The organism is Pseudomonas sp. CFII68 (assembly GCF_000416195.1).
Taxonomy (GTDB): domain Bacteria; phylum Pseudomonadota; class Gammaproteobacteria; order Pseudomonadales; family Pseudomonadaceae; genus Aquipseudomonas; species Aquipseudomonas kilonensis.
The window spans coordinates 1-55,451 of record NZ_ATLN01000099.1 but is presented as its reverse complement, the minus strand read 5'-3'; the positions used below and the strand labels follow the sequence as shown (position 1 = coordinate 55,451).

57 protein-coding genes and 2 pseudogenes (1 of these 59 running past the window's edge) are annotated in these 55,451 nt (G+C 60.8%); 37 read left to right on the top strand and 22 right to left on the bottom strand.

The features are described 5' to 3' along the window. From CFII68_RS09395 to tal, 6 genes are all read left to right on the top strand, one after another. Position 1, top strand: a 1-nt sliver of a protein-coding gene (locus CFII68_RS09395) for a putative adenosine monophosphate-protein transferase Fic (protein WP_018610002.1). The gene continues 599 nt to the left of window position 1, outside the view; just 1 of its 600 coding nucleotides falls inside the window; the start codon falls outside the window, past its left edge; the stop codon is cut by the window's left edge — 1 of its three bases falls inside, at position 1. 143 nt (positions 2-144) lie between these two features. After that, positions 145-816 carry a metallophosphoesterase gene (locus CFII68_RS09400; RefSeq protein ID WP_256211727.1) on the top strand — a complete coding sequence of 224 codons (672 nt, stop codon included), beginning with the start codon at positions 145-147 and terminating at the stop codon, positions 814-816. Between the two features lie 392 nt (positions 817-1,208). Continuing rightward, positions 1,209-1,493 (top strand): hypothetical protein, encoded by a 285-nt coding sequence (locus CFII68_RS09405; protein ID WP_018609998.1) that lies wholly within the window; start codon positions 1,209-1,211, stop codon positions 1,491-1,493. 10 nt (positions 1,494-1,503) lie between these two features. After that, on the top strand, positions 1,504-2,154 hold the full coding sequence (locus CFII68_RS09410; RefSeq protein ID WP_018609996.1) for a hypothetical protein: 651 nt from the start codon (positions 1,504-1,506) through the stop codon (positions 2,152-2,154). A 129-nt stretch (positions 2,155-2,283) separates the two neighbouring features. After that, a complete protein-coding gene (gene dusA / locus CFII68_RS09415) occupies positions 2,284-3,270 on the top strand; it encodes a tRNA dihydrouridine(20/20a) synthase DusA (RefSeq protein ID WP_018609994.1) in 987 nt (328 codons plus the stop codon). A 178-nt stretch (positions 3,271-3,448) separates the two neighbouring features. Next, positions 3,449-4,375, top strand: coding sequence for a transaldolase (gene tal, locus CFII68_RS09420; protein ID WP_018609992.1), 927 nt, complete (start codon positions 3,449-3,451; stop codon positions 4,373-4,375). Between the two features lie 225 nt (positions 4,376-4,600). Here the strand turns inward: tal and rssC are convergent, their stop codons facing one another. The 3 genes from rssC to CFII68_RS09435 all read right to left on the bottom strand — a co-directional run bounded on the left by rssC (position 4,601) and on the right by CFII68_RS09435 (position 7,299). Beyond that, positions 4,601-5,083, bottom strand: coding sequence for an anti-sigma factor antagonist RssC (gene rssC, locus CFII68_RS09425; RefSeq protein ID WP_018609990.1), 483 nt, complete (start codon positions 5,081-5,083; stop codon positions 4,601-4,603). Further along, positions 5,083-6,264: a two-component system response regulator RssB gene (gene rssB, locus CFII68_RS09430; protein WP_014339338.1), complete on the bottom strand. Its 1,182-nt coding sequence runs from the start codon at positions 6,262-6,264 to the stop codon at positions 5,083-5,085. The genes rssC and rssB overlap by 1 nt, the downstream gene beginning before the upstream one ends. A 345-nt stretch (positions 6,265-6,609) precedes the next feature. Continuing rightward, on the bottom strand, positions 6,610-7,299 hold the full coding sequence (locus CFII68_RS09435; protein ID WP_018609988.1) for a VacJ family lipoprotein: 690 nt from the start codon (positions 7,297-7,299) through the stop codon (positions 6,610-6,612). A gap of 201 nt (positions 7,300-7,500) precedes the next feature. Here CFII68_RS09435 and CFII68_RS09440 point away from each other — a divergent pair, with 201 nt between their 5' ends. Continuing rightward, positions 7,501-8,121: a hypothetical protein gene (locus CFII68_RS09440; protein WP_018609985.1), complete on the top strand. Its 621-nt coding sequence runs from the start codon at positions 7,501-7,503 to the stop codon at positions 8,119-8,121. 109 nt (positions 8,122-8,230) lie between these two features. Beyond that, positions 8,231-8,494 carry a DUF4404 family protein gene (locus CFII68_RS09445; protein WP_018609983.1) on the top strand — a complete coding sequence of 88 codons (264 nt, stop codon included), beginning with the start codon at positions 8,231-8,233 and terminating at the stop codon, positions 8,492-8,494. A 187-nt stretch (positions 8,495-8,681) separates the two neighbouring features. Here CFII68_RS09445 and CFII68_RS09450 read toward each other — a convergent pair whose 3' ends face one another. After that, a complete protein-coding gene (locus tag CFII68_RS09450) occupies positions 8,682-9,581 on the bottom strand; it encodes a D-hexose-6-phosphate mutarotase (RefSeq protein WP_018609981.1) in 900 nt (299 codons plus the stop codon). 57 nt (positions 9,582-9,638) lie between these two features. Further along, positions 9,639-10,043 (bottom strand): acyl-CoA thioesterase, encoded by a 405-nt coding sequence (locus tag CFII68_RS09455; RefSeq protein ID WP_003177184.1) that lies wholly within the window; start codon positions 10,041-10,043, stop codon positions 9,639-9,641. 377 nt (positions 10,044-10,420) lie between these two features. Here CFII68_RS09455 and CFII68_RS09460 point away from each other — a divergent pair, with 377 nt between their 5' ends. The 8 genes from CFII68_RS09460 (at position 10,421) to CFII68_RS09495 (ending at position 21,203) form a co-directional block, all read left to right on the top strand. Further along, positions 10,421-11,719 carry an MFS transporter gene (locus CFII68_RS09460; RefSeq protein WP_018609979.1) on the top strand — a complete coding sequence of 433 codons (1,299 nt, stop codon included), beginning with the start codon at positions 10,421-10,423 and terminating at the stop codon, positions 11,717-11,719. Positions 11,720-11,959: 240 nt separating this feature from the next. Beyond that, positions 11,960-12,958 (top strand): phosphate ABC transporter substrate-binding protein PstS family protein, encoded by a 999-nt coding sequence (locus CFII68_RS09465; RefSeq protein WP_018609977.1) that lies wholly within the window; start codon positions 11,960-11,962, stop codon positions 12,956-12,958. Between the two features lie 153 nt (positions 12,959-13,111). Next, the gene (locus CFII68_RS09470; protein WP_018609975.1) at positions 13,112-15,397 is read left to right on the top strand and encodes an ABC transporter permease subunit; all 2,286 of its coding nucleotides are present in this window, start codon (positions 13,112-13,114) and stop codon (positions 15,395-15,397) included. A 15-nt stretch (positions 15,398-15,412) separates the two neighbouring features. Then, complete coding sequence (gene pstA, locus CFII68_RS09475) at positions 15,413-17,083, top strand: phosphate ABC transporter permease PstA (protein ID WP_018609972.1); 1,671 nt, start codon at positions 15,413-15,415, stop codon at positions 17,081-17,083. Between the two features lie 181 nt (positions 17,084-17,264). Beyond that, complete coding sequence (gene pstB, locus CFII68_RS09480) at positions 17,265-18,098, top strand: phosphate ABC transporter ATP-binding protein PstB (RefSeq protein WP_014335891.1); 834 nt, start codon at positions 17,265-17,267, stop codon at positions 18,096-18,098. A 97-nt stretch (positions 18,099-18,195) separates the two neighbouring features. Further along, entirely contained in the window at positions 18,196-18,957 is a 762-nt protein-coding gene (phoU, locus tag CFII68_RS09485) for a phosphate signaling complex protein PhoU (RefSeq protein ID WP_018609970.1), read from the top strand. Positions 18,958-19,124: 167 nt separating this feature from the next. Continuing rightward, positions 19,125-20,075, top strand: coding sequence for a response regulator (locus CFII68_RS09490; protein ID WP_018609968.1), 951 nt, complete (start codon positions 19,125-19,127; stop codon positions 20,073-20,075). A gap of 231 nt (positions 20,076-20,306) precedes the next feature. Continuing rightward, positions 20,307-21,203: a M23 family metallopeptidase gene (locus tag CFII68_RS09495; RefSeq protein ID WP_018609966.1), complete on the top strand. Its 897-nt coding sequence runs from the start codon at positions 20,307-20,309 to the stop codon at positions 21,201-21,203. 163 nt (positions 21,204-21,366) lie between these two features. Here CFII68_RS09495 and CFII68_RS09500 read toward each other — a convergent pair whose 3' ends face one another. The 3 genes from CFII68_RS09500 to phoB all read right to left on the bottom strand — a co-directional run bounded on the left by CFII68_RS09500 (position 21,367) and on the right by phoB (position 24,878). After that, positions 21,367-22,707, bottom strand: coding sequence for a hemolysin family protein (locus CFII68_RS09500; protein WP_014335895.1), 1,341 nt, complete (start codon positions 22,705-22,707; stop codon positions 21,367-21,369). Positions 22,708-22,820: 113 nt separating this feature from the next. Further along, positions 22,821-24,143, bottom strand: coding sequence for a phosphate regulon sensor histidine kinase PhoR (gene phoR, locus CFII68_RS09505; RefSeq protein WP_018609965.1), 1,323 nt, complete (start codon positions 24,141-24,143; stop codon positions 22,821-22,823). Positions 24,144-24,188: 45 nt separating this feature from the next. After that, positions 24,189-24,878 carry a phosphate regulon transcriptional regulator PhoB gene (gene phoB, locus CFII68_RS09510; protein ID WP_003177195.1) on the bottom strand — a complete coding sequence of 230 codons (690 nt, stop codon included), beginning with the start codon at positions 24,876-24,878 and terminating at the stop codon, positions 24,189-24,191. Between the two features lie 152 nt (positions 24,879-25,030). On the opposite strand from phoB, the gene CFII68_RS09515 reads away from it, so the two are divergent. Next, entirely contained in the window at positions 25,031-25,411 is a 381-nt protein-coding gene (locus CFII68_RS09515; protein ID WP_018609963.1) for a hypothetical protein, read from the top strand. 163 nt (positions 25,412-25,574) lie between these two features. On the opposite strand, the gene ubiA is transcribed toward CFII68_RS09515, so the two are convergent. Together ubiA and CFII68_RS09525 are read right to left on the bottom strand one after the other, a co-directional pair. Further along, complete coding sequence (gene ubiA / locus CFII68_RS09520; protein WP_018609961.1) at positions 25,575-26,465, bottom strand: 4-hydroxybenzoate octaprenyltransferase; 891 nt, start codon at positions 26,463-26,465, stop codon at positions 25,575-25,577. Continuing rightward, positions 26,465-27,028, bottom strand: coding sequence for a chorismate lyase (locus CFII68_RS09525; protein WP_033062741.1), 564 nt, complete (start codon positions 27,026-27,028; stop codon positions 26,465-26,467). Before CFII68_RS09525 ends, ubiA begins: the two co-directional genes overlap by 1 nt. A gap of 176 nt (positions 27,029-27,204) precedes the next feature. On the opposite strand from CFII68_RS09525, the gene CFII68_RS09530 reads away from it, so the two are divergent. From CFII68_RS09530 to CFII68_RS09540, 3 genes are all read left to right on the top strand, one after another. After that, on the top strand, positions 27,205-27,372 hold the full coding sequence (locus CFII68_RS09530) for a rubredoxin (RefSeq protein ID WP_018609957.1): 168 nt from the start codon (positions 27,205-27,207) through the stop codon (positions 27,370-27,372). Between the two features lie 41 nt (positions 27,373-27,413). Further along, on the top strand, positions 27,414-28,562 hold the full coding sequence (locus CFII68_RS09535; RefSeq protein WP_018609955.1) for an NAD(P)/FAD-dependent oxidoreductase: 1,149 nt from the start codon (positions 27,414-27,416) through the stop codon (positions 28,560-28,562). A gap of 191 nt (positions 28,563-28,753) precedes the next feature. Then, a complete protein-coding gene (locus CFII68_RS09540) occupies positions 28,754-29,029 on the top strand; it encodes an HU family DNA-binding protein (RefSeq protein ID WP_003177201.1) in 276 nt (91 codons plus the stop codon). A 231-nt stretch (positions 29,030-29,260) separates the two neighbouring features. Here the strand turns inward: CFII68_RS09540 and CFII68_RS09545 are convergent, their stop codons facing one another. Then, a complete protein-coding gene (locus CFII68_RS09545; RefSeq protein ID WP_018609950.1) occupies positions 29,261-30,352 on the bottom strand; it encodes an aminopeptidase in 1,092 nt (363 codons plus the stop codon). 58 nt (positions 30,353-30,410) lie between these two features. Between CFII68_RS09545 and CFII68_RS09550 the strand changes: the two genes are divergently transcribed. After that, positions 30,411-30,824: a hypothetical protein gene (locus tag CFII68_RS09550; RefSeq protein WP_018609949.1), complete on the top strand. Its 414-nt coding sequence runs from the start codon at positions 30,411-30,413 to the stop codon at positions 30,822-30,824. Between the two features lie 39 nt (positions 30,825-30,863). After that, positions 30,864-31,289 (top strand): hypothetical protein, encoded by a 426-nt coding sequence (locus CFII68_RS09555; protein ID WP_018609946.1) that lies wholly within the window; start codon positions 30,864-30,866, stop codon positions 31,287-31,289. Between the two features lie 6 nt (positions 31,290-31,295). On the opposite strand, the gene CFII68_RS09560 is transcribed toward CFII68_RS09555, so the two are convergent. Continuing rightward, a complete protein-coding gene (locus CFII68_RS09560) occupies positions 31,296-31,529 on the bottom strand; it encodes a DUF1161 domain-containing protein (RefSeq protein WP_018609944.1) in 234 nt (77 codons plus the stop codon). Between the two features lie 149 nt (positions 31,530-31,678). After that, complete coding sequence (locus CFII68_RS09565; protein WP_018609942.1) at positions 31,679-32,110, bottom strand: OsmC family protein; 432 nt, start codon at positions 32,108-32,110, stop codon at positions 31,679-31,681. Positions 32,111-32,349: 239 nt separating this feature from the next. On the opposite strand from CFII68_RS09565, the gene CFII68_RS09570 reads away from it, so the two are divergent. Then, positions 32,350-33,351: an LLM class flavin-dependent oxidoreductase gene (locus tag CFII68_RS09570; protein WP_018609941.1), complete on the top strand. Its 1,002-nt coding sequence runs from the start codon at positions 32,350-32,352 to the stop codon at positions 33,349-33,351. Between the two features lie 54 nt (positions 33,352-33,405). Here the strand turns inward: CFII68_RS09570 and CFII68_RS09575 are convergent, their stop codons facing one another. Further along, positions 33,406-33,627 carry a DUF1161 domain-containing protein gene (locus CFII68_RS09575; protein WP_018609939.1) on the bottom strand — a complete coding sequence of 74 codons (222 nt, stop codon included), beginning with the start codon at positions 33,625-33,627 and terminating at the stop codon, positions 33,406-33,408. 115 nt (positions 33,628-33,742) lie between these two features. Continuing rightward, on the bottom strand, positions 33,743-33,958 hold the full coding sequence (locus CFII68_RS09580) for a dodecin (RefSeq protein WP_014335909.1): 216 nt from the start codon (positions 33,956-33,958) through the stop codon (positions 33,743-33,745). A 155-nt stretch (positions 33,959-34,113) separates the two neighbouring features. On the opposite strand from CFII68_RS09580, the gene CFII68_RS09585 reads away from it, so the two are divergent. Then, positions 34,114-34,440 carry a YqjD family protein gene (locus tag CFII68_RS09585; protein ID WP_003196426.1) on the top strand — a complete coding sequence of 109 codons (327 nt, stop codon included), beginning with the start codon at positions 34,114-34,116 and terminating at the stop codon, positions 34,438-34,440. Here the strand turns inward: CFII68_RS09585 and CFII68_RS09590 are convergent. Beyond that, positions 34,413-35,304, bottom strand: a pseudogene (locus tag CFII68_RS09590) (LysR family transcriptional regulator). The gene CFII68_RS09585 and the pseudogene CFII68_RS09590 overlap by 28 nt on opposite strands. Before the next feature lie 112 nt (positions 35,305-35,416). Here CFII68_RS09590 and trpB point away from each other — a divergent pair. After that, positions 35,417-36,649 carry a tryptophan synthase subunit beta gene (gene trpB, locus CFII68_RS09595; protein ID WP_014335911.1) on the top strand — a complete coding sequence of 411 codons (1,233 nt, stop codon included), beginning with the start codon at positions 35,417-35,419 and terminating at the stop codon, positions 36,647-36,649. Then, on the top strand, positions 36,649-37,461 hold the full coding sequence (trpA, locus tag CFII68_RS09600) for a tryptophan synthase subunit alpha (RefSeq protein ID WP_018609915.1): 813 nt from the start codon (positions 36,649-36,651) through the stop codon (positions 37,459-37,461). The genes trpB and trpA overlap by 1 nt, the downstream gene beginning before the upstream one ends. A gap of 267 nt (positions 37,462-37,728) precedes the next feature. On the opposite strand, the gene CFII68_RS09605 is transcribed toward trpA, so the two are convergent. Next, positions 37,729-38,736, bottom strand: coding sequence for a DUF6515 family protein (locus CFII68_RS09605; protein WP_018609913.1), 1,008 nt, complete (start codon positions 38,734-38,736; stop codon positions 37,729-37,731). 414 nt (positions 38,737-39,150) lie between these two features. On the opposite strand from CFII68_RS09605, the gene CFII68_RS09610 reads away from it, so the two are divergent. Further along, a complete protein-coding gene (locus tag CFII68_RS09610; RefSeq protein ID WP_003185723.1) occupies positions 39,151-39,630 on the top strand; it encodes an Lrp/AsnC family transcriptional regulator in 480 nt (159 codons plus the stop codon). Between the two features lie 247 nt (positions 39,631-39,877). Further along, positions 39,878-40,087 carry a DUF2788 domain-containing protein gene (locus tag CFII68_RS09615; protein ID WP_003185724.1) on the top strand — a complete coding sequence of 70 codons (210 nt, stop codon included), beginning with the start codon at positions 39,878-39,880 and terminating at the stop codon, positions 40,085-40,087. Here CFII68_RS09615 and CFII68_RS09620 read toward each other — a convergent pair. The 4 genes from CFII68_RS09620 to CFII68_RS09635 all read right to left on the bottom strand — a co-directional run bounded on the left by CFII68_RS09620 (position 40,082) and on the right by CFII68_RS09635 (position 46,745). Next, the gene (locus CFII68_RS09620) at positions 40,082-40,648 is read right to left on the bottom strand and encodes a pseudouridine synthase (RefSeq protein WP_018609898.1); all 567 of its coding nucleotides are present in this window, start codon (positions 40,646-40,648) and stop codon (positions 40,082-40,084) included. The genes CFII68_RS09615 and CFII68_RS09620 overlap by 6 nt on opposite strands. Positions 40,649-40,799: 151 nt before the next feature. Next, positions 40,800-42,299, bottom strand: a complete 1,500-nt coding sequence (gene amn / locus CFII68_RS09625; RefSeq protein WP_177325052.1) for an AMP nucleosidase — start codon at positions 42,297-42,299, stop codon at positions 40,800-40,802. A gap of 343 nt (positions 42,300-42,642) precedes the next feature. After that, positions 42,643-44,292 carry an acyl-CoA dehydrogenase family protein gene (locus CFII68_RS09630; protein WP_018609894.1) on the bottom strand — a complete coding sequence of 550 codons (1,650 nt, stop codon included), beginning with the start codon at positions 44,290-44,292 and terminating at the stop codon, positions 42,643-42,645. Positions 44,293-44,363: 71 nt separating this feature from the next. Beyond that, on the bottom strand, positions 44,364-46,745 hold the full coding sequence (locus CFII68_RS09635; RefSeq protein WP_018609892.1) for a hybrid sensor histidine kinase/response regulator: 2,382 nt from the start codon (positions 46,743-46,745) through the stop codon (positions 44,364-44,366). A 435-nt stretch (positions 46,746-47,180) separates the two neighbouring features. On the opposite strand from CFII68_RS09635, the gene CFII68_RS09640 reads away from it, so the two are divergent. The 4 genes from CFII68_RS09640 (at position 47,181) to CFII68_RS09655 (ending at position 50,708) form a co-directional block, all read left to right on the top strand. Continuing rightward, positions 47,181-47,978, top strand: coding sequence for a hydroxymethylpyrimidine/phosphomethylpyrimidine kinase (locus tag CFII68_RS09640; protein WP_018609889.1), 798 nt, complete (start codon positions 47,181-47,183; stop codon positions 47,976-47,978). Positions 47,979-47,995: 17 nt separating this feature from the next. Beyond that, on the top strand, positions 47,996-48,622 hold the full coding sequence (thiE, locus tag CFII68_RS09645) for a thiamine phosphate synthase (protein WP_018609888.1): 627 nt from the start codon (positions 47,996-47,998) through the stop codon (positions 48,620-48,622). A 29-nt stretch (positions 48,623-48,651) separates the two neighbouring features. Continuing rightward, positions 48,652-49,935: a glutamate-1-semialdehyde 2,1-aminomutase gene (gene hemL / locus CFII68_RS09650; RefSeq protein ID WP_018609887.1), complete on the top strand. Its 1,284-nt coding sequence runs from the start codon at positions 48,652-48,654 to the stop codon at positions 49,933-49,935. A 218-nt stretch (positions 49,936-50,153) separates the two neighbouring features. Next, a complete protein-coding gene (locus CFII68_RS09655; RefSeq protein WP_003205863.1) occupies positions 50,154-50,708 on the top strand; it encodes a tetratricopeptide repeat protein in 555 nt (184 codons plus the stop codon). A gap of 188 nt (positions 50,709-50,896) precedes the next feature. On the opposite strand, the gene CFII68_RS09660 is transcribed toward CFII68_RS09655, so the two are convergent. Then, positions 50,897-51,226 carry a DUF1820 family protein gene (locus CFII68_RS09660; RefSeq protein ID WP_003185742.1) on the bottom strand — a complete coding sequence of 110 codons (330 nt, stop codon included), beginning with the start codon at positions 51,224-51,226 and terminating at the stop codon, positions 50,897-50,899. Between the two features lie 133 nt (positions 51,227-51,359). On the opposite strand from CFII68_RS09660, the gene miaB reads away from it, so the two are divergent. The 5 genes and pseudogenes from miaB to CFII68_RS27540 all read left to right on the top strand — a co-directional run. Beyond that, positions 51,360-52,688, top strand: a complete 1,329-nt coding sequence (miaB, locus tag CFII68_RS09665) for a tRNA (N6-isopentenyl adenosine(37)-C2)-methylthiotransferase MiaB (RefSeq protein ID WP_018609886.1) — start codon at positions 51,360-51,362, stop codon at positions 52,686-52,688. Between the two features lie 238 nt (positions 52,689-52,926). Continuing rightward, positions 52,927-53,937, top strand: coding sequence for a PhoH family protein (locus CFII68_RS09670; protein ID WP_018609885.1), 1,011 nt, complete (start codon positions 52,927-52,929; stop codon positions 53,935-53,937). Further along, complete coding sequence (gene ybeY / locus CFII68_RS09675; protein ID WP_003205868.1) at positions 53,930-54,388, top strand: rRNA maturation RNase YbeY; 459 nt, start codon at positions 53,930-53,932, stop codon at positions 54,386-54,388. Before CFII68_RS09670 ends, ybeY begins: the two co-directional genes overlap by 8 nt. A gap of 40 nt (positions 54,389-54,428) precedes the next feature. Further along, positions 54,429-55,268, top strand: a complete 840-nt coding sequence (locus CFII68_RS09680; RefSeq protein WP_003205870.1) for an HlyC/CorC family transporter — start codon at positions 54,429-54,431, stop codon at positions 55,266-55,268. A 27-nt stretch (positions 55,269-55,295) separates the two neighbouring features. Continuing rightward, a pseudogene (locus CFII68_RS27540) lies at positions 55,296-55,451 on the top strand (apolipoprotein N-acyltransferase); the annotation flags it as partial.

Here is a 55,451-nt window from a genome sequence, read left to right as displayed (position 1 = left end):
ACCGTACGACGTTATCCCCTCGCTCACCGCCTTACGGTTTATTTCGCTAAGTGATACAGTCGCCGTCAATTAACGTCTGCTAAAGCCACAGAAATGTACAGGACGAAATCATTCCCATCTAACAAGGAAGGTCGAGACTTTGTGGTGGGCGACATTCATGGGCATTTCAAATTTCTAACAATGGCCTTAGACAAACTAGACTTCAACACCGAGCTGGATCGTATTTTTTCCGTGGGGGACCTCATCGACCGCGGCCCCGACTCCATGGACGTATTGAACTGGCTTGAGAAGCCATGGTTCCATGCAGTGCGTGGCAATCACGAGCAGATGCTTATTGACTGTATCTCCGGGCATGGGGATATCCCCCGACATATCCGAAATGGTGGAGCCTGGCTGTACGAGTTACAACCCACCATCCAGCATGAACTCTCAAAATCCTTGCAAGCACTTCCATTGATCATTGAAATCGACTTATTAAACGATCAAACAATTGGAATAGTCCATGCCGAAGCCCCCGTCATCCAAAGTAACGATGGCTGGCAGGAAGCCAAAGATGCAATCACAGGAAAAACTGGAGAGCAACATCAGCGGCAAGCCTTGAAGACAGCGCTGTATGCCAGAGAAAAAATCGAGCAAAACGACCACACGCCCATCAAAGGAATAGACCGACTCTATGTTGGACATTCAACAGTGCCCAGTATTATGCGTTTGGGTAATGTCGTATATATCGACACCGGCTGCGCATTTTCCGATGGTGCGTTAAGCCTGGTTGATATCCAAACCGAAGCAATCATTAGTATGAGCATGAGCGAGTGAGACAAGGCATCGCTCTGCTTAGTTTTTTTCGAGGCAAAATCGCCATCAGATGATAGTGGCCGAGGCTACCAGGGCGCGTAGCAGGCGATTCCGTTTGAGAAAACCAAAGACTCTGGCGCCCTAGCGACTCTGCAATCGATCCTCGCTCATAATTTAGGGAAGTTTCCTACACACCAATCTCTTGCTGAGTTTTTGTCAGGAAGCCTATAGTTTCGGCGTCCCCCCACAGCAGTGACTCGGGTTTATGGCAGGCATATTGATACAAAAGATCTAAGTGTTTGCGGAATGAGTCAGCCTCCGCACAAAAAATAGTGGTCGTCGTCGGCCAATGAATTGACTACTTGATTTTGTACGATTAATTTCGTACAACTGACACGGAGTGACGTCGGCGCATGGGTTTCAAAGCGGCAAAGTCGGCCCTGATCAAGGCGCTTAAGAATGGGGACTTCCAGCATGAAGCACGGGGCAACATCACCGTCAAAAACCTCTTGGCGACCGGCCAGGTAACCCCCCAAGAGGTGATAAGCATCGTCGAACGATGCAACGGTTCCCACCACTCGTGCTCCGAGCACCATCAGGTAAAAGGCGTGGATGTTCACCTGATCAAATACAGCGGTTGGTACGTAAAATTCTACGTAATCGCACCAGATGTATGGTTTATCAGCGTTCATCAATGAGTTAATGACTATGAAGTTTTATCAAGAGGGCGATAAGAGTCGAGCGATCTGCAGTCACTGCGAAGGCTTGGTGCAGACGACATTTACCCGCAGAAACGTACCATTCGACGATGGTCTCGGTGAGGCAAAGGGCGTTTTGGTTTCAGTGTGTGACGTATGTGATCAGGTCGTAGGGATACCCGCGCAGTCCACTCCGGCAATCAAAGCGGCTAGAGAAGCTGCAGTCGTATCTATCGAAACGAGGCTCCCTGCTTCGTATCTTGATCGATTGGATCAGGCTATGCACGTAATCACCACTGCCGCAGCGACTAAACATCGAAAAATGTTCTTAAGCCTCTATATCGATTTTCTGGCTAGGGAACAGCGAGCTGGAGAGGGAACAATTTTCACTTGGCGCCAAGCCGCGTGCACTGCTATCGACGAGAAAACTCATCTCGATCATTTATTCAACGCCTGCCCTCACAAAGAAGAAAGCAAAAGATTGTCATTGAAGCTAAACGCGCATATCGCCTCTGAACTGGACGATCTTCAGACCCAGTCTCAGTTAAGTCGGACGGACTTTATAAAGCACATGATCTGTCAGATGCAAAATGATGTAGTAACCAGCCCAAAAGAGAAGCTTGTACAGGAGTTAACTTTATTTGCGAGAGCCGCTGTATAAACACCGTATACGAATCAACTTTTTGGCTATCTGAACATTACTGCCAAATCAAAACGACAGGTCCCTCAACACCACCCCTCTATCCCTGATAAACTGCGGCTCTCTGCCTCGTTGATTCAGATCCTCCCAATGCTCCTACAAACTGCTTCACTGTCCCACCGCTTCTCCGTCGCCCCGATGATGGATTGGACCGACGCCCACTGTCGCTTCTTCCTACGCATCCTCTCCAAGCACGCCCTGCTCTACACCGAAATGGTCACCACCGGCGCCCTACTCAACGGCGACCACGAACGTTTCCTACGCCACCACGAGTCCGAACACCCGCTAGCCCTGCAACTGGGCGGCAGCGTCCCGGCCGACCTGGCCGCCTGCGCCCGTATGGCCCAGGACCACGGCTACGATGAGGTGAACCTCAACGTCGGCTGCCCCAGCGACCGGGTGCAGAACAATATGATCGGCGCCTGCCTGATGGGGCATCCGGATTTGGTGGCTGACTGTGTGAAGGCCATGCGCGATGCGGTGTCGATTCCGGTGACGGTCAAGCATCGTATCGGGATCAATGGGCGGGACAGTTACGAGCAGTTGTGTGAGTTTGTCGGGACGGTGCGGGAGGCCGGTTGCACGAGTTTTACCGTGCATGCGCGGATTGCGATTCTGGAGGGGTTGTCGCCGAAGGAGAATCGCGACATCCCGCCGCTGCGTTATGACGTGGCTGCGCGGTTGAAGGCGGACTTTCCGGAGTTGGAGATTGTGCTCAACGGCGGGATCAAGACGCTGGAGGCGTGCCACGAGCATTTGCAGACCTTCGACGGTGTGATGCTGGGGCGCGAGGCCTATCACAACCCGTATCTGCTGGCCGAAGTCGATCAGCAGCTGTTCGGCAGCACCGCGCCGATCATCACCCGGGCCGAGGCGCTGGCGCAGTTGCGGCCTTATATCGCCGATCACCTGGCCGCTGGCGGGGCGATGCATCACATCACTCGTCACGTGTTGGGCCTGGGCACCGGGTTCCCGGGGGCGCGGCGGTTTCGGCAGTTGTTGTCGGTGGATATTCACAAAACCAAGGATCCATTGGCGCTGCTGGATCAGGCGGGGCAACTGCTGGAAGGGCGTTAACCGTCACTTGCTTTGAACCTGCGCGCTGTTTTGGCATCGTATCTACCGATACCGCCCCGGCCTTTCAAACAGCCGTTTTCAGGTTGTTGCCGCTGGGGCCCGTCGATACCCCTTCACGCCCTTGAGTGGCTGCCGGCCCTCGGGTAATGTCAACGGACCCATAGGACAGAGCACGCTCATGACTTCCAAGCTGGAACAACTCAAACAATTCACCACCGTCGTGGCCGATACCGGCGACTTCGAGGCCATCGCCCGCGTCAAACCCGTGGACGCGACCACCAACCCTTCCCTGCTGCTCAAGGCCTCGGCCATTCAAGGTTATGCCGAGCAACTGAACGCCTGCGTGGCGGACTGCAAGGGCGATGTGGGCCTGGCCAGCGACCGTTTTGCCGTGGCGGTCGGGCAAGAAATTCTGAAAGTGATCCCTGGGCGTATTTCCACTGAAGTGGACGCGCGCCTGTCGTTCGACACCGAGGCCATGTTGAAGCGTGCGCATCGCCTGATCGATCTGTACGACAAGGCCGGCATTGGCCGCGAGCGCGTGCTGATCAAGATCGCTTCCACCTGGGAAGGCATTCGTGCCGCCGAGCAGCTGGAGCGTGAAGGCATCCAGTGCAACCTGACCCTGCTGTTCTCCTTCGCCCAGGCCGCCGCCTGCGCCGATGCCGGGGTGTTCCTGATTTCGCCGTTCGTGGGCCGTATCTACGACTGGTACAAGAAAGCCAATGGCAACGACTATACCGGCGCTGATGATCCGGGCGTGCAGTCGGTGACGCGCATCTACAACTACTACAAGGCCAATGACTACAAGACCGTGGTCATGGGCGCGAGCTTCCGCAACCTCAACCAGATCGAGCAACTGGCCGGCTGCGACCGCCTGACCGTCAGCCCGGACCTGCTGGAAAAACTGGCAGCCGACGAAGGCAAGCTGGAGCGCAAGCTGGCGCCAGGGCAAGCCGGGGAAACGCGCTTGATCCTCAATGAAACGCAGTTCCGCTGGTTGTCCAACGAGGACGCCATGGCGACCGAGAAACTGGCAGAAGGTATTCGTCAGTTTGCCCGGGACCAGGAGAAGCTGGAGGCGTTGCTGCAAGCCAAGCTTTGAGCTGATTCACAAGGCATGCAAAAAGGGCGAACCTTGGTGGGTTCGCCCTTTTTTATTGGGATTTGGCTTCGCGCTGAGGGATCAGGTGGCTGAACCGGCGCTTTCGCGAGCAAGCCCGCTCCCACAGGGGGATTTGGGTAGGATTCAGTTTTTTTGACCGGCGCAAGACCTGTGGGAGCGGGCTTGCTCGCGAAGGCGTCCGTCAGGCCAATACATGCCCCGAGGTCAAGGCCCCTCTAGCGCATTCACCAGGTCATGGAAGGCTTCACGATTGGAGTCGTTGAGCCCCATCAGGATCTTGTGGGCTTCGAGCACCTTGATCCGCACTTCTTCTTCGGACTGGTCCTGGTCAGGCAGGTCGTCCAGGCATTCCGGGCACGGCACAGGGTCGCCCACGATGTTGAACACCTGGTCGAAGCCCATCGATTGCAGCAGACGGGTAATGTCGTTGTGGGTGGTGACGACTGTCGGCAGCAGGCCGACCTTCTGCCGCGACAGGATCGACAGTTTGGCCAGCAGGCCCAATGTGGTGCTGTCGATGCTGCGGGTTTCGGTCAGGTCGATCACGATGGCGCTGAAGTTCAGCGAGGTGAAGATCCGCTCAATAGTCGCATCCAGCGCCGAACACAGGGTCAGGCGCACTTCACCGACAAACTTCAGGACAAAGGTGCCGTCCTGCTCGGCGAACTGGATTCTACCGGTACTCATCAAAGGTTCCTGCTCAACACTAACAGGGCGATATCATCCGGCATCTCCCCGAGCGTGGCTAATCCAAACACTTGACGCAAGCCTTCCAGGCTGCCGCCCGCTGCACTCACCCGTTCAGGCAAGGCCGCTTCTTTCTCTTTGAGTGTAGGTTCTGTCAAAAGGTCCAAAATGCCATCAGACATCAGCGTCAGGCTGAATGTCGGCGGCAATTCCAGTACGTGGTCTTCGTAGGTGGCCTCGTTGAACAGGCCCACCGGTAAACCACGCCCTTCCAGGTAACGAACGCTGTCTGGTGTATACAACACAGGCAAAGGCAGGTGACCGCCGATGCTATAGGTCAACAAACCAGTCTCCTCGTCGATGACTCCACCGACCATTGTGACGTGTTTGCCCAGCTTACAACTGATCAGGCCTCGGTTGATATGCCCAAGGACTTCCGAGGGCTTGAACTCTGGCAGCGTGCCGTTGCGCTTGGATTCGAACAACAGGCGTGTGGTCATGAATTTCAACAGCACCGTCACGAATGCCGAAGAAGCACCATGGCCGGAAACGTCCGCCAGGTAGAACGCCACACGTCGTTCATCGACCCGGAAATAGTCCACGAAATCGCCCGACAGGTACAGCGACGGGATGATCTGGTGGGCAAAACGGAAATCGTCGACGGTCCAGGGGCTGACCGGCAGCATGTTCATCTGCACCTGGCGCCCGGCGTTCTGGTCTTCCTGCAACAGGTTCAGGCTGGCTTCCAGTTCGCGGTTGGCGGTTTCCAGCTTTTCGCGGTAACGCTGGTTCTCCAACAACAGCCGCGAACGGTCCAAGGCCCGGCGCACCGAGTGCTCGAGCACCGCGAGGTCTTCAAGGGGCTTGATCAGATAATCCGCCGCGCCCAGGCGCAACGCCTCGACCGCGTCGTTCATCACGCCCGCGCCCGAAACCACGATCACCGGGGTCTGCGAGGAAATCTCGGTGACCTGGCGAATGAGTTCGAGTCCGCCCATCTGCGGCATGCGCAGGTCGCAGATGACCAGGTCGGGCTTGTCTTGCTCGAATACCTGAAGACCCTGTTGGCCATTGCTGGCCTGCAGGACGCTGAAACCACTGTCTTCCAAGTAGGCTGCGAGACTGGCTCGCACCACTTCGTCATCATCGATTATCAGCAGCGTGGCACTGGTTTTTGGCATGTGGGCAAACGGCGCCAGAATTAGGTTGGCGTAGCGGGCTGGGCGGTCTGGCCTGGCACGCACTACTGGATTCGCTTTCTAGCCTCTCTGTCGTACCGGCTTCAGGCCTTTGCCCTACACACAACTACATCAGAGGTGCCCTTCTAAGGCGCAGACGGTACTCCCATCCGCGGGGCGTTTCAAGCTCATGCAGATAGCCGCTTGCCGTCTTTATTTGTCAAAGCACAGAGAGTTATAAGAACCGAGCGAAGCGTAACTCAATGGAAGGATCAAACCTGCTCAAAGCCGACGCCAAAGCACAAAAGGCGGCCTTTTGGGCCGCCTTCGTGGTTTTACAGGTCGAAATTAAAAATCGTCTTCGACCTGGCCATCCTTGACCTTGAATTCGCGGTTTTGCAGGTAGGCGTTGCGGATGAAGACATACTTGTCGCCGCTCACCATCTTCTCGGCCGACAGCAGGCTGGCGCGGGTGTCGACGACGTTCAGGCCTCGAATAGAGTTACGCACCGAGACGTTATCGATATAACGATACGGGGCCGTGTAGTCATCGACCAGTTTGGCCGGCGCGTCACGCAGGGTGCTTGGCCCCAACAGCGGCAACATCAGATACGGCCCACTGCCCAGGCCCCAGTAGCCCAGGGTCTGGCCAAAATCTTCATCGCTGCGCTGCAGGCCCATCTGGGTGCCCACATCGAAGAAGCCCAGCAGGCCGAAGGTGGTGTTGAAGACCAACCGGGCGGTGTCGACCCCGGCAGCGGCCGGCTTGGCCTGCAGCACGTTATTGGCCAGGTTGCCGACGTCACCGATGTTGCGGAACATGTTGTGGATGCCGTCTTCGAGGAACTGCGGCGTCACGTATTGATAACCCTGGGCCAGTGGCTTGAGCGCATAGGTATCAACAGTGTCGTTGAAGGTGAAGATTGGACGGTTGATGCTTTCCCAAGGATCTTCTTCCGTGGCGGCCTGAGTGGCGAACGGTACCAGCAGGGCGCAGGTGGAAAGACACAGCTGAGCTAGACGATGGCTCCAGCGCATAGAGGAAAACTCCTTGGATTGTTCAAGCAAGGGCGCCGAGCCCAGGCGGTAAGCTGGCTAGTATAAGACGGAACGCGTGGATAGGCAGCACCGAAAAAACAAGCGGGCGTAGGACGTTTCCGCGACCACTGCCCTTCATTTCACTGTCACCGGACTGTCATCGTGGCCCTTTAGGCTGCTGGTTATTTCAAGGACGTTCCCATGCCCCGCCCCGAAGCCCTGCCCCTCCCCGCCGCCAGCCTGACCGCCGTCCTGTTTGGCCTGAGCGGATGCCTGGTGGATTTCGGCGCACGCATCCGTCAGCCAGGGGCAGCGCCGGATGAGCATGCACAGCCGACACCGGGCGCCCTTGAGAGCTTGCACCACTTGCAGCGCCAGGAAATCCCCTGCGCCTGGCTCGACGAACTGCCACCTGCCGTCAGCCATGCCCTGGCGACCTCATTGCCGACGTGGATCAAATCGCCGCAACTTCCAGCAACAAATAATCCTTGGCCAGCGCCACATGCCTGCTGGCAGGCGCTGATGGCGCTCAATGTCCAGCAACTGGACGGTTGCGTGTTGGTCAGTGGCGAACCCCGGTTGTTGCAGTCGGGGCTCAACGCCGGTTTGTGGACCATCGGCCTGGCGTCCTGCGGCTCGCTGTGTGGCCTGGCGCCTGGCGAATGGCAGGCGCTGAGCCAACAGGAGCGGGAAACCAAGCGCGCCAAGGCCACCGTGCAATTGTTCGGCCTGGGGGTGCATTCGGTGATCGATCACCTGGGCGAACTCGACACTTGCCTGGCGGACATCAGCCTGCGCCGACTCAAAGGCGAGAAGCCATGACCGGGATCATGCAGGGAGCGTGAGTGTGGATTACTCTTAAGGCAAGCCACGGACTTTTGACCCAGCGTCGCGGTCCATGGCTGTGCCTATCAATAAAGGGAGTACGCCAATGCCTGCCCGCGAACTGCAAGAACAGCTCAACAAACTGCGCGAGCAATTGGAACAGAATCCACCACTTTCCGAAGTCGAGCGCGATGACCTGCACGCGCTGATGCAAAAGATCGAACTTGAGCTTGAGCTGGAAACCAAAGCGCCGGACAACAACCTCGCCGACAATGTGAACCTGGCGGTCGAACGCTTCGAGGTGGAACACCCCACCCTTGCCGGGACCTTGCGCAACATCGTGCAAGCCTTGGGCAATATGGGGATCTGAACCCTTTAAATGCAAAAAGCCCTGCTATCGCTAGCGGGGCTTTTTAATGTTGGCAATCTGAAATGCAACCCACTGTGGGAGCGGGCTTGCTCGCGAAGGCGGCGTGTCAGTCAAATGAGTATCAACTGATACACCGCCTTCGCGAGCAAGCCCGCTCCCACAGTCGATTTTATGGTGTGGCTTAGACTTAGAGCGGCTTGCTGCAGAGGCTCACACCCAGGGTATGACTGGCCTGTGGCAACAACGTCACCACATCGTCCATCACATTGGCTGTCTCGATGCACAGCATGCGCTGCCAGCCATCGTCGGCCATGTCACTGAAGGCCTTGGCGCGTTCGGTCCAGGGGTTCCAGATCACCGCCGAGCGCGAACCACTGCTGGTCAGCTCGATCCGGCGTTCCCACAGCGGGTCAATGATGCTCAGCTTCGGTGGGGTATCGAGATAAATGCGGTCGGTCTCGCCGGCAAAGTGCAGGTTGCCGGCCTGGGTGACGGTTTTCCAGTCGTCCAGGGTCTCGATGTAGCTCAAGCCGTCCACCCCTTCGACCTGCACGTTGCGCACGTCGCTCACGGCAAAGTAGCTGTGCAGCGCCTGGCTGAGGCTGACGGTTTCGCTGCCACGGTTATGGCTGGTGAGGCGGATGTGCAGTTGCTCGTCCATCACGATGGCCAGCGTCAGGTCGACCTGATGAGGCCAGCCGGGGAGGCCGTTCTCGGGGTAGGGCAGCACGAATTCCACCTTGAGGCTTTCGCCTTCGGCTTCGATGCCCTTCAACGACCAATCCATCAGCCGCACCAGGCCGTGGGCGGTGGCCGGGTCGTTGCTCACGCGCATGGCCTGTACGCTGTCGGGGTTGCGCGTCAGGTTGCCGAACCACGGCCAGCACACCGGCACGCCCGCGCGGATGCTCTTGCCGGCCTTGAAGGTAGCCTGGTCGTTGAGCCAGATCAGCGGCGGCTGGCCGTCCACTTGATAGCTGAGGATATGCGCGCCTTGTTGGGCCACCAGCAACTCGGCCTGACCGTGGCGGATGCGCCAGGCGTTCAGTTCATCCAGTTTGACGGCTTCGACGTTGGGCGTAGGCATGTTGCAAATCTCGCTCGGGAACAGGGACTGCAATGGACCGCAAAACGGCCGTCGTGTTTAACGGGCGCGCGGCGGAACCGAGCGGGTGCGACCGCTGCCGTCGATGGCGACGAAGACAAATACCGCCTCGGTCACCTTGCGCCATTCACTGGACAGCGGGTCGTCGCTCCAGACCTCGACCATCATCTGGATCGAGCTGCGGCCGATTTCCAGCGCCTGGGTATAAAAGGAAAGCTGCGCCCCCACTGCCACCGGCACGAGGAACGCCATGCGATCGATCGCCACGGTAGCCACGCGTCCGCCGGCCACTTTGCTGGCCATGGCGGTGCCGGCCAGGTCCATCTGGGACACCAGCCAGCCGCCGAAAATATCGCCGAAGCCGTTGGTCTCGCGAGGGAGCGCGGTGATTTGCAGGGCCAGGTCGCCTTGCGGGATTGGATCTTCTTGTTCGAGCTCTATCATGCCGGGGGTGCCTCTGACCCGTAACGCTGTCTTGTACTTCAGGTGAATAGCCGTCTTTGTAAAAAACGATTCAGCCCGAACATACTGCGTTCGTCACGTTTTTCGTAAAGGCGTGCCAAAGGGAAACTCTGCGAAACCGGCTGGTTCTGGTACTACGCCACCAACGACGTTTTCGCACAGCAACCCCTTACAGAGTACTGCAAGGTTGCGAGTATATCGGGCGATAGACGTCGAGACGACCACTCGGTTCTGATTTTGACTATCAAATACGCACCTCTATGTGCTTTTTCGAACAATTTGCTATCGTGCCGGACCTGCCCAGGCCCCCAACCCGTGTTAACAGGGTTGCAGAACCAACTATAAGAGAAGTCCTTGCCATGACCACTGCGCCTTCGAGCACGGCGACGCCCGCACAACCGGCACGTCCACTGACCCGCAACGATTACAAGACCCTGTCGCTTTCTGCCTTGGGTGGTGCGCTGGAGTTCTACGATTTCATCATTTTCGTGTTCTTTGCCACCGTGGTCGGCAAATTGTTCTTCCCTGCCGAAATGCCCGAGTGGCTGCGCTTGATGCAGACGTTCGGCATTTTTGCCGCCGGTTACCTGGCCCGGCCGCTGGGCGGGATCGTCATGGCCCACTTCGGCGACCTGCTGGGGCGCAAGAAGATGTTCACCCTGAGCATTTTCATGATGGCGGTGCCGACCCTGATCATGGGCCTGCTGCCCACTTATGCGCAGATCGGCATGTGGGCGCCCATCCTGCTGTTGCTGATGCGGGTGATCCAGGGCGCGGCCATCGGCGGAGAAGTGCCGGGCGCCTGGGTATTCGTTTCCGAACACGTTCCGGCGCGCCACATCGGCTATGCCTGCGGCACGCTGACTTGCGGCCTGACGGCGGGAATTTTGTTGGGTTCGCTGGTCGCCACGGCGATCAACAGCATTTATACACCCGTGGAAGTGGCCGATTACGCCTGGCGGATCCCGTTCCTGCTGGGTGGCGTGTTCGGGCTGTTTTCGGTGTACCTGCGCCGCTGGTTGCACGAAACCCCAGTGTTCGCCGAGCTGCAACTGCGCAAGGCCCTGGCCGAGGAAGTGCCGCTGCGGGCCGTGCTGCGTGATCATCGCGGCGCCATCGCCATTTCCATGCTGTTGACCTGGCTGCTGTCGGCCGGCGTCATTGTGGTCATCCTGATGACACCGACTGTGCTGCAGACGGTGTACCACTTCAGTCCGACCACCGCGCTGCAGGCCAACAGCCTGGCGATCGTGTTCCTGAGTTTCGGTTGCATCGGTGCGGGTGTGCTGGCCGACCGTTTCGGCGCCGGCCGGGTGTTTGTCTTCGGCAGCGGTTTGCTGTTGATCACCTTCTGGACCTTCTACCACTGCCTGTTCGATCACCCCGAGTGGCTGTTCCCGCTGTATGCCTTGAGTGGCTTGCTGGTGGGCACCATCGGCGCGGTGCCCTATGTGATGGTCAATGCCTTCCCGGCCGTGGTGCGTTTCAGCGGCCTGTCATTTTCCTACAACCTGGCCTATGCAATTTTCGGCGGGTTGACGCCAATGATCGTGACCCTGCTGTTGAAAGAGAGCTCGATGGGGCCGGCGTATTACGTGGCGGCCATCTGTGGGATCGGGATTGTGGTGGGCGGTTATCTTTGGAAGAAGGGGCGCTAGGTCCGAATTTTTCACTGACTGCACGGGCCTCATCGCGAGCAAGCTCGCTCCCACAAAGGTTCTGCGTTCGCCGCAAAGCCCCTGTGGGAGCGAGCTTGCTCGCGATGGGGAGCGCCACGAATCATTTTGTAAAACTCGATACTGGCCTTTCATCCAATTGTCATATTTCAGCCATAGAGTGTTCACACGGCTTACCGATACTTGGCCGACTTAACACACCCTATCTGCTAGGAGTAAGGCATGAAACTGAAGCGTTTGATGGCGGCAATGACTTTTGTCGCTGCTGGCGTTGCGACTGCCAACGCGGTGGCCGCTGTTGACCCTGCGATCCCGAGCTACACCAAGACCACTGGTGTATCGGGCAACCTGTCCAGCGTCGGCTCCGATACCCTGGCCAACCTGATGACCTTGTGGGCCGAGAACTACAAGAAAGAATACCCGAACGTAAACATCCAGATTCAGGCCGCCGGTTCCTCCACCGCGCCACCTGCGCTCACCGAAGGCACCTCCAACCTGGGCCCGATGAGCCGCAAGATGAAGGACAACGAGCTGCAGGCTTTCGAAACCAAATACGGTTACAAGCCCACCGCCATCCCGGTTGCCGTGGACGCCCTGGCGGTATTCGTACACAAGGACAACCCGATCAAAGGCCTGACCATGGCTCAGGTTGATGCGATTTTCTCCTCCACTCGTCTGTGCGGCGCCAAGGCTGACGTCAAGACCTGGGGCGACCTGGGCGTGACCGGTGACCTGGCCAACAAGCCAGTCCAGTTGTTCGGTCGTAACTCGGTGTCCGGCACCTACGGCTACTTCAAAGAAGAAGCCCTGTGCAAAGGTGACTACAAGTCCAACGTCAATGAACAGCCTGGCTCGGCCTCGGTTGTACAGTCGATCAGCAGCTCGCTCAACGGCGTTGGCTACTCGGGTATCGGCTACAAGACCGCCAGCGTGAAAACCGTTGCCCTGGCCAAGAAAGAAGGCGGCGAGTTCATCGAAGACACCGAAGAAAACGCCCTGAACGGCAAGTACCCGCTGTCGCGCTTCCTCTACGTTTATGTCAACAAGGCACCGAACAAGCCTCTGGCCCCGCTGGAAGCCGAGTTCGTGAAGCTGATCCTGTCCAAGCAAGGCCAGGAAGTCGTGGTCAAGGACGGCTACATCCCGCTGCCAGCCAAAGTAGCCGCCAAGGCACTGGCTGACCTGGGTCTGCAAGAAGGCGGCAACGTCGCCAAGAAGTAATACCTGAGCCCGGGCCAACGCCCGGACTCCTGTGGGAGTGAAGGTTGCTCCCACAACCCAAATTCCTGTCCGCTGCCGCTTTCTGCTGGCGGCGGATTTGTTGCGTCACTGCATTGTCATCTTTCTGTCATACAGGATCGCTAGGGTGTGCGCATGAATGATCTGGCCAATTCCACAATGACTACGACTTCCCCTCCCAAGCGCATTGACTTCAATACGCCTGAGCTGCAACGCAAGCGCCGCATTCGCGCGCTCAAGGATCGCCTGACCCGCTGGTACGTGCTGGTCGGCGGCCTCGCCGTCCTCGCCGCCATTACGTTGATCTTCTTCTTCCTGGCCTACGTCGTGCTGCCTCTGTTCCAGGGCGCGGACCTGGAGGCCAAGGACTCGATCACCCCGGCCTGGATGCAAGACGCCGGCAAACCGCTGATGATTGCCATCGAAGAACAGAACCAAGTGGCCATGCGGGTTTCCGACAAGGGCCAGGCGCTGTTCTACGACCTCGACAGCGGTGCCGAACTGCGCCGCGTCGACCTGCCGATTCCGGCCGGTGCCAGCGTGACCGCCATTGGCGAAGACCAGCCCGGCAGCCCACTGGTGGCGATCGGCCTGTCCAACGGCCAGGCTCTGGTATTCCGTCACACCTATAAGGTCAGCTACCCGGACGGCAAGAAAACCATCTCGCCCGCCGTCGAATACCCTTACGGCGAGACGCCGATCGCGTTGAACGAACAGGGCTTGGCCCTGGAACATGTCAGCCTCAACGCCACCGATTCGACCCTGCTGCTGGCCGGTTCCAGCGGTGCCCAGCTGCAAGTGCTGTCGCTCACCAGCGAAGAAAACATGATGACCGGTGAGGTCACCAGCGAGCAGACGCGTATCGACCTGCCGCAGATGACTGAGCCGGTGAAGAACATCTTCGTCGACCCGCGCCAGCAATGGCTGTATGTGGTCAACGGACGTGCCCAGGCCGATGTGTTCAGCCTGCGGGACAAGAGTCTCAATGGCCGCTACAAACTGCTCGAGAACGCCGACACCCAAGTCACCGCCGCCACCCAGCTGGTGGGCGGGATCTCGCTGATCATCGGCGACTCCAAGGGCGGCCTGGCCCAGTGGTTCATGGCCCGCGATCCGGACGGCGAGTTGCGCTTCAAACAGATTCGTACCTTCCAGATGGGCAGCACGCCCATCGTCGAGATCAGCGCCGAAGAACGTCGCAAAGGCTTTGTTGCGCTCGACGCCGCCGGCAAGCTTGGCGTGTTCCACAGCACCGCCCACCGTACTCTGCTGGTGGACCAGGTGGTCGACGGCCAGGGCCTGTTCGGCATGTCGCCACGGGCCAACCGCCTGATCGTTGAACAGGGCGGCAAGCTGCAACCCTTGACGCTGGACAATCCGCACCCGGAAGTGTCGTGGAGCGCGTTGTGGAGCAAGGTCTGGTACGAAAACTACGACGAACCCAAGTACGTCTGGCAATCGACCGCCGCCAACACCGACTTCGAACCCAAGATGAGCCTTTCGCCGCTGACCTTCGGCACCCTGAAAGCGGCGTTCTACGCGATGTTGCTGGCTGCGCCGCTGGCCATTGCCGCCGCGATCTACACCGCCTACTTCATGGCCCCGGGCATGCGCCGCAAGGTCAAACCGGTGATCGAGCTGATGGAAGCGATGCCGACGGTGATCCTCGGGTTCTTCGCCGGCCTGTTCCTGGCGCCGTACGTCGAAGGGCACCTGCCGGGTATTTTCAGCCTGCTGATGTTGCTGCCAATTGGCATCCTGGTCGCCGGTTTCGTCTTCAGCCGGCTGCCGGAATCCATTCGCCTGAGAGTGCCGGACGGCTGGGAAAGCGCCCTGCTGATCCCGGTGATCCTGTTCGTGGGCTGGCTCTCGCTGTACATGAGCCCGTACATGGAAGCCTGGTTCTTCGGCGGCGACATGCGCATGTGGATCTCCCATGACCTGGGCATCACCTACGACCAGCGCAACGCCCTGGTGGTCGGCCTGGCGATGGGCTTCGCGGTGATCCCGAACATCTACTCCATCGCCGAAGACGCCGTGTTCAGCGTGCCGCGCGGCTTGACCCTGGGCTCCCTGGCCCTCGGTGCCACGCCGTGGCAGACCATGACCCGCGTGGTGATCCTCACCGCCAGCCCCGGCATCTTCTCGGCGCTGATGATCGGCATGGGCCGTGCGGTGGGCGAGACCATGATCGTGCTGATGGCCACCGGTAACACGCCGGTCATGGAAATGAACCTGTTCGAAGGCCTGCGCACCCTGGCGGCCAACGTGGCGGTGGAGATGCCTGAGTCGGAAGTCGGCGGCAGCCATTACCGCGTGCTGTTCCTGTCGGCCCTGGTGCTGCTGTTGTTCACCTTCGTCATGAACACCCTCGCCGAGCTGATCCGTCAGCGTCTGCGCAAGAAATATTCGTCGCTTTAAGAAAGGTAGAAGTCTGTGAAACAGAACTCCCTGAAAGGATGGTTCAAGAGCGGCGCCCCCGGCGTCTGGATCAGCGGCGGCGCGGTGTCCATCGCGGTCATCATGACCATTGGCCTGCTGGCGGTGATCGCCGTGCGCGGCCTGGGCCACTTCTGGCCGGCGGACCTGGTCCACGCCAGCTACAACGTGCCGGGAATGCCTGCGCACCTGGTGGTCGGCGAAGTCGTGCAGAAGGAAGAAGTGCCTCGTGAGCGCCTGAAAAGCGCTGGCCTGCCGGTGCCCGACGAAGGCCCCGAGTTCATGACCCGCGAACTGATCAAGGTTGGCAACCGGGACCTGAACGGCACCGACTTCACCTGGATCGTCGGCGACTGGCTGACCAACCAGACCACGCCGCCGGAGCTGATGGCCATCGAGCGTCGTGAGTGGGGCAACTTCTACGGCTACCTGGTCAACGTCAAGGAAGACGGCAAGGTCATCGCCGAAGGCGAGGCCGCCTGGCCGCAACTGCAGGCTCGCGTAGAGCGCGTCAACCAGTTGGCCTCCGAGCTCAAGACCCTGGAAAAAGTCGACATCGGTGCAATCAACGCCGGCCTGGAACGCATCCGTCTGCACGGTCGCAAACTGGAACTGGACGGCAAGCTCGACGCTTCTGCCCAGGCGGACCTGGAAAGCGAGCGTGCCGAACTCAATGCCCGCTACAAGGATATCGAAGCGCGCCTGGCCGACCTGCATGCGCAGTTCAATCGCGACAGCCTGACCGCCCGCGATGCCAACGGCAAGGAAGTGGAAATCGAAATCGGCAAAGTGGTGCACGCCTACCAGCCAAACGGCATGGGGACGTTCACCAAGATGGGTTTCTATGTCAGCAAGGTCTGGGAATTCCTCAGCGACGACCCGCGTGAAGCCAACACTGAAGGTGGCATCTTCCCGGCGATTTTCGGCACTGTGATGATGACCCTGATCATGGCGATGATCGTGACGCCGTTCGGCGTGCTGGCGGCGGTCTACCTGCGTGAATACGCCCGCCAAGGCCCGATGACCCGCCTGATCCGCATCGCGGTGAACAACCTGGCGGGTGTTCCGGCCATCGTCTACGGTGTGTTTGGCCTGGGCTTCTTCGTCTACGTGCTGGGTGGTTCGGTCGACCGCCTGTTCTTCCCCGAGGCCTTGCCGGCGCCGACCTTCGGCACCCCGGGCCTGCTTTGGGCATCCCTGACCCTGGCGCTGCTGGCGGTGCCGGTGGTGATCGTGGCCACCGAGGAAGGCCTGGCGCGGATCCCGCGTACCGTGCGCGAAGGCTCCCTGGCCCTCGGCGCGACCAAGGCCGAGACCCTGTGGAAAATCGTCCTGCCCATGGCGAGTCCGGCGATGATGACCGGGATGATCCTCGCCGTGGCCCGTGCTGCCGGTGAAGTGGCGCCGTTGATGCTGGTGGGCGTGGTGAAACTGGCGCCGTCGCTACCGCTGGACGGCAACTACCCGTACCTGCACCTGGACCAGAAGATCATGCACCTGGGCTTCCATATCTATGACGTGGGCTTCCAGAGCCCGAACGTCGAAGCGGCGCGACCGCTGGTGTACGCCACAGCGCTGCTGCTGGTGCTGGTGATCGCCACGCTCAACCTGTCGGCGGTGTGGATCCGTAACCACCTGCGCGAGAAGTACAAGGCACTGGATAGTTGATTACACATTGATTTTCTGTGGGAGCGAGCCTGCTCGCGATGGCATCACCTCGGTTCAAAGCCAGACCGAGTCGCCTGAATCGCGAGCAGGCTCGCTCCCACACAGACACATACACATACACAGATTGGCATGGCCGCTCAGTGGCCAACCGAACCGAATTTGTTAGCACAGGGAGCCTCCCATGCAACACGAAGCACACACACACGGCATCAACATGTCGGCCCTGGGCCGCGACAAGCAGAGCCTGGACCTGGCTCAGGAAACCGTCGCCATCGAAGTGCCCGGCCTGAACCTGTTCTACGGCGACAAGCAGGCGCTGTATGACGTCAGCCTGAATATCCCGAAACAGCGCGTCACCGCGTTCATCGGCCCGTCGGGCTGCGGCAAGTCGACCTTGCTGCGCACCTTCAACCGCATGAACGACCTGGTGGACGGCTGCCGTGTCGAAGGGGAAATCAACCTCTACGGCAACAACATCTACCGCAAGGGCGAAGACGTGGCCGAGTTGCGTCGTCGCGTGGGCATGGTGTTCCAGAAGCCCAACCCGTTCCCGAAAACCATCTACGAGAACGTGGTCTACGGCTTGCGCATCCAGGGCATCAACAAGAAGCGCATCCTCGACGAAGCCGTGGAATGGGCCCTCAAGGGCGCGGCGCTGTGGGATGAGGTCAAGGACCGTCTGCATGAATCGGCCCTCGGTCTGTCCGGCGGTCAGCAGCAACGTCTGGTGATCGCCCGCACCATCGCCGTGGAGCCGGAAGTGCTGCTGCTCGACGAACCTTGCTCGGCCCTGGACCCGATCTCGACGCTGAAAGTCGAAGAACTGATCTACGAGCTCAAGTCCAAGTTCACCATCGTCATCGTGACCCACAACATGCAACAGGCGGCGCGGGTTTCCGACTACACGGCGTTCATGTACATGGGCAAACTGGTGGAATTCGGCGATACCGATACCCTGTTCACCAATCCGGCCAAGAAACAGACCGAGGACTACATCACCGGTCGTTACGGCTAGTCGAGGCTGCTGCATAGCCGCACTGCGCTATCAGGATCAACATTTAACTGCTTGAAGCTTGCAGCTTGAAGCTTGCAACTTTCGCGGAGCGAACAAGATGATTTCGAAGGAAGGCCTTACTCACCACATTTCCGCACAGTTCAACGCTGAGCTTGAGGAAGTGCGCAGTCACTTGCTGGCCATGGGCGGGCTGGTGGAAAAGCAGGTCAACGACGCGGTGACCGCGCTGATCGAGGCCGACTCCGGCCTGGCCCAGCAGGTGCGTGAAATCGATGACCAGATCAACCAGATGGAGCGCAACATCGACGAGGAGTGCCTGCGTATCCTGGCCCGTCGACAGCCGGCGGCTTCTGACCTGCGCCTGATCATCAGCATCTCCAAGTCGGTGATCGATCTTGAGCGAATCGGCGACGAAGCCACCAAGATCGCCCGTCGTGCCATTCAGTTGTGCGAAGAAGGCGAGGCGCCGCGCGGTTACGTCGAGGTTCGCCACATTGGCGACCAGGTGCGCAACATGGTCCGCGATGCACTGGACGCCTTTGCCCGCTTCGACGCCGACCTGGCGTTGTCGGTGGCCCAGTACGACAAGATCATCGACCGCGAATACAAGACCGCCCTGCGCGAGCTGGCGACTTACATGATGGAAGATCCGCGCTCTATCTCGCGGGTGTTGAGCATCATCTGGGTGCTGCGTTCTCTGGAGCGTATCGGCGATCATGCGCGCAACATCTCGGAACTTGTCATCTACCTGGTGCGCGGCACCGATGTGCGGCATCTGGGGCTCAAGCGCATGAAGGAAGAAGTTGAGGGCACGCCGTCCGAAACTGCTAATGTTCCGGGCGAAACTGACGATAAGTAAGATTGCCAAGAAAAGCGCCCGGCCTTCTGGTCGGGCTTTTTTTTGGGTTTTTTTTAATCGAAAGCAGCACCCCGCGAACGAAAAGTCCCGGCGTGACTGAAGGTTTTTGGCAATGTGCCATCAGTAAAAGCGGTATGCTTGCCGGGATTTTTTAGAGGTGTATCTGGATGAGTAAGGTCAGTGTGTTGGTCGTGGACGATGCTTCGTTCATTCGTGACCTGGTGAAGAAGTGCCTGCGCAACTACTTCCCGGGCGTGCGCATCGAAGACGCGGTGAACGGCAAGAAAGCCCAGGCCCTGCTGGCTCGAGAGGCGTTCGACCTGGTGCTGTGCGATTGGGAAATGCCGGAAATGTCCGGCCTGGAACTGCTGACCTGGTGCCGCCAGCAGGACAACCTCAAGGGCATGCCGTTCGTGATGGTCACCAGCCGCGGCGACAAGGAAAACGTGGTCCAGGCGATCCAGGCCGGCGTCTCCGGTTATGTCAGCAAGCCGTTCACCAACGAGCAGCTACTGACCAAGGTCAAGCAAGCCCTGCATAAGGTCGGCAAGCTCGACACGCTGATGAACAGTGCCCCGACCAAGATGAACTCGGCGTTCGGCAATGACTCCCTAAGCGCCCTGACGGGCGGCAAGGCTGCGGTGGCGGCGGTCGCTTCGGCGCCTGTGGTGAATCCTTTTGCCAAGCCGGCTGCTGCCCCCGCTCCCGCCGCTGCTGCCCCGGCCCGTGGCCTGCTCAACAGCCCACCCGTCAAGGCACCGGTAGCCGCCGCTTCGACGACCAACCGTGGCCAAGGCCAGTTGCGCCTGTCCAGCGGCACCCAGCAATGCGTGATCAAGGCCCTGAGCCTCAAGGAAGCGCTGCTGGTGGTCAAGCGCAGCGAGACCCTGCCACAAGTGCTCGAAAGCGCAGTGCTGGACATGGAGCAGGGCGACAACGCCGAAACCGCGCGTCTCAACGGCTACCTGCACGCCATCGTCGCCCATGAGCAGACGCCTGACAGCGAGTGGCTGCAATTGACGTTCCGCTTCGTCGACAAAGACCCGCAGAAACTCGACTACATCTCCCGCCTGATCGCCCGCGGCACCGCGCAGAAGCACTTCGTACCTGGCGCCTGATTCGGCCATGCAGATCGTTCCCATGCTCCGCGTGGGAATGCCTCTACGGACGCTCTGCGTTCGGCGCTTGAGGGGACGCGGAGCGTCCCTGGCTGCATTCCCACGCAGAGCGTGGGAACGATCATCAACACCGATCGTTGATCCAATTTTGAAACATCCGTCGACTACGCTGGTCCATCCCAGCTGCTAGGCTGCTGTGCAGGCCTTCATTTCTCGACAGAACCTTTGCCCATGCTCGCACCCCTGCTGTTTGCCTGTGGTCTTGTCCTGGCCTCCACCTCGGCCGTGGCCATGACGATCTACAAATCCACCGATGCCAATGGCGTGGTGTCCTATAGCGACCGCCCCAGCAAGGGCGCCAAGGTGTTCGTGTTCCGCGACCGCATGGTCGAGCGCCTGGAGCGACAGGTATTCCTCGATATCAAGAAACAGAACGGCGCGGATGCGGTATTCGTGCGCAACGATTTGTATGCGCCGGTGGAGATCGAGTTGAGTTTCGCCGGGCTGCGCAACGTCAGCGGGGCGCCGAGCCGGCCGATTCGTCGGGTACTGCCGGCACGCAGCAACCTGCGCCTGGCGCTGCTCACGGCCACTCGGCCCGGCAGGCCGCTGGTGTATACCCCAAGGTTCGAATATTCCCTGGGCGACCCTGCCGGCGCGGCACAGGCCTATCAGTACCCGTTGCCGTGGCGTGGCGGGCCGTTCCGGCTGAGCCAGGGTGCCAACGGCCAGTACAGCCATTACGGCCCGAAGAACCGCTACGCCATGGACATTGCCATGCCCGTGGGCACGCCGATCATCGCGGCGCGGGGTGGTGTGGTCATCAAGACCGAAAACGAGCAGACCGGCCGTGGGGACGACCCTTCGGGCAACTTCGTGCGGGTGCTGCACGATGACGGGACCATGGGCGTCTACCTGCACTTGCAGAAAGGCTCGGTGAGCGTACGGGAAGGGCAGCGGGTCGGGGTGGGCGCGCCGTTGGCGTTGTCGGGCAATACCGGCAACAGCTCAGGCCCGCACCTGCATTTCGTGGTGCAGCGCAATACCGGCTTGGGGCTGGTGTCGATTCCCTACCAGTTCAATCAACCGGTGGGCGACCTGCCCAACTTTGCGGTGGGCAAGCAATAGCTTCTGCAGATGCGAAGGAGCTTTTGTGGTGGAGGGATTTATCTGTGGGAGCAAGGCTTGCCCGCGATGAAAGCGACTCGGTCTTTCAGAATCGAGTCGCCTGTATCGCGAGCAAGCTTTGCTCCCACAGCTTTGCCACCGGCTCGCCGGAACGGGTTGACACTCAATCGAGCATCAACACCTTCGCCAGAATGATCTTCGGCCCTTTCATCTTCTTGATGATGATCCGCAGGCCTTCGACTTCCAGTACTTCTTCCTCTTCCGGCACGCGCTTGAGGGTTTCATAGACCAGCCCGGCGAGGGTTTCGGCTTCGATGTGGTCCAGGTCGATCCCCAGCAGGCGCTCGACCTTGAACAGCGGCGTATCACCGCGTACCAGCAGTTTGCCCGGCTGGTAGGCCAGGATGCCGCGTTCGGCCTTGCGGTGTTCGTCCTGGATGTCACCCACCAGCACTTCCAGCACGTCTTCCATGGTCAGGTAGCCGATGATGTTGCCGTCGGCTTCCTCGACCAGGGCGAAGTGCGAGCCGCCCTTGCGGAACTGCTCCAGCAATTGCGACAGCGGCATGTGTCGCGAGACGCGCTCCAGCGGCCGGGTCAGTTCGGCCAGGTTGAACGACTCGGGAATATGATCCAGGGCCGCCAGTTCCAGCAGCAGGTCCTTGATGTGCAGCAGGCCGACGAACTCCTGGCGCTCGCTGTCATACACCGGGTAACGGCTGAACTTGTGGCGACGGAACATCGCCAGGATTTCCTTGAGCGGCGCGTTGAACTCCAGCGTCACCAGGTCTTCCCGGGAGTTGGCCCAGTCCACCACTTCCAGCTCGCCCATTTCCACGGCCGAGGCCAGCACGCGCATGCCTTGGTCGCTCGGGTCCTGGCCGCGGCTGGAGTGCAGGATCAGCTTCAGTTCTTCGCGGCTGTAATGGTGTTCGTGATGCGGGCCGGGCTCGCCTTGGCCGGCGATGCGCAAAATGGCATTGGCGCTGGCGTTGAGCAGGTAGATCGCCGGGTACATGGCCCAGTAGAACAGGTACAGCGGCACAGCGGTCCACAGCGACAGCAGCTCGGGTTTGCGAATGGCCCAGGATTTGGGCGCCAGTTCACCGACCACGATGTGCAGGTACGAAATAATGAAGAACGCGGTGAAGAACGACACGCCCTTGATCACTTCCGGCGACTGTACGCCGACAGCGCCCAGCAGCGGCTCGAGGATGTGGGCGAAGGCCGGCTCACCGACCCAGCCCAGCCCCAGGGAGGCCAGGGTGATACCCAACTGGCAGGCCGACAGGTAGGCGTCGAGCTGGCTATGAACGGTGCGCAGGATGTGCCCGCGCCAGCCGTTCTGCTCGGCAATGGCTTCGACCCGGGTCGAGCGCAACTTGACCATGGCGAATTCGGCCGCAACGAAAAAACCGTTGAGCAAAACCAGGATCAGAGCAAAAAGAATCATGCCGAATTCGGCGAAGAGTGTAACGAGGGACAAGCCAGGGGAAGGGTCCATGATGGAGTTTTGCGGGTTCCGTATAGTCGTAGGAATTGAAAATGAGCGCCTGAAAAGGCAGGCGCAAGTCAGCCAATGTAGCGGCTGACTCGGCGATTGCCTAGGGGGCGGGCTTAATCAGCGGGGCGGGCGAGGCGTGCGCGAACCACCTGGGTCGGAGCGAAATGGCAGGTAAAAGTGCTGCCATGGCCGGGTACGCTGCTGATTTCCATGCGGGCGCGATGGCGCAGCAGGACGTGTTTAACGATGGCCAGGCCCAGCCCGGTGCCCCCGGTATTGGAGTTGCGGCTGGAGTCGACACGGTAGAAGCGTTCGGTCAGGCGCGGCAGGTGTTTGCTGTCGATGCCAATGCCCGAATCGCGCACGCTCAGGTGTGCGCCTTGCTCATCGCCCCACCAGCGCACATGGATCCGGCCTTGCTCCGGCGTGTATTTGACCGCGTTGAACACCAGGTTGGAAAACGCACTGCGCAGTTCCGCCTCGCTGCCTTTGAGCTGCACGGCCGCGTCGGCTTCCAGGGTGATGGTCTGCTGCTTGGAGCCGGACAGTTCCTGCGCATCTTCGACAATGGTTTGCAGCAGGTCGTCGATGGGCACTGGCTGGTTGTCCGACGGGTAATCGGTGGCTTCCAGCTTCGCCAGCAGCAACAAGTCGTTGAGCAGGGTCTGCATGCGCCCGCTTTGCTGGTGCATCTGTTGCAAGGCCCGGCTCCAGCGCGGGTTCACCTCCTCGACGTTGTCGAGCAGGGTTTCCAGGTAACCACAGATCACCGTCAACGGCGTGCGCAGTTCGTGGGAAACGTTGGCGATGAAGTCCTTGCGCATCTGTTCCAGCTGATGGATACGCGTGACGTCGCGCACCAGCATCAAGTGCTCATTGTTGCCATAGCGAGTGATGTACAGCTGGATGCGTAGCCGATCATTGGTGGGCGAAGGGATCTCCAGCGGCTCGGCGTAATTGGCCTGCTCGAAATATTCCTTGAAGCGCGGATGACGCACCAGGTTGGTCACCGGCTGGCCGCTGTCCTGTGGCGTCTTGAGGCCCAGCAGGGTCTCGGCGGCGCGGTTCCACCACTCCAGGTTGCCGTCGCTGTCGAGCATGATCACCGCGTCTTTCAGCGCGGCGGTGGACTCCTGGACCCGGTCGATCACCGCCTGCAGGCGCCCGCGAACGCGCTGGTCGCGCCGTTGCAGGTGGTAGATGCTGTCGAACACCTCACCCCACAGGCCATAGCCGTCGGGCGGCGCTTCGTCGGGTTGGTGCAGGCGCAGCCATTCATGCAGGCGCAGCAATTGCTTGAGTGTCCAGGCCAGGTAAAGCCCCAGGCCCGCGGCCAGGCTCCAACCGTAATAACCACTGATCAGGCCGATCAGCAAACAGCCGGTCACCAGCAACAACATGTGGCGAATCAGGGTGCCATGCCAGTTTTGGTTCACGTGACGCGCGTCCTTGTCAGCTTTGTCGGGCGGTAAGGGCTCGGATCAGGCCTTGGTCGAAAAACGATAACCGGTGCCGCGCACGGTTTGTACCAGATTTTCATAGGCATCGCCGAGGGCCTTGCGCAGGCGCCGGATATGCACGTCCACGGTGCGCTCCTCGACATAGACGTTGCCGCCCCAGACCTGGTCCAACAGTTGGCCGCGGGTGTAGGCACGTTCCTGGTGAGTCATGAAAAATTGCAGCAAGCGGTATTCGGTCGGGCCCATTTCGGCGGGTTTGCCGTCGATGGTCACGCGATGGCTGATCGGGTCGAGCAGCAGGCCACCGACTTCGATGGGGGCTTCGCCATCCGTCGGTCCGGCGCGTCGCAGCACGGCTTTCAGACGCGCCACCAGCTCCCGTGGGGAAAACGGCTTGGTGATGTAGTCGTCGGCGCCGACTTCCAGGCCCTGGATCTTGTTGTCCTCTTCGCCCTTGGCGGTGAGCATGATGATCGGAATATCGCCGGTCAGCTCGTCGCGCTTGAGCCGCCGCGCCAGTTCGATGCCCGAAGTGCCGGGCAGCATCCAGTCCAGCAGGATCAGGTCGGGCTTGCGGTCGACGATGATGGCGTGGGCCTGTTGAGAGTTTTCTGCTTCCATGCAGTCATAGCCGGCCATCTCCAACGCAACGGCGATCATCTCGCGGATGGGCGCCTCGTCGTCGACGATCAGAATGCTCCTGCCAACCATGGGGTAATCCTCTTGTCATTTAACTGTCTTGCGCCGCATTAGATAACGGAATTATTGCAGTCGTGTGACAGTTATTTCGGGGGGCGGCAGTGAAAGGGATCCTGGACTAAGCTTCTCAGTCCGAATTCTGACAACTACAAAGGAAGGTTTCCATGAAACAAATGACTGTTTCTTTCAAAGCCCTGCTGATGGCTGCTGCCCTGACGCTGCCTGGATTGGCGATGGCAGCCGATCCTGCGATGGAAAAGGACGGTATGTTCACCGACCATAAGGGCATGACGCTTTACACCTTCGCCAAGGACTCGGCCGGCAAGTCGGCGTGCAATGACAAGTGTGCCACCAATTGGCCGCCGCTGATGGCTGAGGCGGGTGATAAATCCATGGGTGACTGGACCGTGATCAAGCGTGATGATGACTCAATGCAGTGGGCCTATCAGGGTATGCCGCTGTATACCTTCGTGATGGACAAGAAGGCCGGAGACATGACTGGCGACGGCAAAATGGACGGTGCCTGGAAGGTCGCCAAGCCCTGACTGAAATATTTCCACCAAGGTAACGACAGATCATCTGTGGCGAGGGGGTTTATGTGGGAGCAAAGCTTGCTCGCGAAACAGGCACCTCGATTTCTAAGAGACCGCAGCGCCTTCATCGCGGGCAAGCCTTGCTCCCACATAAATTCCCTCGCCACAAGGGGAATCAACGCAACGCGTAATCCAGCACAATCCCCACGAAAATCGCCAACCCGGCCCAGTGGTTGTGCAGGAACGCCTTGAAGCAGCGCATCCGGTCCCGGTCACGGGTGTACCAGAACTCCCAGGCGAAGCATGCGGCAGCGGCCACCAGCCCCAGGTGGAACCAGCCGCCGAGTTGGAATTTCGACCCGGCCAGCAGCAGGCAGCCCAAGGCCAGGCCTTGCAACGTCAGGATGATCACCCGGTCGGCATCGCCAAACAGGATCGCCGTGGACTTCACGCCAATGCGCAGGTCATCGTCCCGGTCGGTCATCGCGTAATAGGTGTCGTAGCCCACCGTCCACAGCAGGTTGGCGATGTACAGCAACCAGGCGGCGGCCGGCAGATGACCGGTTTCGGCGGTGAACGCCATCGGCATGCCCCAGGAGAACGCCGCCCCCAATACCACTTGCGGGTAGTAGGTATAGCGCTTCATGAACGGGTAACTGAACGCCAGCGCCAGGCCACCGAGGGACAGCAGGATGGTCGGGGCATTGGTGCACAACACCAGCAGGAAACTCACGCTCATCAGCACGGCGAAGAACACCAGCGCCTCTTTCGAACTGATCTTGCCGCTTACCAGCGGGCGCTGCTCGGTGCGCTTGACGTGACCGTCCACCTTGCGGTCGGCCCAGTCATTGATCACACAGCCGCCAGCGCGGGTCAGCACCACGCCGAGGACGAAGATCACCACGTTGGCGATGGACGGCGAGCCTTCACCGGCAATCCACAACGCCCACAACGTCGGCCACAGCAGCAGGTAGATGCCAATGGGCTTGTCCATACGGGTCAGTTGCACGAAGTCCCACGCCCGTGGATTCAGGCGATTCAAGGATTTGAGCAGTTGCACGTACATCAAAAGTTCTCCGAATAGGCGCGGGCGACGGTCCACAGGCGCGGCAGGAAAATTTCCGCCACTAGCACGCTCAACGCACCGCGGTCGAAACGTGAGCGGCGACCCCACAGCCCGCTGGCGCGCACTTCTTCCGGCAACCCGGCGTCGGGGTAATGGCAGACCTCGATGGCTCGGCGCTGGAACGCCTGGTCGCAAAACAGCAACTCCCCCAGGGAGCGGCTGCCCAGTTCGTCCATCTGCAAGCCGTCACCCTGCAAGGCGCTGCGCGCCGCCACACTGCGGGCGAACACCCAAGGCTGGTCGCGGCCGCGCAGATACACCTCGCGCACCCAGCCCTCGCTGCCCTCGGCCAGGTCCAGGGCCGCGCATTCGTCGGTGCGCAATGGCTGCCAGCCTTCGAACAACGGCGTGACGCTGAAATGGCCGTCCGACAGGCGCGTGAGGCGCCGGGTCAGGGAGCCTTCGTCGAACAGCCAGTCGAGGACACCCGCATCGGGCCGGGGCGACAGCAGGGGCTGGGGCAGCCATTGGAGTGTTGGAAATATCGAATTTGTATGCGGCACAGAGGTCTTGAATGGCAGCAAATGAGGCCGCGAGCTTACCATGTCGGTCGCCGGTTTTGACTGGCCCGGCCGGCTGCCCGGCTGATCGTGCTTGCATCTGTCGCAACCGATCAGTACAAAACGGCCCTGAGCCGGAAAATACCGGCCAAGGCCTGACATCTTGAGGAAGTATTGGAATGAAGAAGTGGCAATGTGTTGTCTGCGGCCTGATCTACAACGAAGCTGACGGCTGGCCGGATGATGGCATCGCGCCCGGCACTCGCTGGGAGGACGTACCGGCAGACTGGCTGTGCCCGGACTGCGGCGTCGGCAAGATGGATTTCGAAATGATCGAAATCAACTGATCGTTCCTCACCTGCATGGAGAGCATCAAATGGAGAGCAACATGAGTGCACCTGTCGTCATCGTCGGTACTGGGCTGGCCGGTTACAACCTGGCCCGGGAGTTTCGCAAGCTCGATAGCGAAACCCCGTTGCTGCTGATCACCGCGGACGACGGTCGCTCGTATTCCAAGCCGATGCTCTCCACAGGTTTTGGAAAAAACAAGGATGCCGACGGCCTGAGCATGGCCGAACCGGGCGCGATGGCCGAGCAACTCAAGGCCGAAGTACGCACCCACACCCGTATCAGCGGCATCGATCCGGGCCACAAACGGCTGTGGATCGGCGAAGAAGCGGTGAACTACCGTGACCTGATCCTGGCCTGGGGCGCCGAAACCGTGCGCGTACCGGTGCAGGGCGATGCGGCGGAGCTGATTTTCCCGATCAACGACCTGGAAGACTATGCACGCTTCAGGGCCGCGGCCACCGGCAAGCGCCGGGTGTTGTTGCTCGGCGCTGGCCTGATCGGCTGCGAGTTCGCCAACGACCTGAGCCTGGGTGGCTACGAAGTGCAGCTGGTGGCGCCGTGCGAGCAAGTGATGCCGACGCTGTTGCACCCGGCCGCTGCCGCAGCGGTCCAGGCTGGGCTGGAAGGCCTTGGCGCGCGTTTCCACCTGGGCCCGGTACTCAACCGCTTGCAGAAGGTCGCCGACGGGCTGGAGGCGCACCTGTCCGACGGCCAGGTGATCGCCTGCGACCTGGTGGTTTCGGCCATCGGCCTGCGCCCACGCATCGATCTGGCAGCCGCGGCGGGCCTGGTGGTCAACCGCGGCGTCGTGGTCGACCGCCACCTGAAAACCTCCCACGCCAACATTTACGCCCTGGGTGACTGCGCCGAGGTCGACGGCTTGAACCTGCTGTATGTCATGCCGCTGATGAGCTGTGCCCGCGCCCTGGCCCAGACCCTGGCCGGCAACCCGACGGCCGTCAGCTACGGCGCCATGCCGATTACGGTAAAAACCCCGGTGTGCCCACTGGTGGTGTCGCCACCCCCGCGAGGCAGCGAGGGCGTGTGGAGTGTCGAAGGGCAGGGCGCGGATATCAAGGCACTATGCCGCGACGCTCAAGGCAATCTGCTGGGCTACGCGCTGACAGGTGCGGCGGTGATGGAGAAACTGGCACTGAACAAGGAACTTCCACCCCTGCTGGCGTAAATACTGGTCGTTCTGTCGCAAAAACCCTACTTTTGGTCCCACAAAGGTCGCCCGGCCACTGGCGCCGTTTTCGGCACCGTGCCATCCTCACTCCCGTCTGCCGCAGAGTAGAGCCTGCGGCGCCTTAGGGGCTGTTCCAAAGAGAACGGCACGGACATAACAACAAAAAAACCGTCAAAGGGGCTTCATTCATGCGTAAACCAGAACTCGCCGCCGCCATCGCGGAAAAAGCAGACCTCACCAAAGAACAAGCCAACCGCGTCCTCAACGCCGTCCTCGAAGAAATCACCGGTGCCCTGCATCGCAAGGACAGTGTCACCCTGGTGGGCTTCGGCACTTTCCTGCAACGCCACCGCGGCGCCCGCACTGGCAAAAACCCACAGACCGGTGAGCCGGTGAAGATCAAGGCCAGCAACACCGTTGCCTTCAAACCAGGCAAATTCCTGAAAGACAGCGTCAACCCGTAATTGCTGCGGAGTACCTCGGCTAGGGGGAAGAAAGCGGCAATCAAAAAGGGCATACCGATGAATCGGTATGCCCTTTTTTGTGCTGGGTTGTCCGTGGCTAGGGAGCTTGCTCCCGCTGGGTCGCGAAGCGGCCCTAAAAGCGACGACTGCTGCGCAGCCGAGCGGGAGCAAGCTCCCTCGCCACAGGATTTGGAGATGCCCCTGTGGGAGCTTGCTCGCGATGACGTCCGCCTAATCAGTAGGCGTATTCGGCGCTGCCAACGCCTTCAAGGCCGCTTTGCGCTCGTCGATCGGCAATTTTCCGAGCTTTTCCACCGCTGCGTAAAACCCGATCCAGTCCCCGCCCTCCCGCTTGAACAGCGCCGCAAACGCCGGCACCCATTGGTCATATAGTCCGAACGGCAGCAACCGCGCGTTGTTCAGTGGGGCATAGACCCAGGCATCGTAGCGTTTGTCGCCGGCCCATTGAGTGTCGCGCAACTGCTCATAGTCGGTGCGCAGGCGTTCGAATGCCTGTGTCTTGCGTTGGCGCATCTGGTCGGTCGGCAGGGGGTGGGCGTAGAGTTGTTCCAGGCGCTGGCGGGTGTCGAGGATCAATTGGATGAATTGGTCGCGCTGGCGCACCTGCTTGCCGTTATCCGGCGCCAGCCCACGACTGGCGCGCCATTGCCGGCTGCCCTCCTGCTCGACGAAGGTGGCGAAGGACTCATTGAATTCGGTGTCGTCCTTTACATAAAAGCGCTGGTGCGCCAGTTCATGAAAGATCAGCGTCGCCAGGCGTTCGTCGCCCCAATGCATCATCGAACTCAGGATCGGATCATTGAACCAGCCCAGCGTCGAGTAAGCCTCTACACCACCGATCGACACGTCCATGCCCTGCAAACGCTGCAATGCGGCCTCGCCACGGGCGGCGCCCTGGCTGTAATAACCGCGATAAGCCACGCAACCGGCAATCGGGAAACAATGATTTAGCGGCGCCAGGGAAAACTCCGGCGTGGCGAAGACATTCCAGACGACGAATGGCCGGCCAATGTCCGCATACAGGCGATAGCTTTGATTGTCCGGCAAGTGCAGGTGAACGCTGGCGAACGCCCGTGCCTCGCGCGCCTGGGTCAGGTGCGCCTTCAGTTGGGCATCACGAGCAGGGTCGGCAATGACCTCGTCGATAGGCTCCCGGGCCTGCAACAACCGCAGTTGCCCACCCACGAGCTGGCTGTAGTAACCGGCGCTTGTGCAACCGTTCAGTAACAAAAGCAGGAGGCCTGGAAACAAAATCTGGAAAACGCGGTCGAGTAACCGATGGCTTGAACGCGGCCTGATCAATTGGAATCACCCTGGGAAGTCTGTCCACAAGACTATCTCGCTTGCCTGGAGCTTCGCTATGCGCGTGTTGATGCTGACGAGCGGCCTGTTGCTGCTGACCGGTTGCGCCGGTTTGCGTGATCCTGATCCATCCCAAGCGTGGATCGACCTGGGAAACCAGCAGGACACCGCGCTGCAAGCGTTAAAAGTCGATGACAGGACGTCCATCGACCGGCGCTATTTCGAAGTGCAACCCGGCAGCCATGAACTGACGGTGCGTTATCAATTTGCCGTCGAACCCGGCAACATCGGCCCGGATGCCGAGCCGCTGTGGCGTGATTGCCGGTTGAACGTGAAATTCAAGGACTTCAACGCCGGCCAACGTTACCAGCTGCAGGCCGGCAGCATTGGTTTCCGGCCATGGGCCAAGCTTTACGATCAGCAACGCAAAGTGGTGGGGCAAGGTACGCCGGCGGGCTGCCAGCAAACGTGATTGGCGCTATGCTCAGGGTCTGATTTCAGGAAATTCACCATGCGCTTACCTCTGCTGTTACTGGTCCTGGTCTCCATGAGCAGTTGTGCAACGAGCCCACTGCCCCAGGTCGATCCGAACATGGCGTGGATCGATTTCGCTACCCCCATGCCGGGCGGCAAAATGCTGATGGCTGAAAGCCTGGATGGCCAGCGATTGCGAGACGGCCGGTTTTTTCAGGTTTCGCCGGGCAGCCACGAACTGAAAGTGCGCTTCGACTTCGAAGTGTTTAGCGGTGGTGGGTTGGGCATGCAAGCCGAACCGCAAGAGCGGCTGTGCTACATGCTCGTGCGTTATGATCATTTCGAGGCCGGCCAGCGCTATCGGCTGGAGGCTCGCAACCTGGCGTTCACGCCCAGCGCCCGGCTCTATGATGCCAGGCGTCAAATCGTGGCCGAAGAGCGACAAATCAATTGCGTTCCGTAGAGCGTCCTAGCGGTCGTTCTTCTGGTAGATGATCTTCTTCGTGCCGCCTTCGCAACTGCCCACCACCATGTTCTGGTCGTGAACTTCGTCATTCGTGACGATTTCCAGGGTGTAGGACGACACGTTATTGGCCTGGATCTTCGCTTCGATTTCCGCTTTCAGCTCTTCGCAGGATTTGGGTGCTGCAAGGGCTGATGCAGTGAATGCGCAACCGATGACCACCAAGGCTGCTCGTTTCATGTTCGAATTCCTCATGGCAGCGCGCACTGCCTGTGCGCTGAAACTGCAGGCTTCATTCGATCACAATTGCGCCAGGGTAAACAGCTCGACTGTATTCAAGAAATCGCAGCCTTCGGCAGCGCCTGCGAAGGCTGCGCCCCTTTCACGCGTCAGTTCAACAGCGTCGCATCCAGGGTGATCTGGGCGTTCAATACCTTGGAAACCGGACACCCTTCCTTGGCCTTCTTGCTCAGTTCGTCGAATTGCGCCTGGCTGGCGCCGGGGATTTTCGCCTTGAGCACCAGCTTGACCGCCGTGATCGCGAAACCGCCATCGACCTGGTCCAAGGTCACTTCAGCATTGGTGTCGATGCTGTCGGCCTTGAGCCCGGCATCGCCGAGGATCATCGAAAAGGCCATGGAAAAGCAGCCGGCGTGGGCCGCGCCGATCAATTCCTCTGGGTTGGTGCCCTTGCCGCCTTCGAAGCGCGCCTTGAAGCCGTAGGGCGCTTCGCGCAGCACACCGGTTTCCGTGGAGATGGAGCCGATACCGGTTTTCAGGTCACCTTCCCAATGAGCCGATGCTTTCTTGATGATAGCCATGTCTGCCTCCTGAAGATCCGGCGCGAGAGACGCGCCTGGGTGTTTTTTTAACTGTCTGGGTTGTGAGGATAGACCGCCCGGAAAAGTTCACCTTGTCGATTAGCCGACGAATTTAGTAGGAAAATTCTTCGCGGCTATTGAAACTCGGGTATATGCCCACATTGCATGGAACACACCTTTAGAAACGGCAGGCTTTTGCCCTCGGGAAAAGCCCGGAACGCCGTTGGAGATCCCGGCCCATGAAACAGCTGTCCGAAGTGAAATTCTCAACCCTCGACCTGGTGCCTGTCCGCGCCGATGGCAATGCCGCCCAGTCCTTGCGCAACTCGCTGGACCTGGCGCAGCACGTGGAAAAATACGGTTACACCCGCTTCTGGGTGGCCGAACACCACAACATGGACGGTATCGCCAGCTCCGCGACGGCGGTGCTGCTGGGTTATCTGGCGGGGGGGACTTCGACCATTCGTGTCGGCTCCGGCGGTGTCATGTTGCCTAATCACGCGCCGTTGATCATCGCCGAACAGTTCGGCACGCTGGAAAGTCTCTACCCGGGTCGAATCGACCTGGGGTTGGGGCGTGCGCCAGGTTCCGACCAGATGACCGCCCGGGCGCTGCGTCGCGAGCGCTCCGGCAGCGCGGACGATTTCCCCGAAGACGTGGCCGAGCTGATGCGTTATCTGGGCCCACGCACCCCGGACCAACGCATCATCGCCATGCCCGGCACCGGGACCAACGTGCCGGTGTGGCTGCTGGGTTCGAGCCTGTTCAGTGCGCAATTGGCCGGTGAGCGCGGTTTGCCCTACGCGTTCGCCTCCCATTTCGCACCGCGCTACATGCACGAGGCGATTCGTATCTACCGTAACCATTTCAAACCGTCGGCAGTGCTCGACAAGCCTTATGTGATGCTCGGCGTACCGCTGGTGGCGGCGGGCACGGATGAACAGGCCGATTACCTGGCGACGTCGGTGTACCAGCGGATCCTGGCGCTGATGCGCGGCCAGAGCCTGGTGCAGCGTCCGCCGGTCGACACCATGAACGGCCTCTGGTTGCCCCATGAAAAAGAAGCGGTTGGTGATTTCCTGGGACTGGCCATGGTCGGCAGCCCGCAGAAGATTCGCGCCAAGCTCGACGTGTTGATCGAGCAAACCCAGGCCGATGAGCTGATTTTCACCAGCGACCTGTACGAGCATGCCGATCGTTTGCACTCATACGAGTTGCTGGCGCAGGTCATGAAAGGCTGAATGACGCGCATAAAAAAGCCGACGCACTGCGTCGGCTTTGACGTTCGAAAAGAATCACTTTTTATAGACGATTTCTTTCGTACCGCCCTCACAGGTGCCTACGACTTTTCCGTCAGCCGCTGCGCCCTTATCGACGATTTCCAGCGAATAACCTGACACCCCCTTGGCATCCAGCTTCGCCGCGATTTCGCTTTTCAGCTCCTCGCAGGGCTTGCCGGCCGCAAACGCACCACCGGCAAGGCTCAGCAAACCCAGGGCTACCATCAACTTTTTCATCGCTCGCACTCCTTGGTCGGATCAAATAGGGCAGGTATTGGAAAAACAGGATGCGCACACCATAGCGCATCGCCATTCCCTATGGCACTCCGCCAGCGTGCAAGTTCACCGCCCCTCAGCTATTGGCAATCCGGAAGCCGACTTTGATGGTCACTTGGAAGTGCGCTGCCCGGCCGTTTGCGATGTGGCCGCGGGTTTCCGTGACTTCGAACCACTCCAGGTGCTTGAGGCTTTTGCTGGCCTCGGCCAGGGCGTTGTTGATGGCGTCTTCAATGCTGGTGGGAGACGAGCCGACCAGCTCGACTTTTTTGTAAGTGTGATGATCACTCATGAGGTTCTCCTTGGTTGTTTTTAACAGCCTAGCAGCGATTTTTCGTCATACGTGTGTCGCCGTTTGCGCGCTGAAGTTCAGATTTACTGCACTTTCAGAAACGTCCGCAGTCCCAATTCACACACGCCACTCAACCACTGCAGGAGAGAGCCACCATGGCCAGCAATTCGTTACGCAAAGCCTCGTTGCAAAGCATGGAAGCGGAGATCGAGAGTCTGCTCAAGTCGTTGGAAAGCCTGAAGGACGACGCTTCGGACGAGTCGCGTAAGACCCTCAAGTCGCTCAAGGCCAATGCCGAGAACGCCCTGAAACATTCTCGCCATCTGCTCAGCGACGCGTATGAAGAGGTCAAGGTGAAAACCCGTGAAACCGGGATCGCCACACGCGACTACGCGCAGGAACACCCATGGACCACAGCGGGTGTCGCGGTCGGTGCGCTTGGTTTACTGGCGGCTTACTTGCTGTGCAAACGCGGTGACTGAGTCGGTTGGCTCAGCTCATGCCTGAGCCACTGGGCCAATTTTGGTTAGCCACAACGCCAGGCGCGCCGCCGTCTCATCGAAACCCCACGGCGCGACCAGGCGACCGGCGCGCACGTCCTCAGCCACCAGCGGCTCGGGCGCGATCGCCACGCCGAGCCCCGCTACAGCGGCCTCCAGCAAATAATACAAATGCTCGAATCCTTGCCCGAATTTCAATGCCCGGGGATCAAGGCCGTTTTGCTGTGCCCAGGTCGGCCAGGCCTGTGGGCGGGAGGTGGTGTGCAGCAATGATTCGTCCAGCAACGCGCTGGCCGGTGCGGCCTGCAGGCGGGCGAATCCGGCGTAGTTCGGGCTCATCACGGGGCCGATCCGCTCGCTCACCAGTTCATACACCTGCATGTCGGCCGGCCAGGGTGGTTCGGCGAATACCAGCAAGGCGTCCAGTCCCGGTCGCCTGGGGTCCAGGTCGCCCTCGCCAGCAGACAGGTGCAGGCGCAAATCCGGCAGGTCGGCATTGAGCCTGCCCAGGCGGGGAATAAACCAGCGTGCCAGCAAACTTCCCGAGCAGCCCAGGACAAACGGGGCATCGGCCGTGCTTTGGGTCAGCTCTGCACAAACACCACGCAGTCGCTCGAACGCATCGGCGCTGACATCCCGCAGGCGCAGGCCGGCATCTGTGAGTTTCAAGCCGCGTCCATCCTTGACGAACAGGCTGACACCTAAATGCTCTTCCAGTACCTTCAGCTGTCGACTTACAGCGCCATGGGTGACGTGCAGCTGTTCGGCCGCCTGGCTTACGCTGTTCAGGCGGGCGGTGGCCTCGAAGGCGCGCAAGGCGTTGAGGGGGGGAAGGTCGTTGCTCATGTGATCTGTGAGTTTTTCTGACAGGTTGTGGCGATCTTATCGGTTTTCAGTCGGGGATGTCAGGGGTAGAGTGAACCTCATTGTCTTTCAACGCATTTGCTTGGAGCGCCCGATGACCCAGTCCACGACCCCTTTCAACCTGCGCAGCGGTCCCGATGCCAACGGCCTGTTCGGTGCGTTCGGTGGCCGCTATGTGGCCGAAACCCTGATGCCGCTGATCCTCGATCTGGCCCGCGAATACGAAGTGGCGAAGGAAGATCCGGCGTTCCTCGAAGAATTGGCCTACTTCCAGCGCGATTACGTCGGTCGTCCGAGTCCGCTCTACTTCGCCGAGCGCCTGACCGAATACTGCGGCGGCGCCAAGATCTATCTCAAGCGTGAAGAGCTGAACCACACCGGCGCGCACAAGATCAACAACTGCATCGGCCAGATCCTGCTGGCGCGGCGCATGGGCAAGAAACGCATCATCGCCGAGACCGGCGCCGGCATGCACGGTGTGGCCACCGCCACCGTAGCCGCGCGTTTTGGCCTCGATTGCGTGATCTACATGGGTACCACCGACATCGAGCGCCAGCAGGCCAACGTGTTCCGCATGAAGCTGCTGGGCGCTGAAGTGATCCCGGTGGTCGCTGGCACCGGTACCCTGAAGGATGCAATGAACGAGGCCCTGCGTGACTGGGTCACCAACGTTGATAGCACGTTCTACCTGATCGGTACGGTGGCTGGCCCGCATCCGTATCCGGCGATGGTGCGTGACTTCCAGGCCGTGATCGGCAAGGAAACCCGCGAGCAGTTGCAAGCCCAGGAAGGTCGCCTGCCGGACAGCCTGGTGGCGTGCATCGGCGGCGGCTCCAACGCCATGGGCCTGTTCCACCCGTTCCTGGACGACAAGAGTGTCGAGATCATCGGCGTCGAAGCCGCCGGTTATGGCATCGAGACCGGTAAGCATGCGGCGAGCCTGAACGGCGGCGTCCCCGGTGTACTGCACGGCAACCGCACCTTCCTGTTGCAGGACGACGACGGTCAGATCATCGACGCCCATTCGATTTCCGCAGGTCTCGACTACCCCGGTATCGGTCCGGAACACGCCTGGTTGCACGACATTGGCCGCGTCCAGTACACCTCGGTGACTGACGCCGAAGCCCTGGAAGCCTTTCACAAATGCTGCCGACTGGAAGGGATCATTCCTGCATTGGAAAGCGCCCATGCCCTGGCGGAAGTGTTCAAACGCGCACCCAACCTGCCGAAAGATCACCTGATGGTGGTCAACCTGTCCGGCCGTGGCGACAAAGACATGCAAACCGTGATGCACCACATGGAACAGTCCCAGCAGGAGAAACACTGATGAGCCGCCTGCAAACCCGTTTTGCCGAACTCAAGGAACAGAACCGCGCCGCCCTGGTGACTTTCGTCACGGCTGGCGACCCGAACTACGACACCTCGCTGGCGATCCTCAAGGGCCTGCCGGCGGCCGGTGCCGACGTGATCGAGTTGGGTATGCCGTTCACCGACCCGATGGCCGATGGCCCGGCGATCCAGTTGGCAAACATCCGCGCCCTGGGGGCCCAGCAGAACCTGGCGAAAACCCTGCAGATGGTTCGTGAGTTCCGCAAAGACAACAGCCAGACACCGCTGGTGCTGATGGGGTACTTCAACCCGATCCACCGTTATGGCGTGCAGCGTTTCATTGGCGAGGCGCTGGAATCTGGCGTGGATGGCCTGATCGTTGTGGACATGCCGCCCGAGCACAACAGCGAACTGTGCGAACCGGCCCAGGCAGCTGGCCTGGACTTCATCCGCTTGACCACGCCAACCACCGACGACGTGCGTTTGCCGACGGTGCTCAACGGCAGTTCGGGCTTTGTATATTACGTGTCGGTGGCGGGTGTGACCGGTGCCGGTGCCGCGACGCTGGAGCACGTGGAAGAAGCTGTGGCGCGGCTGCGTCGCCACACCGATTTGCCGATCAGCATTGGTTTCGGTATTCGTACGCCGGAGCAGGCGGCGGCCATCGCACGATTGGCTGATGGGGTGGTGGTGGGCTCGGCGCTGATCGACCATATCGCCAGTGCCGATACGTCGGAGCAGGCGATTGATGGCGTGTTGAGCTTGTGTGCCGCCCTGGCTGATGGTGTGCGCAAGGCGCGTCTAGGCTGATTTTGATTCGACTCGCAGGCACAAAAAAGGGTTCAGAACTTAGTTCTGAACCCTTTTTTATTGCGCATGAAATGCTTGGCGGGGATGTCTGAGGCCTGGCTTTTGTGGCGAGGGGATTTATCCCCGCTGGGGCGCGAAGCGGCCCTGAAATCCGCCGCCTCGGTGTGCCAGACAGATTGAGTCGGCTGCTTTGGGACTGCTTCGCAGTCCAGCGGGGATAAATCCCCTCGCCACAAGAAGCAGGGTCCGCCCGGCCTTCACCAAGCCTCAGTACGTCACCTGATACCCGCGACTGCTCAAGCAACTGCCCTGGGCCTGGCGATAGGTCTGTACCACTTCCGGTGCCGGAGGGTAGGTGTAGTTGCGCGGGTCGAAACCGCTCTGCTGCACGGCCCAGCGATAGCAGTCGTAGCCATCCTGATTGACCTGCTCAGGCGACTGGCCGTTGGCCGGATAGGCCACCACGTCAAAGCTGTTGCCCTGGGGTTGAGGTTGCGGGTTGGCCACGGGCGGCTCGACCACAACGTAATTCTGAGTATTGGCTTCGTAGATGTAATAGGCGCCGGCGGCGAGAAAGAACAGTGAACTGCCGATCCACACTTCCCTGGCGTAATCGGGCAGGTAACGGGTACGGATGCCCCGCGGCGGCGCGACCACGACATAACGCGGCCCTTGCGGGCGATACCAGTAGCCACCCGAATAGAAATAATCCTGGCCGCGATAGGGCACGCGGTAGTTGCGATCCGGGAAACGGTCGATCACATAACCCGGGCGGTATTGCGGCCCCGGGCCCCAGCCGTTGCCATGGCCGTCCGGCCGACCAGGCCAATGCTGTTCGGGACGGTTGTCATGACTTGGGCGTGGCCCGCCGCTCGGATAACCATCGCTGCGACGAGGAATGTCGCGGTAATACCCCGGTTGCGGTTCCCGAGTCTGGGTCACGCTGTCGGGCCGGCCCTGGATCGGCAGGTTGTTACCGGGTTGTGGCTGCGGCGGGCGACCGTGGGCGTTAGGGTCCTGCGCAGGACGATCGTAATGCTGTGCGCCTGGATTCTGCGGCTTGACCTCGAACTGACGACTGTTGTCGCCGCGAATGATTTCGTTGCTCTGCGGCCGCGGCTGGCCCGAATAACCCTGGCCGTTGCCGCCGCGCCCGTCCTGCCCGCGACCGCCGTCCGGACCGCCACGGTTTTGCTGATCGTCGGCCATTCCCTGCGCACTGACACTTGCCCACAACAGACCAACACCTGCCAAACGCCAGATGCGCGACTTCATGAAATTCCTCACAACGGTTCAGGGCCTGATAATAAGACTGGAAAAGCCCAGGCCGGTTCTGCGACAGATTATCAGCCACGGGGTTTATTTCGCAGGCATTAAAAAAGGGAGACCCGTCGGCCTCCCCTTGAGAATTTCGTCCGTGCGCGACGCTTATGACGTCGGCTCACCTCACGCCGTCTTCTGGACAGTGTGCAGCTCGGGGGCCTGCCAGTACCGGTGGGTACTGCGGCCGCAGCCGGCCTGATTGGGCGGGCTGCACTGGACTGTTTGTCCGAGCAGTGATCTTGGTGGTAAGCATAGGCCTTGGGTGCCGACAGATGATTGCGAAGATTGCGGAAATAAACATCACTTGCGCAATTTTTAACCCTAGATAGATAATCTTCCGCAATTATCAAGATAAAGGCCCGACCGATGAGCAAACTTGACCGTTACGACCTGAGTATTCTGGCGGAATTGCAGCGCGACGCGCGCATCTCCAACCAGGAACTGGCCGAACGCATCGGCCTGTCGCCCTCCCCCTGCTCGCGACGGGTCAAGCAGTTGGAAGATGATGGCTACATCACCCGCCAGGTCGCCCTGCTCGACCGCAAGCTGCTGGGCCTGAGCCTGACGGCCTACGTGCTGATCGGCATGGACCGCCACACCCCCGAGCGTTTCGAGAACTTCGAAGCTGCCATCCGCAACCTGCCGCAAGTGCTGGAGTGCAGCCTGGTCACCGGCATGGACGCGGACTACCAGCTCAAGGTCGTGGTGCCGGACATGGACCATTACCAGAAACTGCTGCTGGGGCACCTGACTCGTATTGATGGCGTTACCAGCGTGCGTTCGAGTTTTGTGCTGAACCAGGTGCTTAACAGCACCGAACTGCCGTTGACTCATCTGCGCAGCTGACCGCTTTTGTGGCATTGATCGTTCCCACGCTCTGCGTGGGAACGCCTCTCCGGACGCTCTGCGTTCGGCTCTTGGAGGGGACGCAGAGCGTCCCGGGCTGCATTCCCACGCAGAGCGTGGGAACGATCAACAGTGAACTTGAGGCGATGAATAGCTGCGACACACCGCCGCAGGCCAATCCCGTGCCCGCCCCCCATGCCTTATACTCGCCGCGCCTTTTCAACCCCGTCCACGCCGGAGTGTCCTGATGGATCCTGCTGTTTTCGAAGAGTGGATGATGACCGGCCTGGTCAGCATCCTGATCATTTTCATGGGTTTCATCGTCTGGGACCTGGCGAAGAAGTCCAAGGCCGGGCGCTTCGGCTCGTTCATCCTGTTTTTTGTGCTGGGCCTCGGCGTGGCGGCGTTCGTTATCAAGAGCGTGGTGATCGGCCTGATCGAGTCCGGGGCGTTATAAGCGCGCTGGCACTTCCTTCCACTGGCCCTGATCGAGCCCTTCGATCGTCCAGTCGCCGATCCTGACCCGCACCAGGCGCAATGTCGGCAAACCCACGGCGGCCGTCATGCGTCGTACCTGGCGATTGCGCCCCTCGCGTATCACCAGCTCCACCCAGCTCGTGGGCACGCTTTTACGAAAACGTACCGGCGGGTTGCGCGGCCACAGTTGCGGCTCATCCAATGAGCGCGCCTCGGCCGGCAGGGTCATGCCGTCGTTCAACTCCACCCCATCGCGCAATCGCTGCAACTGTTCGGCACTCGGCTCGCCCTCCACCTGCACCCAATAGGTCTTGGCGAGCTTGTGCTTGGGGTCGGCGATACGCGCCTGCAACTGCCCATCGTTGGTCAGCAACAGCAAGCCTTCGCTGTCGCGATCCAGCCGTCCGGCCGGGTAGATGCCCGGTACATCGATAAAATCCTTGAGCGTCGCCCGCCCCTCACCGTCGCTGAATTGCGTCAGCACATCGAAAGGTTTGTTGAACAGAATCAGCTTCGACTCGGCCGGCGGGGCCTTGGCCACGCGGCGCGGGGCGGAGGCTGGAAGCTTCGCGCCAGGGCGACGGGAAGCAGGGCGTGGAGGACGGGGCATGGCGAATACAACATCTAACGGTCAGGGCCGACCATGCTAGTGGCCCGACCGTTAAATAACCACCATCCCCTTCAACGGGGCATCAGCGGAACGGCGGCTCGTCGAAGCTGCGCAGCTTGCGCGAATGCAACGAGTTGAGTTCGGTGCGCAACAGGTCCAACGCCTCGATGCCGATCTTCAGGTGCTGGTTGACCGCGCGCTCATAGAACGCGTTGGCCGAGCCCGGCAGCTTGATCTCGCTGTGCAACGGTTTGTCCGAGACGCAGAGCAAGGTGCCGTAAGGCACCCGCAGGCGATAACCCTGGGCAGCGATAGTGCCGCTTTCCATGTCCACCGCCACCGCGCGGGACAGATTGATCAGCGGGCGCTCCTGGGCCCAGCGCAGCTCCCAGTTGCGATCGTCGTAAGTCAACACGGTGCCGGTGCGCAGGCGTTTTTTCAGCTCATCGCCCTTTTCGCCAGTGATGTTCGCCGCGGCCTGTTGAAGCGCCATCTGCACTTCGGCCAGGGCCGGAATCGGAATGTTCGGCGGCACCACCCGGTCGAGAATGCCATCGCGGCGCATGTAGGCGTGGGCCAGCACGTAGTCGCCAATGGTCTGGGACTGCCGCAGCCCGCCGCAGTGGCCGATCATCAGCCAGCAATGCGGGCGCAGCACGGCCAGGTGGTCGGTGATGTTCTTGGCGTTGGACGGGCCGACACCGATGTTCACCAGGGTCACGCCATGGCCATCATTGGTCTGCAGGTGATAGGCCGGCATCTGGTAGCGGTGCCAGACCACGCCGGCGGCGATGGCCGACGCTTCGCCGTGCTCCATGTCCTTGTCGATGATCACGTTGCCCGGCAGGACCATGCGCACAAAGCGCGGGTCGCTGCGCAGTTGCTCCAGACCGTGGACGATGAACTGGTCGACATAGCGGTGGTAGTTGGTCAGCAGGATCCACGGCTGCACATGACGCCAGTCGCTGCCGGTGTAATGCACCAGCCGGCGCAAGGAAAAATCCACCCGCGCGGCGTCGAACAGCGCCAAGGGCAGCGGGTCGGTGTTTTCCCAGTCATAGAGGCCGTCGGCGATGCCATCGGTGGCGGCCGACAGGTCGGTGCTGGGGAAAACCCGTGCCAGCACGGCGGCGGTCACGCCGGAGCCGGCCAGTTCGTCGCCCTGCTCCACCACGTACGGGTACGGAATGTTCTGCTCGCTGACGCCCACTTCCACGGTGACGGTAAAGTCGTGCATCAGCGGGACCAGCTGTTCCAGCAGGTATTTACGGAAGGCGGCGGGATGGGTGACGGTGACGCTATAGGTGCCGGGCAACTGGACCTTGGCATAGGCTCGCGTGGTTTGCGGGACTTCGCCGTGGCAGTGATAGGTCAGGCGCAAGGCCGGATAGCGAAACAACGCACGTTGCTCGGCATCCGGCTCGACGCGGTCCTTGAGATAACGCATCAGCGCCTGGTTCAGCGCGGTGGTCGCACGCTCGTGCAGGGCCGCCAGACGATCCACGGCTTGTTCGGCGGTTTGAACGACAATAAACGCTTCGGTCACGATCAGCTTCCTGTGTTCTGACTTGCAGGCCTTCATCTTGCCTGCATCGCCGCCCGACGGGAACAGTGGCGTAGTGGACTCGATCCCACCCTTGATCTCAGTAGCCCCAGAATTGCCACCACAGTTCCCCTGTGGGAGCGAGCCTGCTCGCGATAGCGGTGTATCAAACAACACAGATGCTGGATGGGCCGACGCCATCGCGAGCAGGCTCGCTCCCACAAGGTTCGATGGCGTACTTAGATGTTGCGTACGACTCAGGTCCACTGTGGGAGCGGGCTTGCTCGCGAAAGCGGTGTGTCAGACAACAAAGATGCTGAATGTGGTGAAGCTTTCGCGAGCAAGCCCGCTCCCACAGGGTTATGCGCCGACCTGAGCCCTCTTAAAAGCCGTGCGGGGTGGAGCGCGTCACGATCGCCTCGACATTCAAGCCCCGAGGCAAGGCACCGTACACCCGGCCGGCCGAACCCAGGCGACTGGCAATGAAGGCATCGCTGACATCGCTGTTCCCCGCCTCGAGCAACAGCTTGGCTTGCAGGCCGACGGCGATGTCTTCGGTCAATTGCCGGGCGCGGTACTGGATGTCGTCGGTGTCCTTGAACGCTGCGTGCAATTGCTGGATGTGGCCGGCCAGGCGCTTGTCGCCGTGGCCGTCGCCCAATTCGCTGAACAAGACCTCCAGCACGCCGGGCTCCTTGGACAAGGCGCGCAGCACATCCAGGCATTGCACGTTGCCGGAGCCTTCCCACGTCGAGTTGACCGGCGCTTCGCGGTACAGCCGCGGCAGGATGCTGTCTTCGACGTAGCCGGCACCGCCCATGCATTCGGCGGCTTCGTTGATCATCGCGGGGGCGCGCTTGCAGATCCAGTACTTGCCCACCGCCGTCACCAGCCGGGCGAACTTGGCCTCATGCTCGTCATTCAAGTGATCCAGCGCCCGGCCCATGCGCAGGCTCAAGGCCAATGCGGACTCACTTTCCAGCGCCAGGTCAGCCAGGACGTTTTGCATCAGCGGCTGTTCACTCAACAGCTTGCCACCGACCTTGCGGTGCGCGCAGTGATGACTGGCCTGGGTCAGCGCCTGGCGCATCAGGGCGCTGGAGCCGACCATGCAATCGAAACGGGTCATGGCGACCATCTCGATGATCGTCGGTACCCCCCGCCCTTCTTCACCGACCATCCAGGCCAGTGCGCCACGGAACTCGACTTCGCTGGAGGCGTTGGAACAGTTGCCCAGCTTGTTCTTCAGCCGCTGGATGTAGAACTGATTGCGGGTGTCGTCGGGGCGATGGCGCGGCAGCAGGAAACAGGTCAGGCCTTTGTCGGTCTGGGCCAAAGTGAGGAAGGCATCGCACATCGGCGCCGAACAGAACCATTTGTGGCCCACCAGTTCATAGGCCTGGCCCGGGCCGCTGGCGCCCACCGGATAGGCCTTGGTGGTGTTGGCCCGCACATCGGTGCCGCCCTGTTTTTCGGTCATTGCCATGCCCAGGGTCACCCCGGCCTTGTGGGCCATGCCGACGTTGCGTGGGTCGTACTCGGTGGCCAGCACCTTGGGCAGCCAGCGCTCGGCCAGGTCCGGCTGCAAGCGCAGCGCCGGTACGCTGGCGAAGGTCATGGTCAGCGGGCAGCCGGTGCCGGCTTCGGCCTGGCTGTGCAAATAGGTCATCGAGGCACGGGCGACATGCGCGCCGGGTTGCGGATGCGCCCAGGGCAAACTGGGCAGGCCGTGCTCGACGGCGGTGCGCATCAACTGGTGATAAGCCGGATGGAACTCCACCAGGTCGATGCGATGGCCGTAACGGTCATGGCTGGAGAACACCGGTTTGTTCTGGTTGGCCAGGAAGCCCGCTTCCATCAACGGCCCGCCGGCCAGCGCCCCATACGCATCGATCCGCGCCTGTGCCCAGCCCGCCCCAAAGCGCTGCGACCACTGCTGCAGCGGCAGGTCGATGCGGTACAGGTTGGCGCCATCCAGGGACGGCGGTTGGTTGGTGACGTCGTGGGTTTCAGCGAACTGGTGCAGGTTCATGACAGGGCTCCTCGATCGGCCAGGGATTCAGTTAAGCACCGCCTCCAGGCCGAACAAAGTGTCATATACGCCTAAATATCGGCGCTTTCACCCTGCCTCGGGCAAAGCACACGGCGCTGGAGCATCGCCTGCAGTGCCTCGAATTTCACGGGTTTGTTCAGGTAATCGATCTGCGCGCCCGAGGGACAGCACTCGCGCCCCACGTTCGGGCTGACCACCAGCACCGGTAACTCCTCGCATCCGGACAAGGTGTGGATCTGGCAGCAGAGCGACACACCGTCCAGCGGCGACTGGCAATCGAGCAGCACCGCATCAAAGCGCTCGCCGTGCAGCAGATCCAGCGCGGCGCGGCCACTGTCGGCGGTGCGCACCCGATAACCGAGCTTGAGCAACATGCCGCGCATGACCAACTGATCGATGCTGCTGTCATCGGCCAGTAGCACCGTGCAATCCTGCGGCAGGCGCGAACCCTGGCGGCCACCGAAGGAAAACGGTGTCGGGACCGCCGCTGGCAAGGCCACGTCGAATTCCACGTCCAACTGAAAACGGCTGCCGCGACCGGACTCGGAGCTGTGGGTCAGGCGCCCGCCCAGCAGTTCCACCAATTGCCGACAGATGGCCAGGCCCACGCCGAGGCCGCCGTATTCGCGGGTCATCGAGCCGTCGAGCTGGAAGAAGCGCTGGTACAAGGTCGCCTCTGCCAGATCGGTAAAGCCGATGCCGGTGTCAATCACGGCAAAGGACAGCACCAGCCGGTCGTGCTGCGTCGGCCTGCCACTGACGCGCAGCGCCAGGCCGCCAACCCGAGTGAACTTGATGGCGTTGTCCAGCAGGCATTCCAGGCACTGGGCCAGTTTGCCGCTGTCACCGACCAACCGGTCCGCCAGGCCCGGGGCCACGTCGACCTTGAAGTCCAAGCCCTTGGTCGCGGCATTGGCACCGAACTGCACCTGCAGCGCATTGACCACCCCGCGCAGGCTGAACGGCGCCGGATAGACCTTGAGCTTGCCGGCCTGCAACTCAGTCAGGGTGAGGATGCCGTTGACCATTCGCATCATGTCCCGCGCCGAACCGGCAGCGGTTTGTTGATACAGGGTCATCTCCTCGTCCATCTCGACGGTTCCCATCAACTCCAGAGAACCGATCACGCCATTCATCGGCGTGCGCAGCTCATGGGTCAGGGTAGCGAGGAACTCATCCTTGAGCTTGTTGCTGTGGGCCAATTGCTGGTTGAGCACTTCGAGTTTCTGCCCGGCATCCAACAGGGTCTGGGCCTGCTGTTCGCGCATGGCATTGATGCGATCGGCCAGGGCCAGGGACAACAGCGCCACTTCGATGGCCGAGCCGATCTGGCTGGCGTACATGGTCAGGAAGACGTTCGGCAGGTAACCCAGCACCATCAAGGTATTGATGATGCCCCCCAGCAGAAACGCCGACCAGGCAATGATGAAGTAACGCGCCACCCGCAGGCCACGCCACCAGGCAAACAGCCCGGCGGCAAAGATCGCCACCGTGAACACCAGTGCCAACGCCGTCGCCAGGCGCAGCGCCAAGGCATAGCTGGTCATCAGTGACAGGCCGACCACCACCGCGCTGTAGCCGATCAGCGCCAGCAGCATGCGGTCCAGCCAACGGCCCTGCCGGGCGGTTTGCAGGAAGCTGCGGGCGAACTGGCTGCCAAACAGGCCCGCGCAGCCAATGAAGAACGGCGTCGCGGCGTTGGCCCACCAGGGGGTATCCGGCCAGAAGTACTCCACGGCGGCGCCGTTGACCGACAACTGATACAGGCCGAACGAAGCAATGTAGAAGATGTAATAGAGGTAGCTGGTATCGCGCACGCTCAGATAGATGAACAGGTTGTAGACCAGCATCCCCAGCAGCACGCCGTAGATGATCCCCAGCACATACAAACGCACTGGCTGTTGCTCGAGGTACGCGGTGCTCGACCACAGCGTCAGCGGCGCCTGGATCGAACCCTGGCTTTGCAGGCGCAGGTAGAGGGTCTGCCGCTGTTCGGGTTTGAAAGCCAGGCTGAACAGGTAGTTGTTCTGGTGGATCTCGCGGCTGGTGAACGGCAACGCATCACCGGTCTGGCGAACCAGGCGATAGGCCCCCGCCGCATCGGGCAGGTACAAGTCGAGGTGATCCAGCGGCGGGTACGCCAGTTCCAGCAGCCAGGTGCGCTGGGCGTCCGGATTGCCGGGGCGATAGTGCAGATCGATTTTCAACCAGAACGCTGATCGCGAGTAACCGGCATTCAGCGTGGCTTTGTCGTGGGGTTTGAAAGCACCGGCAGCAGCCTGGGCCTGGACCTCATCAATGGTGGCCGTGCCGCCCGCATCTTCGAACACTTGCAGGGCATGGCCCAAGGGCAGGCTTTGAGTGAATTCATCGAATTCCAGGGCACTTGCCAGAGGGGACAAGCACAGCAGCAACATCAGCAAATAGCGCATTTAAGCCCCAGCGTGGACTGTCCGGTTGAGTCAGGAAGCCCCCCATTCCCTGAGTAGACGTAAAACCGGCATTACCTGTTATGAGTTGGATCCATCTCTAGCATAGCCGCTGATGGCCAATTTGCACCATTGAAATCTTTCCTACAGAAGGCTCTAGAACGGGCGTTTCAGAGCAAAGGCTTGAGATAGAGCTGTTGCCTTGGTCAGGTCGTAATTTCGTAGGCGCCGAGTTCTATTGTGGCGAGGGGATTTAGCGAAGCGTCGCACCGCCCCGCTGGGCTGCGAAGCAGCCCCAATAAGTGTCACCTCGGTATATCAGATAGTTTGAATGGGGGCGCTTCGCACCCCAGCGGGGATAAATCCCCTCGCCACAGATGACTTCCATCATCACAGGTACACGCCGACCAGAAGGGTTTGGTGGTAAGCTCGCGCACCATGAATATCTACAGCTCTCGCCCCGTTGTCCTCTGTCTCTCCGGCCACGACCCCAGTGGTGGCGCCGGTTTGCAGGCAGATATCGAAGCCCTGCTTGCCCAGGGTTGTCATGCCGCCCCTGCCGTTACCGCGTTGACCGTGCAAGACACCGTCAACGTCAGCGATTTCCGCGTGCTCGACCGCGAGTGGGTGCTGGCGCAAGCCAATGCCGTGCTCAACGACGCCCAGGTGGCAGCGGTCAAGCTGGGGATGCTTGGCTCACTGGAAATGGTCGACACGGTGGTCGAACTGCTCCAGGCGCACCCGCACCTGCCCATGGTCTGCGACCCGGTGCTGCGCGCCGGCGGTGGTGGGCGCCTGGGCAAGGATGAGGTCGGCTACGCCATGCGCGAACGCCTGCTGCCCCTGGCAATCATCGCCACCCCCAACCTGCCGGAAGCGCGCATCCTCGCCGAACTGCCCGAGGGCAGCGCCGACGAGTGCGCGGAAAAACTGCTGCCCTTCGTCAAACACCTGTTGATCACCGGTGGTCACGGCGACGAACATCAAGTCCATAATCGCCTGTACAGCCGCGATGGCCGCCGCGAAACCTTTACCTGCCAGCGCCTACCCGGCAGTTACCACGGTTCCGGCTGCACCCTGGCCAGCGCCCTGGCCGGTCGGCTGGCCCAGGGCGAACAGCTCGCCAGCGCCGTCAAGACGGCGCTGGATTACACCTGGCGCACCTTGCGCGATGCCGAACAACTGGGCAAAGGCCAGTTCGTGCCGCGTCGCCTGCCGCTGGATTTCTGCTCGTAGCACTGGAGGCCTGTGGAATGAAATTACGTGGCCTTTACGCCATCACCGATAGCCAATTGCTGGCCGGCAAGTTCCTCGCTTATGTAGAAGCGGCGCTGGAAGGTGGCGTCACCCTGCTGCAATACCGCGACAAAAGCAGCGACGAGGCCCGCCGCCTGCGGGAAGCCGAAGCACTGCGCAACCTGTGCGAGCGCTACAAGACCCAGTTGATCATCAACGACGACGCTGAGCTGGCCGCACGCCTGGGCGTCGGTGTGCACCTGGGCCAGACCGATGGCCCGTTGGCGCCAGTACGGGCACTGCTCGGGCACAAGGCGATCGTCGGCGCCACCTGCCACGCCAGCCTGGCACTGGCCGAACAGGCCGCCAGCGAAGGTGCCACTTATGTCGCGTTCGGGCGTTTCTTCAATTCCAACACCAAGCCCGGCGCCCCCAGCGCAAACCTTGAACTGCTCGAACAGGCGCACCTCAAACTGCATATCCCGGTGTGCGCCATTGGCGGCATCACCCTGGACAACGCCGCCCCGCTGGTGGCCCACGGGGTCGACCTGCTGGCGGTGGTCCACGGCCTGTTCGGCGCCGACAGCACCACTGAAGTGACGCGCCGCGCCCGCGCCTTCAACGAGCTGCTGCTGATCAAATAGTCTATTTTTCCGTTTTCGAGAGCCCAACCATGTCCCGTTCCGAAACCCTGTTTGCCAATGCCCAGAAACACATCCCCGGCGGCGTGAACTCGCCCGTTCGTGCGTTCAAGAGCGTCGGCGGCACCCCGCTGTTCTTCAAGCACGCCGAAGGCGCGTACGTCACCGACGAAGACGACAAGCGCTATGTGGATTACGTCGGCTCCTGGGGCCCGATGATCCTGGGCCACAGCCATCCGGACGTGCTGGATGCGGTGCGCAAGCAACTGGTACACGGCCTGTCCTACGGCGCTCCGACCGCGATGGAAACCGAGATGGCCGACCTGGTCTGCTCGATCGTGCCGTCGATGGAGATGGTACGCATGGTCAGCTCCGGCACCGAAGCGACCATGAGCGCGATCCGCCTGGCGCGGGGTTTTACCGGCCGCGACAGCATCATCAAGTTCGAAGGCTGCTACCACGGCCATTCCGACAGCCTGCTGGTCAAGGCCGGTTCCGGCGCACTGACCCAGGGCGTGCCGAGCTCGGCCGGCGTACCGGCAGCGTTCGCCAAACACACCCTGACCCTGCCGTTCAACGACCTCGAAGCCGTCGAGAAGATGCTCGGCGAAGTCAGCCAGGAAGTGGCGTGCATCATCGTCGAGCCAGTGGCCGGCAACATGAACTGCGTACCGCCGGCACCGGGCTTCCTCGAAGGCCTGCGCAGCCTGTGCGACCAGCACGGCGTGGTGTTGATTTTCGACGAAGTGATGACCGGTTTCCGCGTGGCCCTCGGTGGCGCCCAGGCCCATTACGGCGTCACGCCGGACCTGAGCACCTTCGGCAAGATCATCGGTGGCGGCATGCCGGTGGGCTGCTTCGGCGGCAAGCGCAAGATCATGGAATGCATCGCGCCGCTGGGCCCGGTCTACCAGGCCGGCACGCTGTCGGGCAACCCACTGGCCATGGCCGCCGGCCTGACCACCCTGCGCCTGATCAGCCGCCCGGGTTTCCACGCCGAACTGACCGACTACACCACCCGCCTGCTCGACGGCCTGCAGGTTCGTGCTGACGCGGCAGGCATTCCGTTCGTGACCACCCAGGCCGGCGGCATGTTCGGCCTGTACTTCAGTGGCGCCGATGACATCGTCACCTTCGAAGACGTGATGGCCAGCGACGTCGACCGCTTCAAGCGTTTCTTCCACCTGATGCTCGACGGCGGCGTGTACCTGGCGCCGAGCGCATTCGAAGCCGGCTTCACGTCCATCGCCCATGGCGAGACCGAGCTGAAGATCACCCTCGATGCGGCCGAACGGGCCTTTGCTGCGCTGAAGTAAGCCTGTGGATAACTGACGTCGGCTGAAGCTGGCGTCAGTGATTGCCGACAACCTTCCCGCCCTTTTCCTACGTATTTATGCCCCAAGCAGCTGTTAGCATTCCCTCGCAGCAGAAAAACGAGTAAAGACTTTGTAAGGATGGCCCTGCTTATTTCATAATGCGCGCTTATTGGATCCCCCGGAGGGTCCGCGCGCCCCTCAGAGGTAAGTCGATTCCCATGAACCGCACCGGCCGCACCCTTGCCTTGGGCTGCCTGTTGCTCCTTCAGCCCCTGCTGGCGAATGCACAGGCAGGCGGCAACTCGTTGTTGATCCCGGCGCTGGGCCGTTGCACGCTCAATACCCAGCCGCAAGATCTCGCACCGGCACTCGACGCCTGTCAAAAAGCGGCGGACGCAGGTGATGCACAAGCGCAATACGAGTTGGGCGAGTTCTACTACGAAGGCAAGGCTGCGCCGCGCGACCTCAAAAAAGCCCTCGACTACTTCGAAAAAGCCTCGCTGCAAGGCCATGCCCAGGCGCAATTCAAGCTCGGTGGCATGTTCTTCCATGGCGAAGGCGTACCAGCCAACAACGTCCAGGCCTACATCGTCCTGAAGATGGCCGCGGTCAATGGCGCCGAAGAAGCCCTGGACACCGCCGACGAAGTCGCCGAGCAAATGCCCCGCGACGAGCTGGAAGTGGCGACCCAGGTGCTGGGGCAGATCTTTCGCAAATACCTGATGGAATTGCAGAACGCCGATGGGCGTACGCCCTTCTCACCATTGCCTTGAATCCACCGCAGACCCTTGTGGCGAGGGGATTTATCCCCGCTGGGCTGCGAAGCGGCCCCAAAGCAGTCAACTCAATCAATCTCTAATACCGAGGTGTCAGGTTTTAGGGCCGCTTCGCGCCCCAGCGGGGATAAATCCCCTCGCCACAAAGGCCGCGCTCGGCTCCTTTTCTCTTAACTGACTGACAACTACTTCTCAGGCATCGGCATCGGGAACGGCATCACATTGCCGACCGCGCCGCGGGCTTCGCTGATTTTCGGGGTGCCCAGGCGTTCGACTTCGTCGATGCGCACGATCGAATGCATCGGCACGAAGCTGCGCACCACACCTTCGAACTGCGCCTTGAGCTTTTCCTCGCTCGGGTCGACGACCACCTGCGTGCGCTCGCCAAAGACGAATTCTTCCACTTCCAGGAAACCCCACAGATCACTTTGATAGATCTGCTTGGCGTACATTTCGAACACCTGGCCCTGGTTGAGGAAAATCACCTTGTAGATTGGAGCTTCACGTTTGGTCATGGCTGGCGAAACACATCGGCGGGTAAAAATGAGGGCGCGAACTATAGCATAGCCACTGCTCGCGCAGCGGTAGGAACCCAGGGACTTGTTCCCTATAATGCGCGGTTCTTTGAATCACGTGATGATCCCGTCCATGGCCAAGAAGCTTTACATCGAAACCCACGGTTGCCAGATGAACGAGTACGACAGCTCGCGCATGGTCGATCTGCTGGGTGAACACCAGGCCCTGGAAGTCACCGCCCGCGCTGAAGACGCGGACGTGATCCTGCTCAACACCTGCTCGATTCGCGAACGCGCCCAGGACCGGGTGTATTCCCAGCTCGGCCGCTGGCGCGAACTGAAGCTGGCCAACCCGGAGATGGTCATCGCCGTGGGCGGTTGCGTGGCCAGCCAGGAAGGCGCCGCCATTCGTGATCGCGCACCCTACGTGGACGTGGTCTTCGGCCCGCAGACCTTGCACCGCCTGCCGGAGATGATCGACGCCGCGCGCAGCACCAAGCTGCCGCAAGTGGACGTCTCGTTCCCGGAAATCGAAAAATTCGACCACCTGCCCGAACCGCGCATCGACGGCCCAAGTGCCTACGTGTCGGTGATGGAAGGTTGCAGCAAGTACTGCACGTTCTGCGTGGTGCCCTACACCCGCGGCGAAGAAGTCAGCCGGCCGTTCGACGACGTGATCGCCGAGATCATCCACCTGGCGGAACACGGCGTGCGCGAAGTGACCCTGCTGGGGCAGAACGTCAACGGCTATCGCGGCCTGACCCATGACGGCCGCCTGGCGGACCTCGCCGAACTGATCCGCGTCGTGGCGGCAGTCGATGGCATCGACCGCATCCGCTACACCACGTCTCACCCGCTGGAGTTCTCCGACAGCCTGATCCAGGCCCACGCCGACGTCCCCGAACTGGTCAAGCACCTGCACCTGCCGGTGCAATCGGGCTCCGACCGGATCCTTGCGGCCATGAAACGCAACCACACGGCGCTGGAGTACAAATCCAAGCTGCGCAAGTTGCGCGCGGCAGTGCCGGGGATCTGCATCAGCTCGGACTTTATCGTCGGTTTCCCTGGCGAAACCGAGAAAGACTTCCAGCAGACCATGAAGCTGATCGAAGACGTGGGCTTCGACTTCTCCTATTCCTTCGTCTATAGCCAGCGTCCTGGCACTCCGGCGGCTGATCTCGCGGACGACACGCCCGAAGAACTGAAAAAGGAACGGCTCAACGCCTTGCAACATCGCCTCAACCAGCAAGGTTTCGAGATCAGCCGACAAATGGTCGGTTCCGTCCAGCGGATTCTGGTGACCGATTACTCGAAAAAGGACCCGGGCGAGTTGCAAGGGCGGACCGAAAACAACCGCATCGTCAACTTCCGCTGCGACACCCCGGCCCTGATCGGCCAGTTCGCCGACGTGCACATCGACGCCGCGCAACCGCACTCCCTGCGCGGTTCGTTGATCCAGTAACCTGCTCAAAAACCCTATTGCCTGTGCAAGCAAGACCTGTGGGAGCAAGGCTTGCCCGCGATAGAAGCACCGCAATTTCACTGAAGACCGCGGCGCCTTGATCGCGGGCAAGCCTTCCTCCCACATGGGTTGTGCCAAGCCCTGTGATCAGATTCGCCTGTTTAAGAGCTTTCGCACCCAGCCTACTGGCGTTATCCTTGATTTCACCTTAATTGCCCCCGGGCGGCTAAAAACGACCTTGAACGCACCCATCGAACCACATCGCTTTATTCTCGAGCCCTTTGAGGCTCGCCGCTTCGCCAATCTGTGCGGGCAATTCGACGAGCACCTGCGCTTGATCGAACAGCGCCTGGCCATCGAGATCCGCAACCGCGGAAACCAGTTCGAGCTGATCGGCGAACCCAAGCACACCACCTCCGCGGAAAACCTGCTGCGCCGTCTCTACCGGGAAACCAAGGGGAGTGAGCTGTCGCCGGATACGGTCCACCTGTTCCTGCAGGAATCGGCTGTCGAAGAACTCGACAACCCTGCCCCGTCGGAGCCTGCCGTGGCCCTGCGCACGAAGAAAGGCATGATTCGCCCTCGCGGCTTGAATCAGCAGCGCTACGTGAAGGAAATCCTGGGCAACGACATCAACTTCGGCATCGGCCCGGCCGGTACCGGCAAGACCTACCTGGCCGTGGCCTGCGCCGTCGATGCGCTGGAACGTGAACAGGTACGGCGCATCCTGCTGGTGCGACCGGCGGTCGAAGCGGGTGAAAAACTCGGCTTCCTGCCCGGCGACCTGGCCCAGAAGATCGACCCGTACCTGCGCCCGCTCTATGACGCGCTGTATGAAATGCTCGGCTTCGAATACGTCGCCAAGCTGATCGAGCGCCAGGTCATCGAGGTCGCGCCGCTGGCCTACATGCGTGGTCGGACCCTGAACAACAGCTTCATCATCCTCGACGAAAGCCAGAACACCACGGTCGAGCAGATGAAAATGTTCCTGACCCGGATCGGCTTCGGCTCCACCGCCGTCATCACCGGGGACATCACCCAGGTCGACTTGCCCAAGGGCACCAAGTCCGGGCTGAACCATGTGATCCAGGTCCTCAAGGACGTGCCGGGCATCAGCTTCACGCACTTCATGCCCAAGGACGTCGTGCGCCATCCGTTGGTGCAACGCATTGTCGAAGCCTACGAGCGTTTCGAGAATCGCGCCGATGAAGACTCGGCCGAAAGCAAAGGCCATCGTCACAATGCTTGAACTCGACCTGCAAGTGGCCTGCGAACACGCCGCCCCCAGCGAAGCCCAGTTCCGCCAATGGTGCGAACTGGCCCTGCGCCAGCGCAGCGCCGACTCCGAGCTGACGATCCGCCTGGTGGACGAACCCGAAGGCCGTGAACTGAACCACACCTGGCGGCAGAAAGACTACGCCACCAACGTGCTGTCGTTCCCCGCCGACGTACCCGACGAACTGCTCGACATCCCGTTGCTGGGCGACCTGGTGATCTGCGTCCCGGTGGTGGAGCGTGAAGCGGCGGAACAAGACAAGACCCCTGAGGCCCACTGGGCCCATCTGGTGATTCACGGCTGCTTGCATCTACTGGGTTACGACCATATAGAAGATGACGAAGCCGAAGAAATGGAAGCACTGGAACGAACGTTGCTTGCAGAGCTGGGTCATCCCGACCCCTACGCCGGCGACGAACACTGATACATCAACCTGTAACGACAAAGGATTCAGAGTAATCGCTATGAGCGAAGATCGATCGAGCAACGGGCAGAAGTCATGGCTGGGCAAGCTCACCCAGGCTTTTGCCCATGAGCCGAAAAACCGCCAGGAGCTGCTGGAGCTGCTGCGCGACGCACACCAGAACAAACTGCTGGACAGCGAAGCGCTGGCCATCGTCGAAGGCGCCATTCAGGTCGCTGACCTGCAAGTGCGGGACATCATGGTCCCGCGCTCGCAGATGGTCAGCATCAAGGCGACCCAGACCCCTCGCGAATTTTTGCCCGCCGTGGTCGACTCCGCTCACTCGCGCTATCCGGTCGTCGGCGAAAGCCATGACGACGTCATGGGCGTGCTGCTGGCCAAGGACCTGCTGCCGCTGATCCTTCAGGAAAACGGCGACAGCTTCAACATCAAGGACCTCTTGCGCCCGGCCACCTTCGTGCCCGAGTCCAAGCGCCTGAACGTGCTGCTGCGTGAATTCCGCGCCAACCACAACCACATGGCCATCGTCATCGACGAATACGGCGGCGTGGCCGGCCTGGTCACCATCGAAGACGTGCTCGAGCAGATCGTCGGCGACATCGAGGACGAGCACGACGTCGAGGAAGACAGCTACATCAAGCCCCTGCCCAGCGGCGACTTCCTGATCAAGGCCCTGACGCCGATCGAGAACTTCAACGAATTCTTCGACAGCCAATTCTCCGACGATGAGTTCGACACCGTCGGCGGCCTGGTGATGAGCGCTTTCGGGCACCTGCCCAAGCGCAACGAAACCACGGAAATCGGCTCCTGGCGCTTCCGCATCCTGAATGCCGACAGCCGTCGGATTCACTTGCTGCGCCTATCCCCCATTGGCCGATAACCCCTGCGAGACCCGCTAAGGACAAAAATGCGCTGGATAACCCGCCCCGGCTGGCCCGGTAACCTGCTGGCCATGGCGGCCGGCGCGATCACCACCCTGGCCCTGGCGCCGTTCGACCTCTGGCCGCTGGCATTGCTGGCGGTCGGCCTGTTCTATGCCGGGCTGCGCGAACTCTCGCCGCGC

Bases quoted from the DNA above. Each gene is read 5' to 3' on its own strand.
- CFII68_RS09560 (WP_018609944.1), bottom strand. From the start codon at position 31,529: ATGAAACGAGCAGCCTTGGTGGTCATCGGTTGCGCATTCACTGCATCA.
- CFII68_RS09450 (WP_018609981.1), bottom strand. From the start codon at position 9,581: ATGCCTACGCCCAACGTCGAAGCCGTCAAACTGGATGAACTGAACGCC.
- CFII68_RS09575 (WP_018609939.1), bottom strand. From the start codon at position 33,627: ATGAAAAAGTTGATGGTAGCCCTGGGTTTGCTGAGCCTTGCCGGTGGT.
- ybeY (WP_003205868.1), top strand. From the start codon at position 53,930: ATGCTTGAACTCGACCTGCAAGTGGCCTGCGAACACGCCGCCCCCAGC.
- CFII68_RS09610 (WP_003185723.1), top strand. From the start codon at position 39,151: ATGAGCAAACTTGACCGTTACGACCTGAGTATTCTGGCGGAATTGCAG.
- CFII68_RS09440 (WP_018609985.1), top strand. From the start codon at position 7,501: ATGCCCCGCCCCGAAGCCCTGCCCCTCCCCGCCGCCAGCCTGACCGCC.
- rssC (WP_018609990.1), bottom strand. From the start codon at position 5,083: ATGAGTACCGGTAGAATCCAGTTCGCCGAGCAGGACGGCACCTTTGTC.
- CFII68_RS09615 (WP_003185724.1), top strand. From the start codon at position 39,878: ATGGATCCTGCTGTTTTCGAAGAGTGGATGATGACCGGCCTGGTCAGC.
- CFII68_RS09635 (WP_018609892.1), bottom strand. From the start codon at position 46,745: ATGCGCTATTTGCTGATGTTGCTGCTGTGCTTGTCCCCTCTGGCAAGT.
- CFII68_RS09535 (WP_018609955.1), top strand. From the start codon at position 27,414: ATGAGTGCACCTGTCGTCATCGTCGGTACTGGGCTGGCCGGTTACAAC.
- CFII68_RS09470 (WP_018609975.1), top strand. From the start codon at position 13,112: ATGAATGATCTGGCCAATTCCACAATGACTACGACTTCCCCTCCCAAG.
- CFII68_RS09585 (WP_003196426.1), top strand. From the start codon at position 34,114: ATGGCCAGCAATTCGTTACGCAAAGCCTCGTTGCAAAGCATGGAAGCG.
- CFII68_RS09460 (WP_018609979.1), top strand. From the start codon at position 10,421: ATGACCACTGCGCCTTCGAGCACGGCGACGCCCGCACAACCGGCACGT.
- trpA (WP_018609915.1), top strand. From the start codon at position 36,649: ATGAGCCGCCTGCAAACCCGTTTTGCCGAACTCAAGGAACAGAACCGC.
- CFII68_RS09540 (WP_003177201.1), top strand. From the start codon at position 28,754: ATGCGTAAACCAGAACTCGCCGCCGCCATCGCGGAAAAAGCAGACCTC.
- CFII68_RS09550 (WP_018609949.1), top strand. From the start codon at position 30,411: ATGCGCGTGTTGATGCTGACGAGCGGCCTGTTGCTGCTGACCGGTTGC.
- CFII68_RS09405 (WP_018609998.1), top strand. From the start codon at position 1,209: ATGGGTTTCAAAGCGGCAAAGTCGGCCCTGATCAAGGCGCTTAAGAAT.
- tal (WP_018609992.1), top strand. From the start codon at position 3,449: ATGACTTCCAAGCTGGAACAACTCAAACAATTCACCACCGTCGTGGCC.
- hemL (WP_018609887.1), top strand. From the start codon at position 48,652: ATGTCCCGTTCCGAAACCCTGTTTGCCAATGCCCAGAAACACATCCCC.
- amn (WP_177325052.1), bottom strand. From the start codon at position 42,299: ATGAAGGCCTGCAAGTCAGAACACAGGAAGCTGATCGTGACCGAAGCG.
- pstB (WP_014335891.1), top strand. From the start codon at position 17,265: ATGCAACACGAAGCACACACACACGGCATCAACATGTCGGCCCTGGGC.
- CFII68_RS09680 (WP_003205870.1), top strand. From the start codon at position 54,429: ATGAGCGAAGATCGATCGAGCAACGGGCAGAAGTCATGGCTGGGCAAG.
- CFII68_RS09455 (WP_003177184.1), bottom strand. From the start codon at position 10,043: ATGATAGAGCTCGAACAAGAAGATCCAATCCCGCAAGGCGACCTGGCC.
- thiE (WP_018609888.1), top strand. From the start codon at position 47,996: ATGAAATTACGTGGCCTTTACGCCATCACCGATAGCCAATTGCTGGCC.
- miaB (WP_018609886.1), top strand. From the start codon at position 51,360: ATGGCCAAGAAGCTTTACATCGAAACCCACGGTTGCCAGATGAACGAG.
- CFII68_RS09445 (WP_018609983.1), top strand. From the start codon at position 8,231: ATGCCTGCCCGCGAACTGCAAGAACAGCTCAACAAACTGCGCGAGCAA.
- CFII68_RS09495 (WP_018609966.1), top strand. From the start codon at position 20,307: ATGCTCGCACCCCTGCTGTTTGCCTGTGGTCTTGTCCTGGCCTCCACC.
- rssB (WP_014339338.1), bottom strand. From the start codon at position 6,264: ATGCCAAAAACCAGTGCCACGCTGCTGATAATCGATGATGACGAAGTG.
- dusA (WP_018609994.1), top strand. From the start codon at position 2,284: ATGCTCCTACAAACTGCTTCACTGTCCCACCGCTTCTCCGTCGCCCCG.
- CFII68_RS09500 (WP_014335895.1), bottom strand. From the start codon at position 22,707: ATGGACCCTTCCCCTGGCTTGTCCCTCGTTACACTCTTCGCCGAATTC.
- CFII68_RS09515 (WP_018609963.1), top strand. From the start codon at position 25,031: ATGAAACAAATGACTGTTTCTTTCAAAGCCCTGCTGATGGCTGCTGCC.
- CFII68_RS09580 (WP_014335909.1), bottom strand. From the start codon at position 33,958: ATGAGTGATCATCACACTTACAAAAAAGTCGAGCTGGTCGGCTCGTCT.
- ubiA (WP_018609961.1), bottom strand. From the start codon at position 26,465: ATGTACGTGCAACTGCTCAAATCCTTGAATCGCCTGAATCCACGGGCG.
- CFII68_RS09490 (WP_018609968.1), top strand. From the start codon at position 19,125: ATGAGTAAGGTCAGTGTGTTGGTCGTGGACGATGCTTCGTTCATTCGT.
- CFII68_RS09565 (WP_018609942.1), bottom strand. From the start codon at position 32,110: ATGGCTATCATCAAGAAAGCATCGGCTCATTGGGAAGGTGACCTGAAA.
- CFII68_RS09435 (WP_018609988.1), bottom strand. From the start codon at position 7,299: ATGCGCTGGAGCCATCGTCTAGCTCAGCTGTGTCTTTCCACCTGCGCC.
- phoU (WP_018609970.1), top strand. From the start codon at position 18,196: ATGATTTCGAAGGAAGGCCTTACTCACCACATTTCCGCACAGTTCAAC.
- phoB (WP_003177195.1), bottom strand. From the start codon at position 24,878: ATGGTTGGCAGGAGCATTCTGATCGTCGACGACGAGGCGCCCATCCGC.
- CFII68_RS09465 (WP_018609977.1), top strand. From the start codon at position 11,960: ATGAAACTGAAGCGTTTGATGGCGGCAATGACTTTTGTCGCTGCTGGC.
- CFII68_RS09555 (WP_018609946.1), top strand. From the start codon at position 30,864: ATGCGCTTACCTCTGCTGTTACTGGTCCTGGTCTCCATGAGCAGTTGT.
- CFII68_RS09410 (WP_018609996.1), top strand. From the start codon at position 1,504: ATGAAGTTTTATCAAGAGGGCGATAAGAGTCGAGCGATCTGCAGTCAC.
- CFII68_RS09660 (WP_003185742.1), bottom strand. From the start codon at position 51,226: ATGACCAAACGTGAAGCTCCAATCTACAAGGTGATTTTCCTCAACCAG.
- CFII68_RS09630 (WP_018609894.1), bottom strand. From the start codon at position 44,292: ATGAACCTGCACCAGTTCGCTGAAACCCACGACGTCACCAACCAACCG.
- CFII68_RS09605 (WP_018609913.1), bottom strand. From the start codon at position 38,736: ATGAAGTCGCGCATCTGGCGTTTGGCAGGTGTTGGTCTGTTGTGGGCA.
- CFII68_RS09570 (WP_018609941.1), top strand. From the start codon at position 32,350: ATGAAACAGCTGTCCGAAGTGAAATTCTCAACCCTCGACCTGGTGCCT.
- trpB (WP_014335911.1), top strand. From the start codon at position 35,417: ATGACCCAGTCCACGACCCCTTTCAACCTGCGCAGCGGTCCCGATGCC.
- CFII68_RS09640 (WP_018609889.1), top strand. From the start codon at position 47,181: ATGAATATCTACAGCTCTCGCCCCGTTGTCCTCTGTCTCTCCGGCCAC.
- CFII68_RS09530 (WP_018609957.1), top strand. From the start codon at position 27,205: ATGAAGAAGTGGCAATGTGTTGTCTGCGGCCTGATCTACAACGAAGCT.
- CFII68_RS09655 (WP_003205863.1), top strand. From the start codon at position 50,154: ATGAACCGCACCGGCCGCACCCTTGCCTTGGGCTGCCTGTTGCTCCTT.